Consider the following 54,900-nt stretch of genomic DNA (forward strand, 5'->3'; position numbering starts at 1 on the left):
ACAACACTGACCGGATCCACTCAAGCCACGGACTCACTCCCGCAGCCCGAGTGTCACCAACCTGATGGCTCAGTACACCTAGGCCGCGACCGGTGCTTCGTGCCGCGGCTCGACCCAGACGAGGGCGACGCCGACGCCGAGGACGTCGAGTGCCCGTCGTTCGGCGTCCTCGCGGTTGCACGCGCCGATCACGGCGACGGCCACGTCGTCCGAACCGGGCTCGGTGAACGCGACGGTCCACAGCGGGGTTGAGCTCTGCATGGGATCACCTTCTCGACGAGTGACGCGATGATGCTTCGGTCGTCGAGGTATTCGACGCCGAGCCCACGGCGGCTTGGTCGGCGGGCGGACGCGCACCGAGCTCCCAGCGAGCGCACACGGTGTAGGCAGGGCTCATGACGACACTCCCCGGTGGCACGCTGACCCTGGCCGACGACCTGACGCTGACCCGGTTCGGGTACGGCGCGATGCAGCTGAGCGGTCCGGGCGTGATGGGGCCGCCGGCCGACGTGCAGGGTGCGCAGGAGGTCCTCCGCGCGGTGGTCGAGCTCGGCATCACGCACATCGACACGAGCGACTACTACGGCCCCTTCGTGACGAACGAGCTCATCCGCGACACCCTGCACCCCTACCCGGCCGACCTGCACATCGTGACGAAGGTCGGCGCACGGCGGACCGCCCGCGGCGGGTGGCCATCGGCCCTCGGGCGGGACGACGTCCGGCAGGCGATCGACGAGAACCTCGAACACCTCGGGCTCCCGGCGATGGACGTCGTCAACCTCCGTGTCGGCGGCCAGGCGTCCCCGACCCCCGGGTCGATCGCCGAACCGCTCGAGGCCCTCGCCGAGCTCCAGGGCGAGGGGTTGGTCCGGCACATCGGGGTGAGCAACGTGACGCTCGAGCAGTTCCGCGAGGCGCAGTCCTACGCCGAGGTCGTCTGCGTGCAGAACAACTACAACCTCGCACACCGCGAGCACGACGACATCGTCGACGCCTGCGCCGAGGACGGGGTCGGGTTCACCCCGTACTTCCCGCTCGGCGGGTTCAGCCCGCTCCAGTCGGGGACCCTGGAGCAGGTGGCGGCGCGCCTGGGCGTGACGGGCCTCCAGGCTGCGCTCGCGTGGCTCATGCAGCGCTCGCCGACGATGCTGCTCATCCCCGGGACGAAGTCCGTCGCGCACCTGCACGAGAACGTCGCGGGCGCGGCGCTCGAGCTCCCGGAGGACGCGCTCCGCGAGCTGGACGCCATCGGCAACGCGTCCTGACCTTCCGGTGGGTGAGCAGGAATCGTCGGGCCGGGGACTCCGACCCGACGATTCCTGCTCACTCGCGAGCGAGCGCCCTACGGGACGAGGTGGCCAGCCGCCGTGAACAGGCGGTACCACTCCTCGCGGGACAGCCGGACGTCCGACCCCGCGGCCGACTCCTGCACGCGCCCCGGGTTCGTCGTCCCGAGCACCACCTGCATGTCGGCCGGGTGGCGGGTGATCCAGGCGACGGCGACGCCCGTCGGCGTGATGCCGTGCGCGGCCGCGATCTCGTCGAGCGCGTCGTTGAGGTCCGCGTAGTCGTCGCGGTCGCCGATGAACACCCCGTCGAAGAACCCCTTCTGGAACGGGGACCATGCCTGCAGGGTGATGTCGTGCAGGCGGGAGTAGTCGAGGATCCCGTTGTCGCGGTCGATCGACTGGTCGAGCGCGCCCATGTTCGCGGCGACCCCGGCGGCGATCAGGTTGGCGTGCGTGATGCTCAGCTGCACCTGGTTGAACGCGAGGGGCTGCTCGACGTGTCTCTTGAGGAGCTCGACCTGGCCGGGGGTGTGGTTCGAGACGCCGAAGTGCTTGACCTTGCCGGCCGCGTGCAGCTGCGAGAACGCGGACGCGACCTCCTCCGGCTCGACGAGTGCGTCCGGGCGGTGCAGGAGCAGGACGTCGACGTGGTCGGTCTGCAGCGCGGCGAGTGACTCGTCGACGGACTCCAGGATGTGCGACTCCGAGAAGTCGAAGTACCCCTGCCGGATCCCCACCTTGGTCTGGATGACGATCTGCTCGCGCTCCGAGGCGCTGAGCCCGAGTGCCGACCCGAAGCGCTGCTCGCACCCGTGCCAGCCGCCGTACACCGCGGCGTGGTCGAACATCGTGATCCCGGCGTCCCGGGCGGTCCCGACGAGCGTGCGGATGTCCTGGTCGGACATCTCGTTGATGCGCATCAGTCCGAGGACGATGTTCGAGGCGGTCAGGTCGGTCTGTGGCAACTCCAGTGTCTTCACTCCTCGATCCTGCCCCATCCCGCCGACAGCCGCGCATGTGAGCGGGACGCATGCGTTCCGCACGGCGGCGTTAGGGAACCGTCAGGACCGGCCTGGAGGCGCGGCTCCCGCAGGAGCATCGATGCAGCGTCCGCAGTCGGGACGCGGTCCGCGGCACCTCCCGCGGGTCACCTCGAAGTACTGGAGCTCCATCGTGTTCGACGTGTTCGTCGTCGTCGGCGTCCTCGCCCTGTTCGGCGTGGTCGCCCTCATCGCCAAGGGGGTGGAACGCCTGTGATCGTCGTCACCATCGCGGCCGCCGTCCTCGGTGTCGCCGCTGTCGGCTACCTCGTCGTGGCGCTCGTCCGCCCGGAGAAGTTCTGATGAGCGCTGCGGACACCTGGGCCGGCATCGCCCAGGTCGCGACCGTCGTGCTGCTCCTCGTCCTGGTGCACCGCCCGCTCGGCGACGGCATGGCGCGGATGTACACCTCGGTCCGGCACCTGCGGATCGAACGCGGCACGTACCGGCTGATCGGGGTCGACCCGGACGCCGAGCAGTCCTGGCCCGCGTACCTCCGGGGCATCCTCCTGTTCTCGGTGGTCGGCGTGCTGCTGCTCTACGCGATGCAGCGACTCCAGGCGGTGCTCCCCGCGAGCCTCGGGCTGCCCGCGGTCACACCGAGCCTCGCGTTCGACACCGCGGTCTCGTTCGTGACGAACACGAACTGGCAGTCGTACTCGCCCGAGGCGACCATGGGCATCACGGTGCAGATGGCAGGCCTCGCCGTCCAGAACTTCCTGTCGGCGGCCGTCGGCATGGCGGTCGCCGTCGCACTGGTCCGCGGGTTCGCCCGTCGCCGGACCGGCACGCTCGGCAACGTGTGGGTCGACGTCGTCCGGACCGTCTGGCGCCTGCTCCTCCCGGTGTCGTTCGTCGCCGCGATCGTCCTCGTCGCCGGCGGTGTCATCCAGAACCTGGCCGACCCGACCGCCGTGACGACGCTGGTCGGTGGGACCCAGCACCTGCCCGGCGGCCCGGTCGCCTCGCAGGAGGCGATCAAGATGCTCGGCACGAACGGCGGCGGGTTCTTCAACGCGAACTCCGCGCACCCGTTCGAGAACCCGCAGCCGTGGACGAACCTCGTCGAGGTGTTCCTGATGCTCGCGATCCCGTTCTCGCTGCCCCGCGCCTTCGGCACCATGGTCGGCGACACGCGGCAGGGCGTCGCGATCACCGCCACGATGGGCGCGATCTTCCTCGTCTCGCTGTCCGCGATGTCGATCGCCGAGCTCGCCGCCGGCGGGTCGGCGACCCAGGCGGCCGGTGCCGCGATGGAGGGCAAGGAGCAACGGTTCGGCATCCTCGGCTCGACGCTGTTCGCGACGGCGTCCACCGCGACCTCGACCGGTGCGGTGAACAGCATGCACGACAGCTTCACGCCGCTCGGCGGGATGATGGCGATGCTCAACATGATGCTCGGCGAGATCGCCCCCGGCGGTGTCGGGTCCGGCCTCTACGGGATGCTCGTCCTCGCCGTGATCACGGTGTTCATCGCGGGTCTGCTCGTCGGGCGCACGCCGGAGTACCTCGGCAAGCGCATCGGCTCCACCGAGATCCGGCTCGCCTCGCTGTACATCCTCGTGACGCCGGCCCTCGTGCTGCTCGGCACCGGCATCAGCCTCGTGCTCCCGGGCGTCCGGGAGCAGGTCATCGGCACGTCCCTGGCGAACCCCGGGAACCACGGGCTCAGCGAGCTGCTCTACGCGTTCACGAGCGCGGCGAACAACAACGGCTCGGCCTTCGGCGGGTTCACCGCGAACACGACGTGGATGAACTCCGCACTCGCCGTCGCGATGCTCCTCGGCCGGTTCGTCCCGATCGTGCTGGTCCTCGCGCTCGCCGGGTCACTCGCCCAGCAGGAGCAGGTCCCCGCGACGGCCGGCACGCTGCCCACGCACCGGCCGCTGTTCGTCGTCCTCCTCGGCGGCGTCGCGGTCATCGTCACCGCACTCACGTTCTTCCCGGTGCTGGCACTGGGACCCCTCGCAGAAGGACTCGTCAAGTGACCATCGTCGAACCAGAGCAGCAGGACACCGCGTCCGGGGTGCCGGAGCCGACCACGCGTCGGGCCGCGTTCGGACCACGGCAGCTGGTGGCGGGCCTCCCGTCCGCACTCCGCAAGCTCGACCCGCGCGTCATGGTGCGGAACCCCGTCATGTTCATCGTCGAGGTGGGCGCCGCACTGACGACGGTCACCGCCGTCGTGCAGCCGAGCGCGTTCACCTGGGCGATCGCCGTCTGGCTCTGGCTGACCGTCGTGTTCGCGAACCTCGCCGAGGCCGTCGCCGAGGGCCGCGGGAAGGCGCAGGCGGAGGCGCTCCGGAAGACCAGGAGCACCACGACCGCCCGCCGCATCGCCCGGTACGACGCCGTCGGGGACCCGGCCGCGCACGACGCCGACGTCGTCGAGGTGGCGAGCGTCGACCTGGCGAAGGGCGACCACGTGCTCGTCGAGGCCGGCGACGTGATCCCGGGCGACGGCGACGTGGTCGACGGCATCGCGAGCGTCGACGAGTCCGCGGTCACCGGTGAGTCCGCACCCGTGATCCGCGAGTCCGGTGGCGACCGCAGTGCCGTCACCGGCGGCACGCGCGTGCTCTCGGACCGGATCGTCGTGCGGATCACCTCGACGCCGGGCGAGACGTTCATCGACCGGATGATCCGGCTCGTCGAGGGTGCGAGCCGGCAGAAGACGCCGAACGAGATCGCGCTGAACATCCTCCTCGCGAGCCTGTCGATCGTCTTCGTGCTCGTCTGCCTGACGATGCAGCCGATCGCCGGACTCGTCGGTGCGACGGTCAGCGTGCCGGTGCTCATCGCGCTGCTGGTCTGCCTCATCCCGACGACGATCGGGGCACTCCTCTCCGCCATCGGCATCGCCGGCATGGACCGGCTCGTGCAGCACAACGTCCTCGCGATGTCGGGGCGCGCCGTCGAGGCCGCCGGGGACATCACCACCCTGCTCCTCGACAAGACCGGGACGATCACGTACGGGAACCGTCGGGCGTCGCGTGTCGTCCCGGTCGCCGGTGTGACCGAGGGCGAGCTGATGGCCGCGGCCGCGCTGTCCTCGGCGACCGACGGGACGCCGGAAGGGCGCTCGATCGTCGAGCTCGCCGCGGCCGCCGGCGCGACGACCGGACTGCCGACCGGGGCGACCGAGGTGCCGTTCACGGCGCAGACCCGGATGAGCGGGGTCGACCTCCTCGACGGCACGCAGGTCCGGAAGGGTGCGACCGCGCAGGTGCTCGCATGGGCCGGTGCCGCTCCCGGCGCGGGGGCGGCCGCCGGTGCGGACGGCGGCTCCGCCGCTGCCGACGTCGAGCGCGCCGTCGCCGAGATCTCCGACGAGGGCGGGACACCGCTCGTCGTCGCAGTCCGGGCAGCGTCGGGCGAGACCCGGCTGCTCGGCGTCGTCCACCTCAAGGACGTCGTCAAGGACGGCATCGCCGAGCGCTTCGCCGACCTGCGCGCGATGGGCATCCGCACCGTGATGATCACCGGCGACAACCCCCGCACCGCGTCGGCGATCGCCCGCGAGGCCGGTGTCGACGACTTCCTCGCCGAGGCCACCCCGGAGGACAAGCTCGCGCTCATCCGCAAGGAGCAGGAGGGCGGGAACCTCGTCGCGATGACCGGGGACGGCACGAACGACGCCCCGGCCCTCGCGCAGGCGGACGTCGGTGTCGCGATGAACACCGGGACGACCGCGGCGAAGGAGGCCGGCAACATGGTCGACCTGGACTCCGACCCGACGAAGCTCATCGACGTCGTGCGGATCGGCAAGCAGCTGCTCATCACCCGCGGCGCGTTGACGACGTTCTCGATCGCGAACGACGTCGCCAAGTACTTCGCGATCATCCCCGCGATGTTCCAGGCCGCGTTCCCGGGGCTCGCCGTCCTCAACGTGATGCAGCTGCACAGTCCGTCGTCGGCGATCCTCTCCGCGGTCGTCTTCAATGCGCTCGCCATCGTGGCGCTCATCCCCCTCTCGCTCCGCGGGGTCCGGTACCGGGCCGCGTCGGCGTCCTCGGTGCTCGGCCGGAACCTGCTCGTCTACGGACTCGGCGGCGTCCTCGTGCCGTTCGTCGGCATCAAGCTCATCGACCTCGTGGTCGGTCTCATCCCCGGGTTCTGAGCCCGGTCGTCGTCAGGAGTTCGTCATGGCCACAACACGTTCCACCGCCCGCACCACCTGGGTCGCGATCCGGCTCGCCGTCCTGTCCACCGTGGTGCTCGGCGTCGCGTACCCGCTCGCGGTCACCGGGGTCGGGCAGCTCGCGTTCCCCCACCAGGCGAGCGGCTCGATGGTCTCGTCGGGCGGCTCGGTCGTCGGGTCCTCGCTCATCGGTCAGTCCTTCACGGGGCGGTCCGCCGCGCGGTGGTTCCAGTCGCGTCCGTCCGCCGCGGGGGAGCACGGGTACGACGCGGCAGCCTCGTCCGGGTCGAACCTCGGCCCGTCGAACCCGGAGCTCCGGAAGGCGATCGAGGAGCGGCGCGCAGCCGTCGCCGCTGCCGACGGCGTCCCGGCGTCGTCCGTCCCGGTGGACGCCGTCACCGCATCGGGTTCGGGACTCGACCCCGACATCAGCCCCGCGTACGCCCTGCTGCAGGTCGACCGGGTGGCCGCAGCGCGAGGGCTGTCGGACGCGGCCGTGCGGTCGCTCGTCGACGAGCACACCCAGGGCCGGCAGCTGGGATTCCTCGGCGAGCCCCGGGTGAACGTCCTGGAGCTGAACCTTGCGCTCGCCGGGGCGCGATGAGCGGTCGCTCCGGTCGCGCCGCCGTGCGTCGCTCAGGGCCGGTCGCGGAGCAGCTCCGCGACGAGACTGCGGTGGCTGAGATCCGCCTCGGCCCTGGGATCGATCCGTCGCACCTGCGCCATCAGCCGACGGTGCTGGAGTTCCGGCCGACCGAGGATGCACTCGTGGTGCGCCACCCGGTTCCGGAACCGACGCAGGGCTTCGAGGGCGTCACGGATCTCGTCACGGTGCGACCGTGGCCCGTAGGCGGTGTGCAGGTGGGGACGCCAGATCGACCGCTCCAGGCGGTCACTCGTCAGCATCGTCCAGAACCCGAAGGTGAACTCGGCAACGACCTTGCCGGACGGCGGACGTCCACCGTCCGGAGCACGAGCGCGGTCCACCGCCTCGGCCACCCGACGGCGCGCGATCGCGTTGACGTCTCGTGGCGTTCCGCTGGCGCGGCTTCGTCGCATGTCGACGGGGAACAGCGCCTCGGTGGTCCCGGGTTCCGACCAATGCGAATCCCCGCCGATGAGCGCCCCCTGCAGGGCACGGTCGTAGGCGTTCCGCAGTCCGACCTCGAGATGGGCGAGGTCCTGCAGGAAGGCGCCTGCCAGCCTGGCGTTCCAGTCGTACAGGCGACGAGCTCGATCCTGGTCATGGCCGGCTGCACGGAGGTACCGCTCGAACCGGGCGATGCTGACCCACTCGACGAACCAGTCATCGGAGGTCATGGCAAGGTCACATCTGGTATACTGACCATGAAAGCCCTTGTGGACCTCTGTTCCATGTCGCTCGGGCCACGACAGGAAGCTCCGGTATTCCGCCTCGGCGGACCCGGAGCTTCTGCCGTCCCGCAGCCGACGCCGAGCCCGGCGGCACCTGCGCCAGTGTGGTCATTGCGGATGCTCGTCATGGTGTCCGGTAATGCATCACCGCGAAGCCGCCGCACGCGCCACGTTCACGGGATGATGGGCGCATGAGACACGGACGACTTCGGGTGCTGCTCGGCGCTGCTCCGGGCGTCGGCAAGACCGTGACGATGCTCGAGGAGGGCCGCCGGCTCCGGGACCAGGGTACGGACGTCGTCGTCGCCGTCGTCGAGACCCACGGTCGCGCGATGACCGCCGCGCTCGTCGACGGGCTCGAGGTCGTGCCGCGCCGCCACGAGGTGCACCGGGGCGTCACCCTCGACGACATGGACCTCGACGCCGTGCTGGCCCGCCGCCCGGAGGTCGCCCTGGTCGACGAACTCGCGCACACGAACGCCCCCGGCGGCCGGTACGAGAAACGCTGGCACGACGTGCAGGCACTCCTCGATGCGGGGATCGACGTCATCAGCACCGTGAACGTGCAGCACATGGAGAGCCTCGGTGACGTCGTCCGCGACATCACCGGCGCGGTGCAGCGCGAGACCGTCCCCGATGCCGTCGTCCGGGCCGCCGACCAGATCGAGGTCGTCGACCTGGCGCCCCAGGCCCTCCGCGACCGTCTCGCCGAGGGCCACGTCTACCCGCCGGCTCGGGTGGATGCCGCGCTGTCGAACTACTTCCGGCTCGGCAACCTCACCGCGCTCCGCGAGCTGGCGCTCCTGTGGCTCGCCGACGAGGTCGACGACGCCCTGAAGCGATACCGCTCCGAGCACGGCATCGACCACCGGTGGGAGACGCGCGACCGCGTGGTCGTCGCACTCACCGGCGGGCCGGAGGGGGAGACGCTGCTCCGCCGCGGTGCCCGGATCGCGGCGCGGAGCGCGGGCGGGGAGCTGGCGGCGGTGCACGTCACGACGAGTGACGGCCTGCGCGAACGGCATCCCGGCGCGCTGGCGGCACAGCGGGCCCTGGTCGAGCAGCTCGGCGGCACCTACCACCAGGTCGTCGGCGACGACGTCCCGACGACCCTCGTCCGGTTCGCCCGGTCGATCGACGCGACCCAGGTGGTGATCGGGGTCTCCCGCCGGAGCCGGATCGTCGCGGCGCTGACCGGTCCGGGCATCGGGACCACGGTCGTCCGGGAGTCCGGCGACATCGACGTGCACATCGTCACGCACGACCGGGCCGGCGGACGCTTCGCGTTGCCGCGGCTCGGCGGCGGGCTGTCCCGCGGCCGCGTGGTCGCGGCGTTCGTCCTCGCGCTGGTCGCCGGTCCGCTCCTGACGCTGCTGCTGTCGTCGATCCGGGCTCCGGGCACGATCACCGCCGAGGTCCTCGCGTACCAGTTGCTCGTGCTCGTCGTGGCGCTCGTGGGCGGCATCTGGCCGGCCGTCTTCGCAGCCGTGCTGTCCGGGTTCTCGCTCGACTTCTTCTTCGTGCAGCCGATCCACACGATCACGGTCCAGCAGCCGTGGCACCTGGTCGCACTGGTGCTCTACGTCCTGAGCGCCGTGCTCGTGAGCGTCGTGGTGGACCGGTCGGCGCGGCACTCCCGGACCGCCAGGCGTGCCGCCGCCGAGTCCGCGCTCCTGACCGGGATCGCCGGCAGCGTGCTCCGGGGCGACGACGCCCTCGACGCGCTCGTCGACCGCACCCGGGAGGCGTTCGGGTTCGATGCGGTGCGGGTCTCCGTCGACGGTGCGGTGGTCGCCGCGTCGGGTTCGGCGGAGGGCGGCGTCGCGACGTCACTGCCCGGCGGCGGCACGGTCGAGTTCGTCGGCGGCCGCACCGGTCCGGGCGAGCGTCGGCTCCTGGCGGTCGTCGAGCGGCAGATGGACGCCGCCCTCGAACACCGCACCCTCGCCCGGACCGCGGTGGACGCCGAGCGGATCGCCGCCGCCGACCGGGTGCGGAGTGCCCTCCTCGCCGCGGTCGGGCACGACGTCCGCCGTCCGATGGCCGCCGCGAGCGCGGCCATCGGAGGGCTCCGCGTCGCCGACACGACCCTGTCGGACGCGGACCGCGACGTCCTCCTCGAGACGGCCGACGAGAGCCTCCGCTCGCTCGCGACGCTGCTCGGCGACCTGCTCGACGTCAGCCGGGTCCAGGCCGGTGTCCTCGCGGTCACACCGCAGCGGATCGCGGTCGAGGACGTCGTCGCGCCGGCGCTCGACGAACTCGGCCTGGGCCCGACGGACGTCGACCTCGACCTGCCCGCCGACCTGCCGGAGGTCGACGCCGACCCGGTGCTCCTGCAGCGCGTGGTCGTCAACCTCCTCGCGAACGCGGAGCGGTTCTCACCGGACGGTGCACGCGTCCGGGTCGCCGCGAGCGCCTTCGGCGACGTCGTCGAGCTGCGGGTCGTCGACCGCGGTCCGGGCATCGCCGCAGACCGCCGCGACGACGTCTTCATGCCGTTCCAACGACTCGGCGACACCGACAACGACACGGGGCTCGGGCTCGGTCTCGCGCTCGCCAAGGGGTTCACCGAGGGCATGGGCGGCACGATCGCGGTCGACGACACCCCGGGGGGCGGTCTGACGGTGGTCGTCGCACTGCCGGTGACCGGGTCGGGAGCACGGACGGAGGGACCGGCGTGAAGGTCCTCATCGCGGACGACGACCCCCAGCTCGTCCGGGCGCTCGTCGTCACGCTCGGCGCCCGGGGCTACGACGTCGTGACGGCTCGGGACGGTCGCGCGGCGCTCGACGCGGTCATCACCGAGCGGCCGGACATCGTGATGCTCGACCTCGGCATGCCGCGGCTCGACGGCATCGGCGTCCTCGAGGGCATCCGCGCGTGGTCGCAGGTACCGGTCCTGGTGCTCTCCGGGCGGACCGACTCGTCCGACAAGGTCGACGCGCTCGACGCCGGCGCCGACGACTACGTCACCAAGCCGTTCCAGATGGACGAGCTCCTCGCGCGCCTCCGTGCGCTCGGGCGTCGGCGGACGGTGGCGGCCGACGTCGCGCCGGTGGTGCGGATCGGGGAGCTGCTCGTCGACCTCGCCGCCAAGCAGGTCACGCGGGCGTCCGGGCCGGCCGGCGCGATCCGACTGACGCCGACGGAGTGGCGACTGCTCGAGGTGCTGCTCGCGAACCCCGGACGGCTCCTCACCCGCGAGATGCTCCTGACCGAGGTGTGGGGACCCTCGCACGGCGGGGACGCCGGCTACCTGCGGCTGTACGTCGCGCAGCTCCGCAAGAAGCTCGAGCCGACGCCGGCCGAGCCGCGGTACATCGTCACCGAGTCCGGGATGGGGTACCGGTTCGAGCCCGAGGGCTGAGGTCCGCTCGGTCGGGTCCGGCCGGGAGGCGCGGGGCCGGTTCGACACGAACGGGGGCGTCCCGCAGACGCTCGGCCTGGTGCACCGTCACGGACGCCCAGCGTCCGACCGTCCGGGCGATGCGCTGCGACGGACGCTCCACGGCGATGTACATGCCCTGCGCGACCACGAGGCTCAGCGCGACGGCGACGAATGCTGCCGTCCACCGTTGGTCGGCCGGGAACAGGAATGCGATGCCGACCACGATCGGGAAGTGCACCAGGTAGAGCGAGAAGCTCACCCGGCCGAGCCACTGCAGGGGTCGGATGCCGAGCGCGCGCCGGGCGGCGGGCCAGAGCCACGCGACCAGGACGAGCAGGAACGCCCCGGGGACCCGCAGCGCCAGGGTGGACTTGCCGAAGATGGCCGACAGGTGCGCGTCGGCGAGCACCGGTCGGAGCGACCAGTGCATCGTCAACAGGACGACGGCCGCGACCGCAGCGAGCGTCCACCACAGGGGCGACCACCGGAGCCCGGCGAACCGTGCCCCGAGATCCCGCACCACCGGCTCGTTCGCGGCGAGGAGTGCTCCGAGCGCGAAGGCGGGCAGGTACGAGGCAGCGTCCGACCCGATCACGTACCCGGCCATGCTCAGACCGGTCAGCGCCACGAGCCACCCGGCCGTGACCCGACGGCTGAGGAGCCCGATGACCACCGCGACGGGCAGGAGGAGCGAGAACCACGTCTCCCACGTCAGCGACCACAGCGGCGGGTTGATGTCCGGGTACTTCTTGCCGAACAGCATCCCGGTCGCCGCGAGGAGGGCACCCGGGGACGTGTCCGGGTCCCCCTGGTCCGCCAGCCACCCGGTCGCCGCCGACGCGTGTCGCGGGAGCACGACCCCGAGACCGACCGCGAACAGCACCGAGGCGAGCGCCGGCAGCACGAGGCGCGTGATCCGCCGCGGGTAGTAGGCCACCCAGTCGTACCGGGGTCGCTGCAGCACGGAGCGGGTGAGCACGAAGCCGCTCAGGACGAAGAACACGAGCACGAACTCGGGCCCGGCGACCAGGATCTTCAGCGGGCTCTCGGTCGCCCACCAGCCGATCGACCACGGCTCGACACCGCGGCTGGACCCGTACGCCCGCGCGATCGCCGGGATGGACATCGAGGCGTGGTGGAGCAGCACGACACCGGCCGCGAGACCGCGGAGCGCGTCGAGCGAGTCGAGTCGTCGAACCTGAGCCACCATGTGGCCGTCAACGGTAGCCACGCCACCTTGGAGCCCAGTCCATGCGGACATCCGGTCACCGACCGTTCACGCGCGGCCCGTACGGTCGGCGCATGACCACGCGCAAGGTGATGCTCGTCGGCATCGACGGGCTGCGGATCGACGACGCACTCCGCCCCGGTGCGGCCCCCCGACTCGCGGGGTTCGTCGACGCCGGGACGATCACTCCGCTGACGATGGAGGTCCCGACGATCTCCGGACCCGGGTGGTCGTCGCTCCTGACCGGGGCGACGCACGCCGAGCACGGCGTGGTCGACAACACCTTCTCCGGCCACACGCTCGCCCCGGACGCGGACTTCCTGAGTCGCGCCGCCGCCGACCAGCACCGGACGACCTTCGCTGCCGCCGGGTGGCCGCCGCTCGTCGACCCCGCGGGACCCGGTCCGGTGATCGCCACGCGTGACGACCAGCGCCGCAGCGGCCAGCACGTCGTCGTGGTCCGCGACGGCGAGCTGTACGGGCACCGGGTCGTGGACGGCGAGATCACGGCGGCCGGCGTGCTCGCGATCCGCGAGTGGGGCCCCGACGCCGCGTTCGTCTACCTCGGCGGGGTGGACGAGGCCGGCCACCTGTACGGCGGGACGTCACCCGAGTACGCGGCCGCGATCCTCCAGGCGGATGGCCGACTCGGCCGCCTGCTCGACGCGATCCGGGTCCGGGTCGCCCGCGACGACGTCGACGAGGACTGGCTCGTCGCGGTCACGACGGACCACGGACACCTCGACGAGGGCGGGCACGGCGGGGCGGAGCCGGTGTTGCGGCGGTCGTTCCTGGCGCTCAGGCGGCTCGGGAGGCTCGGTGCGCCCGGTGCCGCGCTCCCGGTCCCCGCACCCACCGGACTCGAGCCGTGGGACGTCCCCGGCGTGCTGCTGGCGCACCTCGACGGGTGACCCGGGCGCGCGTCGACTGACCCGGGTGCGCATCGGCGGACGATGCACCGGCCCGGCCCGGACCGGCCACGACCGAGCACCGGGTCAGGGCCCGCCCAGCCAGTGGTCGATGCGGTCGTGGTCCGGGGTGAAGCCGTTCGCGACGCCCCACAGCACCGCCTGCGTGCGGCTCTCGACGCCGATCTTCCGGTACACCGACCGGATGTGCGTCTTGACCGTGTTCGGGCTGAGGTAGGTCAGGCTCGCGACCTCGGCGTTCGACTTGCCCTGCGTGATGAGCGCGAGCACCTCGGACTCACGGTCCGTGATCCCCTCGATCCGGCCCGGCCAGTCGAGTCCCGGTGCACTCGGCACGCGGCCCTCCGCCGGGCTGACCACGACCTCGCCCGCGGCGACGCGTTCGAGTGCCTCGACGAGTGCGCCGGCCCCGAGCGTCTTTGCGAGGTACCCGTGGACGCCCTGCGCACACGCCGCGTCGACGAGCTCGGGCTGCAGGTTCCACGTGTAGACGACGACGTGCTGCGCCCGGGGGTTCCGGACGAGCCCGGCGATCTCCTGCAGGTCGGACTCCGGCTGTGCGAACGAGTCGTACAGCACGATGTCGATCTCGTCGTCGAGCGCGGCGTTCGCGTCGATCTCCGACACCACGATCCGGTCGCGGTACTGGTCGAACATGTGGGCGAGGCCGGTGAGGACGACGTCGTAGTCGTCGACGAGCGTCACGGTGAGGGGTCGGGTCCGGACAGGCGTCGGCATGCCACCAGCATCCCACCCCCAGGGGTGATCCGCTTCACCCCCTGGGGTGGGAGGGTCGTACCCAGTCGCCGTTCCCGGTGGCGTCCCTCGCCCGGTCGGCTCGCGTCGACCGTGCAGACAGAAGGAGTCATCCCATGCTCGGACTCATCATCAGCCTCATCGTCGTCGGCCTGATCGCCGGCGCCGTCGCCCGCCTCGTCGTCCCCGGCAAGCAGCACATCGGCATCCTCATGACGATCGTCCTCGGGATCGTCGGGTCGTTCGTCGGCGGGTTCCTCGGGTTCCTGATCTTCCAGCACGACCCGATGGACGGCTTCTTCCAGCCCGCCGGCATCATCGGCTCGATCATCGGCGCGATCATCGTGCTGCTCATCTACATGCGCTTCGCCGGTCGCCGCGCCACGCGCTGACGCACGGACCACGGACGGGAGGCGCGATGCCAGCTGGCATCGCGCCTCCCGTCCGTCGTGTCCGCGGCCGCGGACCGGTCCCGACCTACTCGACCCCCCACTCGCGGACGAGCATCCCGAGCGCGTGGTCGAACGCCTGGAGCAGGTCCATCCGGGGCCGGAGCAGCGCCTGCATCCGGAACCCCTCCCAGAGGGCGACGATGGTCTCGGCAGCGCGGACCGGGTCGAGGTCGAGCGGCAGCCGGCCGACCGCGATGTCGTGCTCGATCCCGGTGATGATGATCTGGTGGTAGGCCTCGTACCGCGTCTGCAGGTACGCCGACGTCGGGTGGGTCGGGTCGGCGGCCTCGGCGAGCACGGAGAGCAGCATGCGCGGCAGCATCGGCTCCGCCACGGTGTCCTCGACGAGCCGCCGCATGTAGATGAGGATGCCTTCGTCACGGGCGATGTACGCGAGCCCGCCCGTGCGCTGGTTCTGCCACGCGTTCACGGTCGAGAGGATCAGCCCCTGCCACGACGGGAAGTGCTGCTGCACCACGTCGATGGTGACGCCGAGCTCGTCGGCGATGTCCTTCACCGTGGTGCGGCGGTAGGACTGGCGCGAGAACACGTCGATGGCGGCGTCGATGATGTCGACCCTCGCCCGGACGTGGTCCTCGGTGGCCGGTGCCGACGCGATCGCGTCCGGTGCGTCCATGGTGTTCCTCCGGTCGGGTTCGTTCCATGGAACACGCTCGCCGGCCCCGGAGGGTAGCGCCAGTTCTGGGGGTCCTCCGGATCGGGACGCGTCGTCAGGCGACCGGGACGGTCATCGCGAGCGTCTCGACGGCACCCCGGTCCATCCGCTGCGCGAACGACGTCGCACTCCGGAACGGTCGGAACACCTCGTCACGACCGTCGACGACGAGCACGAGGTCCGCGGTGCGCTGCAGGCTCCGACGGCTCGGCACGGCGACGGCCCGGGTCACCTCGGTCCGGACCCACGACGACTCGGGGACGTCGGCCCGCGCGTTCGCCCACACCGACACCGTGCCGTCGCGGAGGACGAGCGACCGGGTCGTCGCGCGGACACCGTGCCCGACCGTGACGACGAGGGCGTCGGGGAACCGGTGCCGCAGCCGGTGGTCACGGACGATCCGGGGGATGCTCGCGACCACGATCGCGATCACCAGGATCGCGAACGCGGCGGCGACGACGAGCGCGTTGCCGGCCGCGCGCATCCGGCCGGTCTCGCCGGCCACCAGCATCCCGGCGACCGCGAGCAGGAGCAGCACGATGGCGACGGACCCGCTCGGGGTGAGCGGGAGCCCGCGGCGCCGGTCGGCCGCACCGCGGCCGGGCACGGATCGGTGGTCGCTGTCGGATCGGGGGTCGGTGTCGGGACGGGCGTCGGTGTCGGGACGGGCGTCGGCCCGGAGGCTCGGCACGGGTCCGGTCATCGGCTCACTGCTCATGGTCGGACCGTAGCGGATCAGCGCGTGCGGACGCCTCCCCCCAAGAGCGGGGACCGGGGTGCGGGGACCGGGTGCGGGGACCGGGTCGCGAGTTCCGCGTGTCGTGGAATGGAACGCCCGGGGGTCCGGTTGGACGGCACGATGAACCTCTTCGACTCCGCCGCACTCGGCGACCTCCAGCTCCGCAACCGCATCGTCATGGCACCGCTCACCCGCACGCGGGCCGGCGCCGAGGGGATCCCGAACGACCTCCTCGTCGAGCACTACTCCCAGCGCGCCGGCCTCGGGATGATCATCACCGAGGGCACCTGGCCGATCCAGGAGGGTCGCTCCTACCCCGGCCAGCCCGGCATCGAGACGCCGGAGCAGATCGCCGGCTGGAAGCGCGTGACCGACGCCGTGCACGCCGAGGGCGGCACGATCGTCATGCAGCTCATGCACGGTGGCCGCGTGTCCCACACCGACATCTCGAAGACCCCGCGCATCGTCGGCCCGAGCGCGATCGCCGCCCCCGGCGAGACCCACACCGCGGACGGCAAGGTCGCGATGCCCGTCCCGCACGAGCTCTCCACCGACGAGGTCCGCGGCGTCGTCGCGACCTTCGTCCAGGCTGCGCGCAACGCGATCGAGGCCGGGATGGACGGCGTGGAGATCCACGGCGCGAACGGCTACCTCGTCCATGAGTTCATGTCGCCGGTGTCGAACGTCCGCACCGACGAGTACGGCGGCTCCCCCGAGAACCGCGCCCGCCTCGCCGTCGAGGTCGTCACCGCGGTCGCCGAGGCCGTCGGCGCCGGTCGGACCGGCATCCGGCTCTCGCCGTCCCACAACATCCAGGGCGTCCTCGAGGAGGACGACGCGGACGTGCGCGCGACCTACACCGCGATCGCCGCGGGCATCGCGCCGCTCGGCATCGCCTTCGTCGACGTCCTGCACGCCGAGCCCACCGGGGAGTTCGTCCAGCACGTCCGCCGGACCGCCGGCGCCCCGTTCATCGCGAACAGCGGGTTCTCCTCCGTGACCACGCGGACCGAGGCGCTCGGACTCGTCGCGGACGGCTTCGCGGACGCGGTCGCCGTCGGTCGCGCGGCCATCGCGAACCCGGACCTCGTCGCCCGCTGGGAGCAGGACGCCGAGGAGAACACCCCGAACGCCCAGACGTTCTACGGGGACTCCGCCGAGGGCTACACGGACTACCCGACGCTCGACGAGGTCCGCGTCAGCGCCTGACCGCTCTCCGCCGAGACGCCGAGGGCGGCCACGCGACGCCGGTACGCTCCGGGGATGGCACTCCTGCACCGCTCGACCATCGTCCCCGGCAAGCTCGAGCTCGCCGCACCGTGGCTGGCTACCCAGCCCTGGTGGCCCGGCGGGTCCGCGACGGCGCTCGTCAAGCGGGGCGCGTTCCGGCTGGACGACCCCGACGGTCAGGTCGGCATCGAGGTCATGCTCGTGGCGACCGCCGACGGGGCGCTCCTCGTCGTCCCGCTGACCTACCGTGACGCACCGCTCGTCGGTGCCGAGGCCGGTCTGCTCGGCACGATGGAACACTCCGTCCTCGGCACCCGCTGGACCTACGACGCGGCCGTCGACCCGGTGGCGCTGACCGCGCTCGCCGAGACGGTGCGGACCGAGGGCGCCGCCGCGCGCGAGATGGTCGACGGACCGGACGGTCCGGCGGAGCGCGAACCGTCCGTCCGTGCCCGCGGTGTCGTCCGGCCGGGAGGCGCGGTCCCGGTGGTCGGGATCGGGGCGGCGTCCGAGGTGGTCACGTCCTCCGACGCGGTCGCGACGACGATCGTCGTCCCCGGCGCCTCCTTCGTGCTCCGCCGTTCGCTCGACGCGGCCTGGACCCCGGACGTGGCCCCGGGCCTCCTGGCCGTGTCGTGGGGCACCGCGGCGGACGTGCCGATCCTGGCGGTGTCGGCGGTCTGACCCCGGGACCTGCCGGTACGGTCGAACGGTGTCGAGCACTCCTCCGCCGCTGACGGTGATGACCTACAACATCAAGAACCCGGACCCGGCCCACCACTGGGAGCGGCGACTCCCCGAGCTCATCGTCCGGCGGCTCGGCAGCGTGGACGGGCCCGTCGTGGTGACGGGCGACTTCAACGAGGGCGCCGGTCGCGGAGCGGCGACGCAGCCGTTCCTCGACGCCGGGTTCGTCGACGCGTGGACGGCCGTCGGCGCGAGCGACCCCACCTCGACGTTCAACGACTGGCAGCCTCCGGCGGCGGACGGCGAGCGGATCGACTGGATCCTCACGAGGGGGACGGACGCCGTCCTCGGGGCGTGGATGGACCACGACGACCCGACGACCTGGTCCGCGAGCGACCACTTCCCGGTGGTTGCCTCGATGCGCTGACGCGACCGGGGTCGGCCGCCCGTCAGCAGTCGGCGGCGGAGTGCACCGGCATCGGCGACCCGAGCACGGCGACGGTCGTACCGGTGGTGATCGCGCTGACGCCGTTCACCCCACCCGCGTCGCCCGCGCCGCTGCCCGAGGACCACCCTCGTTCGAGCACCACCTGCCAGTTCTCGGCGCCGTCCGAGCCGTAGGACTCCTTGTCGGTGTCCGGTGTGGCGCCGATCCGAGCGGCGATGTCCTGACCGACCGCGACGCCGTCCGGGCCCTGCAGCCGGATCTCGGCGCCTGAGCGCGACCGGACCGAGGCCGCGAGGATGCGGACGTCGTAGTCGTTGCCGACGCCCGACCGTTGCGCGAGGTCGACGACGCGGATCGCGCCGCCCCAGGTGTACGAGGTGCTCGCCGGGACGCAGTGCCCGCCGTCGCCGATCGTGGTCGTGGTGGTCCGCGGACGTCCGAGGAGCCGCGTCAGGAGCGCGACGGTGCCCTTCGCGTCGCGCATCGACGCCGTCCGGAGTGCGTCGTGCCGACCGGTGAGCATCAGCTGTTCGGCATCGAGCTGGATCGTGTCGACGAGCCGCAGCACCTGGCGCTCACGGGCGGCCGCGGCCGCCGACGCGGAGGCGTCCGGCTTGCCGGACTCCGGCGCCACGCCGCGGCTCGCGGTCCGGACGTCGGCGTCGCCGCCCGCGGGCACGGTCGCGACGCCCGTCGCAGTGCAGCCGCTGAGCAGCAGCACGACCGCGACGAGCGTCGGGACGAACAGTCGACGGGCCACCACCCGACGGTATGACGCCTTCCCACCCGACGGCAGGGCCGTTACCGAATCGGTTCACCCCCGTGGCCGGTTCGTGACCTGAGCGCCCTACTCGTCGTCGTCCGTGCGGACACGCCCGAGCGTCGCGATGAGGTCCTCGTGCAGCTCCATCCAGACGTCGTGGTAGGAGCCCGAGAGCGGCCGGGCGAGTGCGTCCCGGTCGCCGGACCGGAACCCGGCGATCGCCGCCTCGAACCGGTCGCGGTACCGGTCGAACCGGGGGTCGACCGCGACCAGCTCGGTGAGCACGCCACCGATCTGCTCGTGCACGGAGTCGAGCAGCGCGTCGACGGACGCCCCGCCCTGCGCGTCCGTGATGAGCTGCTTGAAGTCGCGGTTCGGGAACAGGAACGACTCGTAGACGCCGGTGATGGTGGCGCGGTCCGCCTTGGCGAGCCGGTCGTCGGCGAGGAGCACCGACCGCGCGCGGCCGGCCGGGGTGAGCGCGTGGAGCGCACGCTTGCCGCCGGTCACCTGGGTGTGTCCGCGCTCGTCCGTCCCGGCGAGCGTCGCGTCGATGACGGCTTCGGACAGGCCGGTGCTCTCGACGATCTGCTCGGTCGTGGCGAAGCCGCGGACCCGCAGCGCCTGGAGGACCGTGAACTCCGCGCCGTCGGAGGCGATGTCGTCCGTCGTGTGCTCCGAGACCTGGTGCGCCCACGAGCCGGTGAGGAACAGCCGCGGGATCATTTCGGTCGCGAGCCCCGCGACGATGGTGTCGTAGCACGCGGCGACCGCGGGGTGGATGTCGAGGAAGTCGTGGTGCTCGGTGAGCTCGTCGACCATGCCGGCGGCTCGGGCGAAGGGCAGCGCGAACCCGGCCGTGTAGGTCATCGCACCGGCCTCGATCTTCTCGCGCTTGTCCATCGTCGCGATGCGGCCGTAGAGCGCTGCCGACTGCTGCTCGGCCTGCGTGCGGATGCGGTTCATGTCGTCGAGGTCGAGCGCGACGACGTCGGACATCGGCGCGTCCCATGTCGGGCGCGAGTAGGCGGCGACGTGCGTGATGTACGGCACGTAGTTCGCGGGCTTGGTGAACACCGTCGAGATGTCGACCACCTGCACGTCGAGGCCGGAGTCCGGTCCGAAGAACATCGCCGTCGTGACCGACCAGGGCAGCGGGGACGCGGGGTCGTTCCAGTGCCAGGCCGGCTCGTTCAGGAAGATGTCGCGCACGAGCACGAAGCCGCCGTCGTCGGTCGGGTACGGCCCGTGGTCGGAGACGCCGAGGCGGTTGTCGAAGTGGAGCAGGAAGCCCATCAGCTCCGAGGCGCCCTGGAACCGCTGGAACGTCGACCGGTCGGCGTCGGCGGCGAGTGAGAGGCGGTCCTCGGTGAAGCGGTCGATCCAGTCGCGGTCGAGCACCTCGGCCTGGTAGCCCTTCATCGAGGTGAGGATCGGGCCGTTGCCCCAGAAGCCCTTGTACATGCGGCGGACGACGCCGAACGCGTCGCGGATGCGGTCGCCCTTGTAGTCCTCCTCGTGGAGGTTCAGCTCGAGGGCGATCCCACGGCCGAAGGACGGCGCGGTCGCCATCGCCCAGATGTGGAGCATGTTGACCTTCGTGCCGATCTCGCGCTTCGCGACCGACGCGATGTCGATGACGCCCTGCTTGCCGACTCGGTCCTCGATCGCCCGGAGCCACTTCGGGTGCATGAACCAGCAGTTCATCAGGCCCATCGCCTCGTACTCCTGGCGCGGGATGAGGCCGGACTCGCCTTCGGTGGCGCGGGAGGCGAGCGCGTCCCACTCGTTCCACGTGTAGTAGCCGATCGCGTCGTTGACCTCCTCGCGAGTGAGGTCCGGGAGCGCGTCGTCGTCGACGAAGAGGACCTTCGTGGTCATCTTCTCCTGCATGATCCGGTCGCCCTCGAGGCCCTTCGGCACGACCCCGCCGAACTTCTCGAGGAGGAGCATGATCTGCGCGAGCTGCTCCTCGCTCATCGCGGGTGCGGCGCTCTCCGGTGCGGGCGAGTCGTCGACCGGGGCGCCGGTCTCGACCGACACGGTGCCCTGCGGACGCTCCCGGACGTCGAGGCGGATGCGCACGCCGTCGGCGGGGATCGTCTCGCCGCGGCCGGTGCGGACGCCCTTGTCGAACGCGACCGACATGACCGCGGGGATGCCGTACTCGCGGCAGAGGATGCCGAGGTGGCTCTCCGGTGCGCCCTGCAGCGTCACGACACCGCGCACACCCGCGTTGAGCGCCATGGTGAGGAAGGTCGTCGTGCCGCCGCGGGAGATCACGACGACGTCGGACACGTCGGCGTCGTCCGCCACGAAGGCGATGACGTCCTCCGGGGTCTCGAGCCACTTCACGACGCCCTCGACCACCTCGTCCGTCTCGTACACGGTCAGGCCGGTGCCGACCTGCTCGAACGTGGTGTCGTGGTCGGCGATCTGCTGGGACATTCGTCCTCCGGATGGTCTGGGCGCGCCGGTGCGCTCGAGGGTGGTCTGCGAGTCATCCGGACCTCGACCCCTGTCGGATTGGTCGACGTCGGACTCGCTGCTGGTGAATCTAGTCCGCGGCGTGGTCGAGGACGCGGAACCGTGGAGTCCAGCGTGGCGCGCACTGGGGTTCTGCGCATTCTCGCCGAGCCGACCGAGTCGCTGGGGCCGCTGGGGCCGAGCCGACGAGCCGCCGGGGCCGGGCCCGCGGGTCAGGGGGTGACGACCACCCGGAGGACCTCGCCGGCGCGCTGGGCCGCCGCCGCCGCCTCGAAGTCCTCGAGCGGCACCACCCGGTCGAGGAACGCGTCGAGCCGCAGCGCACCGGACCGCCAGAGGTCTGCCATCCGGGGGACCTGCCGCCGCATGTCGCTCGATCCGTAGAAGGACCCGGTGATGCTCTTCGCCTCGTGGAACAGCTCCTGGGCGCTGAACGAGACCATGTCGTCGCTCCGTCCCGCGCCGACCACGACGACGCGTCCACCGCGACGGGTGGCGTCCCACGCGGAGCGGATCGTGCCGGACACCCCGACGGCGTCGATCGCGACGTCGAACCCGCCGTCGGTCGCCGGAGAGAGGTCCTCGCCGGGTGCCGCCGTGACCGTCGCGCCGAGCCCCGCCGCGAGGGCACGTCGGTGCGGGTCCGGGTCGACGACCGCGACGACCGACGCCCCGGCGATGCGGGCGCCCTGCACCGCGTTGAGCCCCACCGCCCCGGCGCCGACCACGAGGACGGTCTCGTCGGGCACGACCGCGGCGGTGTCGACCGCGGCGCCGAACCCGGTCGGGACGGCGCAGCCGAGGAGCGCGCCCACCGCGAACGGCACGTCGTCCGGCAGCGGGATCAGCGAGCGTGCCGGGACGACGGTCTCGGTCGCATGCGTCGCCGTGCCCATCCCGGCGACCACCGGCCTCCCGTCCACGGAGAGGGCGGCACCCTGCTCAGCGGACCGCGGGCGGTTCCGGCAGAGGAACGGTTCGCCGCGGACGCAGGTGTAGCAGTGACCGCAGGCCGGGACCCAGCTGATCACGACGCGGTCGCCGACACGGACGTCCGTGACCGCGGAACCGACCGACACCACCTCGCCGGCACCCTCGTGGCCGAGGACGGCGGGGAGCGGCTGGCCGAACTCGCCGCGTGCCAGGGACAGATCGGTGTGGCAGAGTCCAGCGGCGCGGATCCGGACGACGGCCTCGTCGGGACCGGGGTCACGGCGCACGACGTCGTCCCGCACCGTGAACGGTCCGCCGGGCTCGAACACGACCGCGGCGCGCATCGTCCCGCTCACGCGAGGGGGTCGATCTCGTCGAAGGTGCCGTCGTCGGGCACGGGGTCGCCGAGGACGGCCTTCACCTCGAGGTACTCCTCGATCGCGAACGGCCCCATCTCGCGCCCGAGCCCCGACTCGCCGTACCCGCCGAACGGGGACACGGGGAGCGCCGGCGTCCGGACGCCGTTCACCCGGACCTGCCCGGCCCGGATGCAGCGCGCGAGGTCCCGCGCCCGCGCCGAGGACCCGGACCACACCTCGCTCGACAGGCCGTAGGGGGTGTCGTTCGCCATCCGCACGGCGTCGTCCGGGCCGTCGTGGCCCTGGACGACGAGCACCGGTCCGAAGACCTCCTGGCGCACGATGTCGTCCTGCTCGCCGACGTCCGTGACGATGGTCGGGCGCATGAACCAGCCGGTCCCGTCGACGGCGACCCCACCCGTCGCGATCGTCGCGCCGGCGGCCCGGGCGGCGTCGACGAACCCGAGGACCTTCGCGCGCTGCCCGGCGGACACCATCGGCCCCATCGTGGTGGCGGGGTCGAGCGGGTCGCCGAGCACGTACGCCTCGGCCGCGGACACCGCGACCCGCACCGCCTCGGCGAGGGACTCCCGCGGGACGATGAGCCGTGTCGGGGCGTTGCACTTCTGCCCGGCGTTCGTGAAGCAGTTCTTGACGGTCGTGCGCACGGCGGTGTCGAGGTCGGCGTCGTCGAGCACCACGGCGGGCGACTTGCCGCCGAGCTCGAGCGTCGCCCGCTTGATGCGGCCGCCGGCGACCGCGCCGACGTGCCGACCCACCGCGAGCGAGCCGGTGAACGACACGACGTCCCAGGTCTCGTCCTGGAGGAGCGCCTCACCCGTCGTCGCGCCGGTCCCGGTCACGACGTCGAAGACCCCGGCAGGGAGCCCAGCACGACGACCGAGCTCGGCGAGGAACAGCGCGCCGAGCGGCGTGAGCTCCGCGGGCTTCAGGACGACGGTGCACCCGGCGGCGAGTGCCGGGGCGAGCTTCGCGACGATCTGGTGGACCGGGAAGTTCCACGGCGTGATCGCGAGGACCACCCCGACGGGCTCCCGCACGATCGAGCTCCCCGACGCGTCCCGGGTGTCCCACGCGAACGCCCGCGCGATGTCCGCCGTGGTCCGCAGCACCTTGACGGGCAGGTCGACCTGCACCGCGCCGGACTCCCGGAGCGGCATGCCGATCTCCCGCGAGGACAGCGTCGCCAGCTCCTCGCGGTGCGCCTCGAGTTCGTCGGCCAGGCGGTCGAGGAGGTCCGCACGCGCGGACGGGTGGAGCGCTGCCCAGCCGGTCCACGCCTCCCGGGCGTCCCGGAGCGCGCGCTGCGCGAGACCGGACGATGCGTCGAGGACGGTCCCGATCACCTGTTCGGTGGCTGGGTCCACCACGGCGAGCGGCCGTTCGTCGGCCGGCGAGACCCAGCCGCCGCCGATGAAGACGGACCGGTCCGGCACGACCACCGGGTCGGCGGACACGACGGCCCCGCTCACGCGCCGACCACCCGGACCGGCACGCGGTCCCATCCGCGGAACAGGTTGACCCGTAGTCGCTCGACCGGCCCGTCGAGCGACAGCCGGATCCCGCGGTCGATCACCGCCCCGAACAACGACCGGACCTCGGCCCTGGCCAGGTGCGACCCGAGGCAGAAGTGCGCGCCCCAGCCGAACGAGAGGTGTTCGTTCGGGGTCCGGTCCAGTCGGAACTCGTGCGGGGCGTCGAACACCGCGGGGTCGTGGTTCGCGGCGGAGAACCAGAGCACGACCTTCTCGCCGGCACGGACCGCGCGGTCGTCGATCGTCAGGTCGACGGTCGCCGTCCGGCGCATCGCCGCGACGGGACTGACATGGCGGAACATCTCCTCGACGGTGTTCGGGAGCAGGGCCCGGTCGGCGTGCAGCCGGGACCAGCCGTCGTGCTCACCGAGGGCGACGGTGCCGCCGGACACCAGGTGCCGCGTGGTCTCGTTCCCCGCCGCGACGAGCAGGATGTAGTAGGCCGCGAGCTGGTTCCACGTCAGCGGTTCACCGAGCACGGCGCCGGTCGCCATCACGCTGATCAGGTCGTCCTGCGGGTCTGCGCGCCGCGAGTCGGTGAGGTGCTGGAAGTACGCCATCAGCTCGCCGCGCGCCTCGGCCAGGGCATCGGCGTCGACGACACCGTCCGGGTCGGAGCTCGTCAGCCGGTTCGTCCAGTCGACCATCCGCGGGGCGTCCGCCGCGGGCACGCCGAGGACCCGCGACAGCACGAGCATCGGCAGACGCGCACTGATCGTCGCGACGAGGTCGAAGGAGCCGAGCTGTTCCGCCTCGTCGAGCAGGAGCGTCACCGACTCGTCGATCATCGCCTGCCACTGCTGGATCTTCACGGCCCGGAGGTGCGGGATCGTCACCCGGCGGAGCGCGACGTGCTCCTGCCCGTCCATGTTGTGGAGGCTCTGGAGCGCACCCTCGACCTTGCGGTCGAGGATCTGCGTGCCCTCGGCGGCGGTGAGCCGTTCGGTGTCGGCCGCGGCCGCCTTGACGTCCGCGTAGCGGGTGAGCGCCCAGAACCCGGGGCCGTTGTCGGTCGGGGCGTTCCAGTGCACCGGGTCCTGCTCGCGGACGGCGTCGAACAGCGCCAGGTCGCGTCCCTCGACGAACGCCGACAGGTCCATCAGGTCGATCCCGCTCGCAGCGGGCGCGGTGTCGACGGTCATGCCGGGGTTCCTCCATCGAGCACGGCGGTGGGCGCAGCGGCATCGCCACGCGGGTGGGGGAAACGGTACACGCGGTCGGCGACGAACTGAGTACCGTGGACCATCGATTCATCAGGAGCGTGCCCGTGAGCCCAGGAACCCCGTCCGACGACGCCACGATCGCCGACGACGTGGTCTCCGACGCGGTCTTCGCGTTCGACCACGACCACGGCGTGCCCGCCCGGGAGCTCACCGAGCTCCTCGGCGGCAAGGGCGCCGGCCTCGCCGAGATGACCGGCGCGCTCGGCCTCGACGTCCCGCCGGGGTTCACGATCGCGCTGCCGGTGTTCCGGTCCTGGCGCCACGGCGGCTGGCCGACCTCGTTGGACGGCGTCGTCGCGGCGCACGTGGCGGCGCTCGGACAGCGGATGGGACGGACCTTCGGCGACGCCCGGGACCCGCTCCTCCTGTCGGTCCGGAGCGGTGCCGCCGTCTCGATGCCGGGGATGCTCGACACGGTGCTCAACCTCGGGCTGAACGACGACACCGTGCGGGGACTCGCAGCCGCCACCGGCGACGAGGGCTTCGCGTGGGACAGCTACCGCAGGTTCTTGTCCATGTACGCCACGATCGTGATGGGCGTCGACCCGGCGGCCCTCGCCGACGGTGCACCGGTCGCGTCCGGCGTGGACCACCGGGACGGTCGGGAGGCGCGGCCCGCGTCCGCCGCGTCGGTGGCGGACCTGCAGGCGCGCATCACCGCGGCCGCCGGCCGACCGGTCCCGAGCGACCCGTCCGCGCAGCTGCACGAGGCGGTCGAGGCGGTGTTCCGGTCCTGGGACAGCGAGCGGGCACGTGCGTACCGCCAGCGCGACGGCATCGACGAGCACGCCGGGACCGCCGTGAACGTCCAGGCCATGGTGTTCGGGAACCGCGGGACCCGCTCCGGCACGGGGGTCGTGTTCACCCGCGATCCCGCGACCGGCGAGCCCGGCCCGTACGGCGACTACCTGGTCGGCGGGCAGGGTGAGGACGTCGTCGACGGCAGCGCCCACCCGATGCCGATCCGGGAGCTCGCCGACGAGGACCCCCAGGTGTACGTCGACCTGATGGCGGTGCTCCGTCGGCTCGAGGCCCACTACCGGCAGGTGTGCGACGTCGAGTTCACGGTCGAGGACGGCCGGCTCTGGCTCCTGCAGACCCGTCCGGGCAAGCTCAGCGCGGTCGCGGCGGTCCGGACGGCGGTCGACTTCGTCGACGACCCCGACGTCGATCTGACACCAGCTGAGGCGGTGTCACGCGTCTCGGAACCGGTCCGACTGCGGGCTCGGGCCGATCTCGGTGACGTGGGTCGTCCCGCCGATCCGGCCGGCGGCCACGACGAGGACGCGCTCGTCGCGACCGGGCTCGGGGCCGCGCCCGGCACGGTGAGCGGCGCGGTCGTGTTCTCGTCCGAGGCTGCGCTCGAGGCGTCCGTGGACGTCATCCTGGTGCGCCCCGAGACGAGTCCGAAGGACGTCGTCGGCATGTCCGCGTCGGTCGGGATCGTGACGTCACGGGGCGGACTCGCGTCGCACGCCGCGGTCGTCGCGCGAGGGTGGGGTGTGCCGGCGGTGGTCGGGGTGTCCGCGCTCGTGATCGGCGACGACTCCGCGACGGCGCCGGGTGGACTGGTGCTCCGTGCCGGTGACGTCATCACGATCGACGGCAGCACCGGGCAGGTCTGGCTCGGGCAGCGGGCGGCCGCGGCGTCGTCCGAGACCGACCGTGCCGCGCTCGAGCGACTCGAGCGGCTCGAGTCCTGGGCCTCCGGCGCGGCCTGACCGCGCGTCGTCCGGGCAGTGCTCGTGGCTGTCCGGAATGCGTCTCGCGCACGGGTCGCACCGATGCGGCGCCGAGCACGGTGGACGTGTCCGGCGGGTCCACCTCCGGACGGAAGACGAAGGAGTACCTCATGGCAAGTGGTGTCGCAGCAGTGTGGGTCCCGGTGACCGACATGGACCGGGCAGTGACGTTCTACCGGGACCACCTCGGTCTGACGGTGAAGAGCCAGGACGACGACTGGTCGGAGATCGACGCGAACGGGTTGATGATCGGGCTGAACGGCCGGGAGAGCGCGTCCGGCTCGTCCGAGGGCGGCGCGGTGATCACGTTCCAGCCGGACGGCTCGATCGACGACGAGGTCGCGCGGCTGACGGACGCCGGCGTCGAGTTCACCGGGGGGATCTCCGACCACGAGTGGGGCCGGATCGCGCCGTTCAAGGACTCCGAGGGCAACGACCTGCAGTTCTACGCACCGCCGACGGCCTGACGCCCGGACCGCTCATGACCACGGACGACGAGGACGAGCGCTGGCTCGTCGTCCGCGGTCGTCGGTGGCGTCGCACCGATCCGAGCCTGCCGGACGACGTGGTCACTGCCCTGCAGTCGCACCTCGGCCGGGGACGGTCCGCGGTCCGCGTCGCGAAGGCCGCTGGGGACGACGCAGCCGTCGAGCGTGCGCGCACACGGAACGGGCTCGCCAAGCACGGGCTCGGTGAGCGCGGACCGGTCTGGTGGGAGTCGCCGGAGGCGGATCGACTCGCCCGCGCACGGCAGGCGCTCCGCGACCTCGACGCGTTGGACGAGTCCTGAGCGTCAGTCCGTCGCCGCGTCGTAGACCTCGATGAGCCGGTCGAGGAACGACTGGACCGTCGCTCGTTCCGGTGCGGACATGTCCGCGATGACCGCCTCGATCCCCTCGATCATCGGCAGCACGTGCTCGTACGCGAGGTCCGACGAGCGCTCGACCGCGGTGACGACCAGCTTGCGTCCGTCGGAGGGGTGCCGTGCCCGTGTGACGTGACCGCGGGCCTCCAGTCGGTTGAGGACGAGCGTCATGGCGGCCGTCGAGATCTCGAGGCGTCGCGCCAGCTCCGTCGGCGTCGCCGGGCCGACCGTGATGAGGTGGTCCATCGCCTCGAGGCCCGTCGCGTCGACGTCGAGTGCGGCGGCGAGGTGCCGTTCGAACCGCTGCTGCCGCACGGCGACCTGCTGGACGCGGGCGCGGATGTCGTCGTCGGGCAGGGGACGTCCGTCCCGCCGTGCCGCTGTGCGGTCGGCGCGGTCAGCGCGGTCCTGTCGTTCGTCGAGCACGGTCTCGATGATAGTCGTGTAGATTGCCAATCTCATTGATAATCAACGAACGAGGCAACATGACCGGACCACGTGTCCTCATCGCCGGCGCGAGCATCGCCGGACCCGCCCTGGCCTTCTGGCTGCACCGCTACGGGTACGCGACGACGATCGTGGAGCGAGTTCCCGCGCTCCGGACGGGCGGGCAGAACGTGGACGTCCGCGGCGCTGGGCGCGAGGTCGCGCGCCGCATGGGGATCGAGGACGACATCCGCGCAGCGACGACCGGCGAGGTCGGCACGCGGTTCCTCGGGGCCGGCGGGCGCACCATCGCCGAGTTCCCGGCCGGCACCACCGACTCCGGCGGCGCGACGGCCGAGCTCGAGATCCTGCGCGGGGACCTCGCGCAGCTGCTCGTCGACCGGACTGTCGGCCACACCGACTACCGGTTCGGCGACCGGATCGTCGGGATCGCGCAGCACGACGACGGGGTGGTCGTCTCGTTCGAGCACGCTCCGGACGAGTCGTTCGACCTCGTCGTGGCCGCGGACGGCATCGGGTCGAGCACACGACGCATCGTGTTCGGCGACGAACCGACGATCCGGTCCCTCGGCCTGGAGACCTCGTACGCGACGATCCCGCGCACCCGGAGCGACGACGACTGGTGGCGCTGGTACAACGCACCCGGCGGACGGTCGATCACCCTGCGGCCGGACTCGCACGGCACGATCCGGGCGGCATTGTCGTTCGTGACGGACCGCACGCGGAGCGCGTCCCGAGCCGAACGACGGACGGTCGACGAGCAGCGGGCGCGACTCCGCTCGGTGTTCAGCGACGCCGGGTGGGAGGCGCAGCGGGTGCTCGACGGGTTCGACGCGGCGGAGGACCTGTACTTCGAGTCGATCGGGCAGGTGCGCGCACCCCGCTGGTCGTCCGGACGCGTGGGCCTCGTCGGCGACGCGGCGTACTGCGCGTCACCGGTCAGTGGGATGGGCACGAGTCTGTCCATCGCCGGGGCGTACGTGCTCGCCGGTGAGCTCGCCGCGCACGTGCACCATCGCGACGGCTTCCGCGGGTACGAGCGGGTCATGCGGCCCTACGTCGACCAGGCGCAGCAGCTGCCGCCGGGCGTGCCGCGGGTCGCGAACCCCAGGTCTCGAGCGGGCGTGGCGGCGTTCGGGGTCGCGGTGCGGATCGCGGCCACGCCGGTGATCGGCAAGCTCGGGGGCCGGTTCTTCACCCCGCCGGCGGACAAGATCGACTTGCCGGACTACGCCCACCTGGAGCGCTGAAGGGGCATCGAACGCACGGGTGATTGCGCAAGCGGCGTTCTTCGCGTGCGGCTTCATTCCACCGGGAGTGGCGGCCGCATGCTCGGTTCAGACGGCGGCATACTTCGTTCAGAATCGATACGGAGAGGCCGCGCTCTCCGCTGCAGGTGTCATCCCGGGAGGCGGGGTCGCTCAGCTGTTCGAGAGAGGCGGGCGTGCCGTGCCACGAAGCGGCGTGAGGCATGCCTTCCGTTGTGGGAGAACCATCACTGGTACATCAGGAGCCTGCGTTTGAGATCGAATGCTGTCGGAAGCACCATCGGTGATGCTGCTTCCACCTGGGGCACGCAGGCTCGGAGTTTGCGAAAGTGGCGAACGAGATGATGACAGCAGGGCAATCTCCGCGTATTCGCGGGTCGCGGACCGGCCCGATGATCGTGGTCGCCTCGTTCAGTTGTCTTCCACTCGCTGCTACCTTCATCGGTCTCCTGCCGGGAGGTCTGGAATGGGGTCAGATCGCCGTGGCGACTGTCGTGGTCTTGTGGTTCCTGCGGGCAACTGCCATGGGTGTCAGCGTCTCGGAGAACGAGGTGATCATCAGGTCTTGGTACGTCACGTACCGTATACCCACGTCCGAGGTGAAGCGGGTCGATGTGGATGGTTATTCCGGCTCGATCAATGGGTTCTCGCAGAATGGATTCGACCCTTTCTACATCTTCTTGTGCATGCTGGTGATCGAAACAACCGATGACGAAGAGCGAGAGTTCCAGGCGACCATTTCCTCTCGACGTACTGCCAACCGGATGCGGTCAGCGATCTCCGAGGCGTGTCCCAATGCGCACGGAGTTCGCGACGGGGACAGCGGTGACCCGGTGAGGCGGGACCGGAACACCCTGCGGGATCGTCAACGCTGATTGCTGCCCCCATACGATGATGGTCAGGGTGTGGTTCATGTTTTCTGCTGTAGTGAGTCGACCATGACTCGACGAGCGATCTTGGTGCTGGGTTTTGTTGTGGCCTTGGGTGTTGCTCTGGTGTGGGCTGTTCCGGCTTTCATTCGATATGCTGATCAGCCCTATGTCCACGTGGTTGTCACGAACGATTCTTCTTCGACGGTCATGTTCGCGTGTAGTCCCGACGCCGCTCCCGCGACCCCTCCCGGTCACGATGCAAGGCTGACTTCCGGAGTTGGCAGGGACCAACTCTGCGCTGTCGCCGAAGTCAAGGACTCCTTGAAGTACCTTGGTTGCGTGTCCGTTGACACGGATCAAGGAGCCCCCGTTCCCAGGCAGGTGCTCTCAAAGGTCCTCACGCCCGTGGGTGAAAGGGACTGCGGTTAGATCCGTTCCATGATTGTGGTGGCCGAGGAGGGGCTGGGATGGTCGTTCCCGGGGCTGTCGAACGTCACCGACCAGGTGGTGCGGTCCCAGTCGGGTGATGTCCTGCAGGACACGACCACGGACGGGACGGTCTCGAATGTGTCGACGTACTCCTCCGACACGGCCGGGAGGCTCGTGGCTGCGACGATCCCACGCCACCAGTTGGCGTACGGGTTCGGTCCGGCACCGTGCACCCAGCCCGGTGCCGTCGCGGCGGCCTCCCGGAATCGGTGGAAGAGTATTCGGAGCAACCACAGGGGCGACAAGCTACCTGCCGAAATCAAGGAGGCGTCGATGATCGGCGAGTCTGACATTGAAGGACCACCAGCAGGATCAGCGTATAAAGCTGGCTTTGTGGTAGCTCCAATCTCGGCACTAGCGTTCATATCGAGCGGCATGAGAAGTACGGAGGATGATAAATCATCGGTGTTCTTCTACATTGGATTCGGTATTGGCGTACCACTTGTTGTTCTCCTCTTTGCCGCCTTGAGTGCTCGACCCCGTAAACGGCGAACTGCGTTCCTGCGGCAAAAATTTCCTGACGGGTCAGTCGTCAATGTGATTGTCTCGGGAGCGAGGGACTCCCTGGATCCAAGTGACGGCCTGCGTCGTGTTTACACGATGTCCCTGATGGCACGAAGGGGGGAGTTGACATTCTGGAAAGGCGGCGCCAATGTCGCCTTGGTGACGGAGATGCTCGCTTCTGCCACCGAGATCACCGCCGGAATCGGGCGCCACGCGGGCTCAGCCGTCTCAGTCCTGCGCATCCGAAGTTCCAACCTTGAGCTCGAGCTTCCCGTGGTTGATGACAAAGCTCGGTTCAACACCACTGCGGGAGGACGGTGGGTTGTCAGCTCTGCGCAGCGCCTTCGAGAGCGGCTGCGCTCAAGTTGATCAGCTCATCGAGTCTTCGCTGAGATGGCGAGCCCGATCGTGTATCGCGCCAAACCACTAAGTGGGTCAGATTTCAGGGACGATCGTCTCGCGTACGGGTTCGGTCCGGCAGCGTGCTGCCAGACCGGCGTGGTGGCTGGCCTCACAGCGTGTGGATTCATCCCGACTAAGGTGGTGACACTCGTGTGCGATGCGGTCAATGTCGCCGCATATGCCGCCAAGGCGAGTGAGGGCAGGCAGGAGTCAGTGCCGTGAGCGCAGTCGGCGGCGGTGTCGCGGGCTCGCCTGTCGAGGGGGCCAGCCGCACAGCGTTCCGACCCTGGGCTGGAGCCGTCGCCCGACGTCTTGGTCGTGTCGCAGGGCACCAGATCCGCGCGCACCATTGATCCGCGCGGCCAGGAAATCGTGCCGTCGGACAGATTACTGGTGCGGGACTCAGAAGGGTAGACGGTCGAAGGTGGAGCGGAAAGCGAGGGGGTCGTCGCTGATGAAGCGAATCGCGAAGAACGCTCGGATAGCGCGCTGTGTCATAGGTACTTTGTATGTCCTCATCGACCTTGTCTTACTGCTGGGCTACATCTCCGGGGGCCTTGGTTTCAGTCTGACGAATTTGAACGTAGCCTTCTTGGTCATAGATGTGTTCTGCGTCTACATGGCTTGTCGGGCTCAAGTCGTCGGCATCTTTGAGAACAAAGACACGATTGTGGCACGCGACTGGTTCAGGATTCGAACCTGGCAGAAATCTGACATAGCAACCTGTGACGTAGATGCATACTCAGGCGTTTTGAACAGAGGCAATCTTGACGGAACTGGTAAGTACTTCAAGGTACTGACCATCACTCCATCAAGAAAAGACTCCCAAGGTCGGCGGAGAGAAGTGAGAATTCAGTCCACCTTGTCGCGGCGAAGATCTGCTGCGCGCCTGGCCTCTGCAGTCAACGACGCAATTTCCGCACCATGAGTACGACAAACCGTGGCTCGGTGTGGAGTCCGCGGACGTGATGACCAGCCTCCGCTCAGGGATCCGGAGCGCGAGCTAGCGTGACGCCTGTGCGACCCGTTCGTCCGATCAGAGGTGCTCGGCCCGACCCGTGGACCCGGGATGCACGCGGGGATCGGCCGTCCGGGTGACCGAGCCCGGAGCCGAGGCGGAGGTGGCCAGTGCGGCCAACTCTGCCAGGGTCTCCTCCACGTGCGAGACCAGCGGGCGGCCGGACTCGTCGTCGAGCCACCGGGCGGTCGCCACGCTGAACGCCGTCACGCCGAGCTCCGCGACGAGCATCGCCGTCAGCTCGTCGGCGCCGCGAGCGAGGAACCCCGACCGCATCGCCTCACCCAGCACGGCGCGCTTCCACAGTTCCCGCTCCTGCAGCCCGTCGTCGGAACGCACGACGTCACGGTGCGCCAGGAAGTGTGACCGCTGCTCCTCGAACCGTTCCACGGCGAGCGTCCGGAGCCCCGCGCCGATGACGTCCATCGGTGCCATCGAGTCGGGTGCCGCCGCGAGGACCTCGGCGACGACCGCGGGCAACTCCTGCTGGTAGGCGAAGAGCACCTCGCGCTTGTCGGCGTAGTGCCGGAAGAAGGTCCGAGTGGTGAGACCCGCCCGGGCGGCGATCTCGGGTACCGTCGTGGCCGCGAACCCCTGCTCCTCGAACAGCTGCATAGCGGCCTGAGCGAGGCGTCCTCGTGCGTCGGGCTGCCACCTGCTCATGCTCCGAGCCTAGCCATGACACGACGTGTCATGATGTGTATGGTGATGACATGCCGTGCCATCAGGCGCGGACCTCCACCACTGGACAAGCAGGCGAGGAGCACATCGTGCAGCAGGACATCTGGATCCTCGGGGCAACCGGCCGGACGGGCAGGGGGATCGCCCTCGATCTCGACCGTCGCGGCCTCCCGGTCGTGCTCCTCGGACGGGACCGCGCTCGACTCGTCGCCGTCGCCGCGTCCCTCGGGCAGGAACCGCGGATCGTCACCGGGACGTTCGCCGAGCAGCTCGCGGCGATCGGCGAGGGTCGGACGAGCGGTGACCAGGACGACGACCGCCCGTCCATCGTCGTCAACACGGTCGGTCCGTTCACGACCACCGCGCTCCAGGTCGCACGAGCGCTCCCCACCGGCTGGGGGTACCTCGACCTGTCGAACGAGTACCCGGCCGTCGACGACGTCCTCCGCCTCGACCGGACCGCCGCCCGCGCCGGCCAGTCGCTCCTGCCCGGGGCGGGCTTCGGCGTCACCGCCACGGAGAGCCTCGTCGTCCACCTCACGGCCGGCCGGTCCCGCCCGGAGCGCGTCCACGTCGATGCGATCGCGTCCCTCGCGTCCGAGGCCGGCACGCTCGGCACGGCCCTCGCCGAGAGCATCGCCGCGGTCGCGGCCTTCGGTGGCGGGTCGGTCCGGAGCGGCCGGTTCGTCCGGTCGATGAGCACCGTCTCAGGCACGCAGACCATCACCACTCCCGACGGCGACACCGTCACGACGGCGTCCGGCGCGAGCGCGGAACTCCGCGCCGCCTGGCTCGCGAGTGACGCCGACGAGGTCACCGCCGGCTCGATGCTCGCCCCGACCAGTCCGTGGATCCGACCCGTGCTGCCGGTGCTGACCGGTCTGTTCCGCGTCCCGCCGATCCGGCGCCTCGCGGTCTCGCGCATCGCGAGGGTCCGGATGCGCGAGCAGCCGATGGCGCGCACGCACTCCTGGGCGCACGCCCGCGTGGAGTGGTCGTCGGGCGAGGTCCGACGGGCGTGGATCCGGCTCGGCGACGCGGAGGAGTACACGATCGCGATGGCGGCCGAGGTCGCCGCCCGACTCTCCCGGGGCGAGGGCACGCCGGGCGCTTCGACACCCGCGACGATGTTCGGTGCAGGACTCGCCGAGTCGGTCGGCGCCGTGTACATCGACGAGGCCACGACGAAGGGGACGCGATGACCGCTCCGCAGAACGCCGCCGCGTGGCTCGACGGCCCACGAGCCGACCTCACCGTCCGCTCCGCGCCGTACACGCACCCCGGCCCGGGCGAGATCGTCGTCCGGAACCGGGCTGTCGCGGTCAACCCGCTCGACACCGTCAAGCAGTGGACGGGGGACCTGATGTACCGCTGGCTGCCGTACCCGTCGGTGCTCGGTGAGGACGTCGCGGGCGAGGTCGTCGAGGTCGGCGAGGGCGTCACGCGCGTCCGTCCGGGGGATCGCGTCATCGGGTACGCCGTCGGCATGGAGAAGGGCCGACGGCACCACGCGGAGGGCGGGTTCCAGCGGTACACCGTCCTGCGCGCTCACCTCGTGGCGCCGATCCCGGACGACATGCCGTACGAACGGGCGGTCGTCCTGCCCCTCGCGGTCTCGACCGCGGCGAGTGCCCTGTTCCAACAGGACCAACTGGGACTCGCCCACCCGACGCGATCCGCGCCTCCCGTCCGGTCCGACGTCCGGGACACGGCGGTCCCGCACACGGCGGACCGGGGCAGCGCGGTCCGGGGCGCGGCGGGGACTGCCGGACGGGAGGCGGTGGTCGTCTGGGGTGCATCGACCAGCGTCGGGAGCAGCGCGATCCAGCTCGCATCGGCCGCCGGGTACACCGTGGTGACGACCGCGTCACCGCAGAACCACGAGCGTGCGCTCGCGCTCGGCGCGACCGCGGTCGTCGACTACCGGAGTCCGTCCGTCGTCGCCGAGGTCGTCCGCGCGCTGCGGGGGTGCCGTGTGGTCGGTGTCCTCGCGGTGGGGATCGGCTCCGCCGAGCCCGCCATCGCGATCGCGTCGTCGACGCACGCTCCGCGCGTCACGCTCGCCAGCCCGTCCGTGTCGTTCGAGGCGCTGCCTCGGGACGGCGGGATGAGCCTCCCGTTCATCCGCACCGTGGCGACGCTCGTCGGCCGGAACCTCGCGGTCCAGGTGCGGGCCCGGTCGCGGCGCATCCGCGTGCGGTTCGTCTGGGGCAGCACGCTGATGGGGAACGAGGTCGGTCCGATGCTCTGGGAGCGGTTCCTGCCGAGGGCGCTCGCGGACGGGTCGTTCGTGCCGTCGCCCGAGCCGCTGGTCGTCGGACGGGGCCTCGAGACGGTGCAGGTCGGCTTCGAGGCGCTGCGCCGTGGTGTCTCCGCGCAGAAGGTGGTCGTGCTCCTGGACGACTGACCCCGGTTCCCGCGCCGACCAGATGGCGGTGGTTGACTTGCGGCATGACGGACTACGTGGTCGACGGTGCAGGGGACTCCCGGGCGCACGGGGTCGACCTCGTGGACGGTGACACCCCGCCGATCCGGCTCATCGTGCACGGCGACCTGCCGACGACGATCGAGCACGACGGGCGGACGTGGCTGGCGACCGGCGGCTCGGACCGTCCCGACCCGGACGCTCCGCCGATCGCCGTGTTCCGGCCCGCTCCGTAGGTCGGTGCTCCGGCGCGGCTGCGGCGTCGCGATCCGATGTCCGTGCGGCGCACTCGGGGGACGACCGCGGTCAGCCGGTGTCCCGGTTCGGCGGACGGTCGCGCGTAACGTCGCGCCCATGACGGACCAGTACACGTTCCAGGACCCCAGCAAGCTCTACGCCGACAAGGTACCCGACGAGCAGTACCTCGGTGGCGCGGGCACCGATGCCGAGATGGCGGAGAACGTCCCGGCCGACCACGGCGAGGACACCTACCGCGGCTCCGACCGGCTGAAGGGCCGCAAGGCGCTCATCACCGGCGGCGACTCGGGCATCGGTGCGGCCGTCGCGATCGCCTACGCGCGTGAGGGTGCGGACGTGGCGATCTCGTACCTCCCGGAAGAGGAGGAGGACGCCCAGCGCATCGTCGGCCTCATCGAGGCTGCCGGTCGCACGGCGGTCGCGCTCCCCGGTGACATCAAGGACGCGGAGTTCTGCCGCAAGCTCGTCGCGGACGCGGTGGACGGCCTCGGTGGCCTCGACATCCTCGTCAACAACGCCGGCAAGCAGCAGCACGTCGAGGACCTCGCCGACCTGACCGACGATGAGTTCGACGCGACATTCAAGACGAACGTCTACGCGATGTTCTGGATCACCAAGGCGGCGCTCCCGCACCTCGCCCCCGGCTCGACGATCATCAACACGACGTCGATCCAGGGCTACTCGCCCTCGCCGATGCTCCTGCACTACGCCGCGACGAAGGCCGCGATCAACAACTGGTCGAAGGGCCTCGCCGGACAGCTCGCGCCGAAGGGCATCCGCGTGAACGCGGTCGCGCCGGGCCCGATCTGGACGCCGCTGCAGCCCGCCGGTGGCCAGCCGTCGGACGCCCTGCCCGAGGTCGGCTCCGAGACGCCGCTCGGCCGCTGGGGACAGCCTGCCGAGCTCGCGCCGGCGTACGTGTTCCTGGCGAGTGGCGAGTCGAGCTACGTGCTCGGCGAGACGCTCAACGTGAACGGCGGCATGCCGACCCCGTAGCCCGCGTCGTCGGGCTCCGCTTGAGGTCGCACGACACGCCGTCGGGCCCCCGCTCGAGGTCGCACAACACGCCGCCGGGCTCCGCTCGAGATCGCACAACACGCCGTCGGGCTCCGCTCGAGGTCGCACAACACGCCGTCACCCGGCCCCGGGTGGCGGCGTGTTCTGCGATCTGGAACGCGCGCGTCCGGCGCGGCGGGCGCGGCGCACGGCGCGGCCTGGAGGGACGGGCCGCGTCCGCCGCGTCAGGCTGCGGCGGACGACGTGGCCGGGTGCCGGAGCGCGGGGCAGTGCTCCGGCGTCGGGTTGTGGGCGATGTGGATGACCTCGTCCAACCTGGCCTGCGCCTGCTGCAGCGCACGGATCTGCTCCCCGATGCGGTCGCGCTCCGCGGTGAGCAGCGCGAAGGACGCAGGAGTCGCGTGGCCGGTGTCGACGCAGGGCAGGAGCTCGAGGATCGTCCGGCTCGGGAGTCCGGCCGCGTAGAGCTGCTGGATGAGCTGGACGCGTTCGACCGCCGCCTCGGCGTAGACCCGCTGCCCGCTCGCCGTCCGTTCGGCGTGCAGCAGACCCTGCTCTTCGTAGTACCGCAGGGCGCGGACACTCACGCCTGCCCTGCCTGCAACGTCGCCGATGCGCATCTCGGATCCTTCCGCTGTTGGTGACTTGCCTCTGACGTCAACGTCAGGTCTTAGCGTAACCGACGTGCCGCGCGGAGATCCCGTCGAGGCAGGAAGGACACCATGGACATCACCGGATCGGTCGCACTCGTCACCGGGGCGAACCGGGGCATCGGCCGCCGCTTCGCCGAGCAGCTCGTCGAGCGCGGCGCCCGGAAGGTCTACGCCACCGCACGCCGTCCGGAGCTCGTCGACATCCCGGGCGTCGAGACGCTGCGGCTCGACATCACGGACGCCGGCTCGATCGAGGCCGCGGCGGCCGCAGCGCAGGACGTCACGCTGCTCATCGACAACGCGGGCATCTCGACGCGGACGAGCCTCCTCACGAGCCCGCTGGCCGACCTCCACCGCGAGCTGGACACCCACCTCTGGGGCACGCTGGGCGTGATCCGTGCGTTCGCACCGATCCTCGCGCGGACCGGCGGCGGTGTGGAGAGCGCCACCGCCGTCGTGAACGTGCTCTCAGCGCTGTCGTGGTTCGTCCACCCCGGGGCGAACGGGTACGCGATCGCGAAGGCCGCGGAGTGGAGCATGACGAACGGCGTGCGCATGGAGCTCGAGGAGCAGGGCACCATCGTGCAGGCGCTGCACCTCGGAGCTGCGGACACCGACATCATGGCCGGGTACGAGGGGCAGATGATCGACCCCGCCGAGGTCGCGCGGCAGTCCCTCGACGGCGTGGAGCAGGGCGCGATGGAGGTGCTGGTCGACGACTGGAGCCGCTTCGTCAAGGCGTCCCTCGCGAAGGACCCGTCAGATTTCTACGGGCAGCCGCTCCCCATCTGACGCCCGGAGGCCGGCCATGGGCCGGACGTGACGGACGGGAGGCCCGGAATCCGAGCCTCCCGTCCGTCACGTCGCGCGCATGCGCGCGCTGGTGCGGGTCTACGCGCCCTGGGCCTCTTCCGACCCTCGGTGACTACCTGCCACTCCGGTCAGCTGCCCTGGGCCTCCTCCGACACGGGCTGCCACTCGCGCCACGTGGCGAGCCGGGACTCGTAGTCCTTCTCGGCGATGCCGAGCGGGGCCTTGCCGAAGAAGACGCGGAGCGGCGGCTCGTCCGCGTCGACGACCTTGATGATCGCGGTGCGGGTGCCGGTCGGGTCGCCCGGGTCCGAGGCCGACGGGCGGTTCGCCGCTGCCTCGCGGACGCTCTTGTACGCCTCGATCTCCTCGCTGCGCTTCGACGACGGGCCGGACCAGTCGGTCGAGAACCCGCCGGGCTCGATCAGGGTCACCTTGATGCCGAAGCCGGCGACCTCCTGCGCGAGCGACTGCGAGAAGCCCTCGAGGCCCCACTTCGACGCGTGGTACGCGCCGACCGTCGGGAACGCCGAGATCCCGCCGATGCTCGACACCTGGATGATGTGCCCGGAACCCTGCTCGCGCATGATCGGGAGCGCTGCCTGGGTGACCCAGAGCGCACCGAACAGGTTGGTCTCGAGCTGGCTGCGGACCTCGTCCTCGGTCAGTTCCTCGACCATGCCGAAGTGGCCGTAGCCCGCGTTGTTGACGACGACGTCGAGCTGGCCGAACTGCTCGGCGGCCTGCTTGACCGCTGCGAAGTCGGCCGCGCGGTCGGTGACGTCGAGCTTGATCGCCAGGAAGGTGTCGGGGTACTGCTCGACGAGCGGCTGGACGTCGTCGGTGTTGCGGGCCGTGCCGGCGACGTTGTCTCCGCGCTCGAGTGCGGCTTCGGCCCACTCGCGGCCGAAGCCCTTCGACGCGCCGGTGATGAACCAGGTCTTGCTCATGCTGGGTGGTGTCCTCTCATCAGGATCGCGCACCCTCCGATGGCTCCGGGAGGGTGGCGTACCGACCCAGGCAACTCGCGGTGGCTCAGTGCGTGCCGTGCGCGCCGGGGGTCGGGCGCATTTCGGCCATGCGCTGCAGGAGCTCCCGGGCCGAGAGCGCCGCGGTGAGCTCCACCTCGACCGGCTGGATCCCGAACGCACGCTCGAGCGCTGCCCGCCGCGGCTGTTCCGAGACGGGGACCTCCGGACGCTGGGGGAGTTCGGCGACCGCGTCGGCCGCAGCGGCGAACGCACCGTCCGGCGAACCGAGGTCGACCCACATCAGCCGGATGTCGTTCGCGACCTCGTCCGGCGTCCCGCCGATCTCGAAGCCCGTGCTCGCCATCGCGGCGAGACCCGCGGCGATCGGGTGGTTCCGGTCCATGGCGTCATTGTGACGCATAGAGCTGTCCGGAGCACGACGGCCCCGGAGCGATGTCCGCTCCGGGGCCGTCATGCGTCGTGGAGGTCAGCGCGTGGCGTTCCGACGACGCTTCGCCGCGAGTGTCAGCACCAGCCCGAGGACGAGCAGGCCGCCGCCGATCGCGATGCCGGGGGTGTCGTCCTGGCCGGTCATCGCCAGCTCGTCGGCCCCGTTCGCGCGGACGACACGGGCTGCTGCCGGTGTGCCCGTCGACGCCGCCGGGGCGATGGTCGCCGTCGGTGCCGGGGTGGGCGTCGTCGACGGGGCGGGGGTCGGCGTGGGCGTCACGGCCGGCGGCGGGGTGATCGCCGAACCGGAGCCGTCGCCGCCACCGCTGGCCTGCACGAGCGCCGCGCTGGTCGAGAACTGGCTGACGGTGGCGCCGACCGTCGTCGTCACCGTGGCGTCGTTCGTGAACCGTGCCGGGTCGGAGTCGCTGCCGACCGGAGCGTCGAGCGATGCCGCGACCTCGAGCCGGTAGCGGTCCCCGGCCTGTTCGGCAGGCCACTGCACGGTCACCTGGGTGTCCGAGCAGTCGAACGGGACCGCGTCGGTGACGTCACCGGCAGTGCCCGCGAGCGGCTGGTAGTCGCCGTTCGCGTCGATGGCGCCGTTCGACAGGCGGACGGTGTCGCAGTCGAAGTGCCACAGCTCGCCGGCCGGGACCGCGTCGACCGTCGTCGCGCTGTCGAACGCGCCGTCCGGGGTGTCGATGTGCCAGGTGATGAAGTCGGTCGGGTCGACCTGTCCCTGGTCGGCGTTCGTCCACGTGCCGTACTTCGACGGCTGTGTCGCGTCGAAGGGGACCGGGCCCGTCGGGGTGATGTCCGTGGTGAACACCTTGCCGTCGTTCGTCGTCTCGGTGAACGGGGTGGTCGTGTTCGTCGGGGTCGAGACGCCGTCGAAGTCGGACCGGACGAACGCCGTGCCGCAGACGCCGGTGTGGGTCTCGGCGTAGCTCATCAGCGTGAAGGTGGCGATCCACGGACTGTCGTTCGAGATCGCCGCGGTCGCGACCGGTGTCCCGGTGGCCGGGTCGTCGAGCGTGAAGCCGGCCGGGAGACGCCGCAGGTGGTCGTCGAGCGTCAGGGAGAACGTGTCCCCGGCCCGGGAGCCGTCGGGCACGCACCACGTGATGTTCGTGGTGAGCTGCGACCCCTGCGCCGGGGTCGTCCCGCCGGCGGAGTCGGTCACCGAGACGGTCTTGATCGCACCGGTGACGACGGCGGCCGATGCCGGCGACGCGGTCATCAGGGCCGTGCCGACGATGAGTGCGGGGAGGGCGAGCAGGGGGATGAGGCGCGGTATCAGGCGCACAGGATCTCTTTCGGGTGGGGGCGGAACCGGAGGAGTCGTGCTTGGGAACGTCTGGGAACGAGGACGACGGCTCCTCAAGATACGGACCCCCCGAACACGGGTCAAGTACTCATCCGATCCCCGCGGTGTGGTGAGCATCCCGATCGGTCTGTCCCCCTTAGTGCTGACACTCGGTTCGGGGGATGCCCGTGCCCCCCATCCACGCTTTGATGGACTCTGCGGACATGAAGTCCGCGCTGATCGGAACCAGGCCTGCCGACCTCGGCCTGCTTCGCATCGACGAAAGGGCATGATGCTCGAATCCACGAACGCGGACACCGCTGCTGCTGCAGCGGCCGCGCAGACGCTGCACCTCCGCGTGATCATCGTGTCCGCGACCGTCGACGTCCTGCACGACGTGCACTTCCACCAGGCGACGCCGGAGATGGTCGCCGACCGTCTCGGGATCTCGGTGGAGTCCGTGCACCAGCACTTCCCGTCCTGGGACGGTCTCGTCCTCGCCGCCGTCGACCGCTGGAACGGCGCGCGCATGGACGCGGTCACGAACGCGCTCGGCGACGTCAGCACCGTGGACTTCCTCCGCGCGATCGTCTCCTCGAACGTCGAGGAGCCCGCGCTGATGCGCCTGCTCGTCGCGCTCCTCAGCGTCGCAGGGAACCCGGACCACCCGATGTCCGCCTACCTGCGGTCTCGCTACCAGCTGTTCTACTCGCAGATCAAGCGCGGTCTCGAGCACGACATCGCGGTGGGTCGCGCCCCGCACACGATGGAGCCCCGCCGTGGTGCCGAGCAGCTCATCGCGCTGTACGAGGGACTGCAGCTCCAGGCGCTCATGCGTCCCGACCTCGACCTCGTGCCGGCGTTCGACCGTGCGGTGAGCCGGCTCGAGCGCGGGTGGGGTGAGCGCTACACGACGCGGCTCGCGGCCGTGTCGACGTGGACGGACGACGGCTGGTCGATCTGAGCGACCGCTGAGCCGTGACGGCCGGGATCGTCGACGCGGCCCGGCGACCTCAGCTGCGCGAGCCGACGCGGCCCGGCGATCTCAGCCGCGCGAGCCCCGCGGCACCGAGCCGTCACCGGGGTCGTACCCGGAGTTCCGGATCACGCTGATCGCGGTGGTGTCGCTGTGCATCGACTGCACCCGCACCCGGCGCGTCCGACGGATCGAGCGACGCGCGCCCGGCGTCGCGAGGAGCCCGCCGAGCACGAGCCCAGCGCCGATGCCGAGCGCCACGAGCACCGCGGCCACGAACGCGATCGCCGCACCGGTGGACCCGGCCATGAACGCGAGCAGCGCGTTGGACACCGCCACACCGGGCAGGAGCGCGCCGCAGAACGCCGGCACCGCGATCGCCGCGACCGCGGTCCGCATCCGCACCGCGGCGACCGTGCTGAGCGCACCGAGGACGACCGCGGCGAGGAACGTCGCTCCGAGGAGCGGGAACCCGAAGCCCTTGAACGCCCAGAGGCAGAGCGCCGCGACGACCGAGAACACGACGGCGACGGGGATCACCCGTGCACTCGCCCCCTGGACGAAGCAGTTCGCGGCCGCGGACACCACCGTCAGCGCGAGGGACGCCCAGAACGGCAGGAGCTGCACCGTGATCCCGCTCGTGTCGACCTCGAGGTCGAGCCCGGTCGTGACCGCGAGCCCGGCCGGCACCCCGACCACGATCGCGGCGATGGTGAGCCCGATCGCGAACGCCCGCGACACCGCCATCGACCGGAAGTCGGAGATCGCGTCCTGCGCCCAGGTGACGAGCGCGAGGTGCGGCAGCAGGAGGACGACGAGGGCCCCGACCATCGCGGCCGCACTCCCCGGGCCGAGGATGCCGGCCCAGATCGCGAGCGTGCCGATCGCGGAGGCCACGAGGGCCTGGAACCCCGACACGAAGAAGGGCGGGAACCCCCGACGGGTGAGCCACCGCCCACTGACGATGAGCCCGTACATCACGAGGAACGCGCCGACGCCCGCTCGCCACCCGCCACCGGCCTGCATCGAGATCGAGATGCCGAGGAGGGCCAGCCCGCCGTCGGCGAGCCACTGCGGCCACCGCGGGGGCATCCGGAGGACGGCGACCAGCGCGCTCACGGCGCTCGTCATGTCGCGCTCGTCGTGGATCACGTCGTCGACGATCTGGTTCGCGCGTGCCAGACGGTTCAGGTCGGAGCCGTCGGTGATCACCGTCCGCACCTTCGACACCGCGGGGGCGTCCGGCGGCGAGTGCTGGAGCGTGACGGCGTTCCCGGAGAACGCGAGCTCGAGCGGGGCGAGGTTCCACTTGGCGCTGACCGCGATCACGGCGGTCTCGACGCTGCGGGTGTCGGCGCCGGAGGCGAGCATCACCTCGGCGAGGTCGAGGCAGAAGTCGATGATCTGCTGCGGCGAGTACCGGTCGCCGAGACGGTCCGCGTCCGGCTCGACGTGCTCGTAGATCGTGCCGCGGAGCCGTGCCCGGACGTCGCGGAGGTCATGCTGCGCGACGGCGCGGGCCCGCGGCCGGCTCGGGCGTCCGACGCGGGGTGGGCGCGGACCGGGCCGACCCGCGTGGGGTCCGGACGGAGGGAGCTGATCGGACACCGGACCATTGTGGGTGACCGCACCTGGTCGTGTCCGCAGAGCGGAGCGTCAGGAGCGGGGCGGGAACACGCCCTGCAGCGCGATGATGAACGTCAGGGTGAGGTACGGCGGCAGGTTGTCGTGCGGGACGCTCCCCCCGGCCACCGCGACGGCGCCCGGGTTGAGCGTCGTCGACCCGGCCGAGGTCGCGTAGAGCCGGTCGACCCGCCGTCCGAAGGACGCCTGTCCGAGCACCGCGCCGGTCGGGGTGTTCTGCGTCCCCGCCGCGGACGCGGCCGCCACCGTGTGCGTGTGGGACGGGATCTGCGACGGCAGGAGCGACACGGACGGCGCCCCGCCGCTCTCGCCGAGGTCTCGTTGCGACAGCGACGGTCCCTGACCGGACTGCATCGGCGACGCGCCCATCAGGTTCGGCAGGGCGAAGGTGGACCGGCCGTCCCCGCCGTAGGTGGTGCCGAGGAGTGAGAACAGCGCCGTGTTCTGCGAGATCGGCATGAGTTGCCCGTTGCAGGTCGCCCAGCCCCGGGGCGCGAAGGACCCGGTGAACATCCGGATCTCGGCGACGAATGGATCGGACATGGTGCGCTCTCAGTTCTGGCTCGGGAAGATGCCCTGGAGGGCGATGACGAAGTTCAGGGCGAGGAACGGTGGCCGGTTCTCGTGCCCCTGCCCGCCGCCGGTGGTCGACACGGCCGACGCGGACATCGGGGTGTTCGCCGCCGCCGAGTACGCGGCGCCGGGCGCGACGGCCGGGTAGGCGCCCGTCGGGACGGTGGCCGTGCCGGCGCCGCCCGACGCACGCACCGGATGCGAGTGCGCCGGCAGCTCCGCGGAGGACAGGACGTGCGACTCCTCGCCGCCCCGCGCCCCGGGCGCCGACGTGCCGGCGTGCACCGGGATGCGACCGCGCAGGTCCGGGAGTGCGAAGGTCACCCGACCGTCGCCGCCGTACTGCGTGCCGAGGATCGCGAACAGCGCCTGGTTCTGGTTGACGGGCAGGAGCTGTCCGTTGCACATCGCCCACCCCCTCGGTGCGAACGCGAACGAGGCGACACGGATCTCGCCGAGGAACGGGTCACTCATGTCGGGGCCCTTCGGATGGGGTGGTGGGGACGGTGTCCGGGCGCATCAGTTCGACGAGGGGAAGACGCCGAACAACGAGATGATGAAGTTCACCACGAGGTACGGCGGCAGGTTCTCGTGCGGTTGTGCGTCGCCGACCGGGGCGAGGACGTCGGGGGCGAGTGCCGTGTCCGGCGTGCCGACGGAGTACTGACCGTCGGGCCAGGTCCCCCACACGCCGTTGGTCGGACTCGTCGCGGTCGCCCCGGACGTCGAGCCGGTCAGCTGGTGCGTGTGCGACGGCGTCTGCGCACCCGTGAGGGTCACCGTCTCCACCCCGCCGGTGTCCCCGATCGTGTAGCTGGTGAGTCCGGCGCCCTGACCCATGTGCACCGGGATGCGACCGCGGAGGTCCGGGATCTGGAAGGTCTCCTGGCCGTCTCCGCCGTAGGTCGTGCCGATCAGGGTGAACAGGGTCTCGTTCTCGCTGATCGGCAGGACGGAGCCGTCGCAGAACATCCAGCCCGCCGGTGGGAAGTTCCCGGCGAAGAGACGGATCTCGCCGACGTACGGATTGCTCATCGGAGTTCTCCCTCGATGTGGTTGAAGACCGCCTCGAGCACGGTGCCCTCGTCGGAGCGCGCGACGGCGACGAGGAACACGACGTCGTCGAGCCCGTGTCCGCGGATGCCGTACGTCGCCTGGCCGAGGGCGGTCGGCGCGAGCAACTCGGCCCGGAACCCGGAGACGGTCGGGTCGCAGCGCGTCAGGACCGCCTCGATCGGTGCGGCGTCGACCCCGAGCGGCACCAGGGTGAAGGCCTCGCCGAGGTGGTCGCCGAGGAACGCCGCGTCGAGGCGCGGTCCGCTCGTCATGCGCAGACCGCCGAGCGTGCCGCGTGGCGGAGCTGCAGGTCTGCGCCGGCCGCAGCACCGTCGGCGTCGTCCTCGACGAAGCCCAGCGACCGGTACAGCGCGCGTGCCGGCAGGTTGTCGGCGCGGACACCGAGGACGCAGTCCACCCCGACGGCATCGGCCTGCGCGATGACGGACTGGAGGCACGCGGTCGCCATCCGGGTCCGGCGCGCCGCCGGTGCGATGGCCAGGTCGAGCACGCGCACCGCGGTCGGTACGCCGGCAGCGTCGGTCACCACCGCGGTCCAACACCGGCCGACCGGGCGGTCGCCGTCGACGACCAGGTGGTCGACCGAGTCCGGCCACTCCGCGCGGTAGGCGCGCTCCTGCGCCGTGGACTGCGTCGCGACGAGGTCGGCGACGACGGCGTCCGGGAGGCCGGCCGCGGTGAACGGTTCGCGCATGACGGACGCGCGCAGTGCGCGCACCGCGCTCCGGGCCTCCTGTCCGACGACGGGGACGAGGCGGACGCCGGCGGTCATGCCGGGGCGTTCACGAGTGCCTGGAACGACCGGGCCGCGCCGGCCGTCGGACGGTCGACGGGCGACAGCATCAGCGTCCGGTGCGGGGTCGCGTCGCTCGACAACCGGTACAGACCCTCGGCGGGGCCGTTCGTCCCCGAGCTCTCGAAGATGAGGTTGAACGAGTGTTCGGGGTCTGCGGTTCCGGCGACGTCGACGATCTCGACGAGCCGCAGCGCGAAGGCGCGTCCGGCGCGCGCGGTGAAGCCGAGACCGACACCCGGTTCGAAGTCCGATCGACGCAGGGTCTCGACGAGGGTCGCTGCCGTGGCGCCCGCCACCGCGGCACCGGCCACCCGGGTGAGCACGTCGGCCGGCGCGGTGCCGAGACCGGACGTCGTCGTGCCCGCGACGCGCGTGGTCGCGGCGACACCCAGGGCTCCGACGACGCCGGCACCGCCGAGCAGTGCTCCGCGCCGGGTGAGCTCGGCCATGGTGGTCCTCCTGGGGTGGTCAGGTATTTGTAGCATGCGGCCGGTCTCGACCGAGGCGTCCGAGCCGACCCCCAGAACGGGGGGCGTCCGCCGGGTTTCCGGGCATCCGCCGCCTGTCGGGAGTAGTGGTCGCGACCGCGGTTCACTAGGTTGGCGACGACGTCCGTGCCGTGCTCCCCGCTCGGCGATCGCGCGCCTCGGTGCGCGGCAACCGAAGGAACATGCATGCCCTCGATCGGCTCCGCCTCGATCCGCTCCGACCAGACCGGGCCCGACCGGACCGGTCACGACCGGTCCGGTGCCCGACGTGCCCGGACCGGACTGCTCGCCGCCGGCACCGCCGTCGCGCTCGTGGTCGCCGGGCTCGCACTGACACCGCTCGCCGCCGCTGCCGCGCCGGTCCTCCAGGTGACCAGCACCACGGACCAGGACCCGTCCGCCATCGCTGCGTGCCAGGACCAGACGGTCGTCACTCCTGCCTCGTCCTCCTCGCTGAGCCTCCGCGAGGCGATCTGCGTCGCGAACAACCGCGGGGGCGCGCAGACGATCGCCGTGCCCGCCGGGACGGTACAGCTGCAGTTCGGTGAGTTCGTCGTCGGCACGCAGTCCGGGTCGACCATCACGATCAGCGGGGCGGGCGCGACCGCGACGACCCTCGACGCCGCGCGGCACTCCCGGATCCTCGAGCTCGACCAGGCCCAGATCGGCGGCATCAGCGTGAGCGTCTCCGGCATGACGCTGCAGAACGGGCTGCCGTCGGCGTCCGGCCCGTCCGCGACGTTCGGGGGTGGCGCGATCCTCGCCGGTGCCGACGCGACGCCGCTCGACTCGCTCACCATCGCGAACGCGCAGTTCATCGGGAACACCGCCGCGTCGGGCACCCCCACGAACGCTCCGGGCGGCGCCGTCCAGATGGCCGGTGGGTCGCTCGCCGTCACCGACACGACGTTCACGCAGAACAGCGCCGGCGAGAGCCCGGGCGGCGCGATCGCGTTCCTCGGCGGCGGGGTCTCCGGAGAGACGCTCGTGGTGGCGCGCTCGACGTTCCTCGCGAACACCGTGACGAACTCCGGCGCGACGGGGTCGACGAACTCCGCCGGGGCGGTCTTCGTCCGCGGAGCCGCGTCCGGATCGGCCATCGACCAGAGCACGTTCACGCAGAACAGCGCGACCGGGAGGGGTCCCACCCGCGGCGGCGCACTCGCGATGGAGTCGGGGTCGCTCGCCGTGACGCGGACCGCGTTCGACCAGAACGTCGTCGAGAGCGGGAGCGGCTCCGCGAGCGGTGGTGCGATCGCCGCCGTCGACGGTGCGCTCACGGCCACGTTCGACCGGTTCTCCGGGAACAGCGCGAGCACCGGCCCGTCGATCGCGCAGTCGACGGCCTCCGTCACGGCGAACGACAACTGGTGGAACTGCACCACCGGCCCGACCGGCTCGGGCTGCCAGTCCACCTCCGGGACCGTCACCGCGACGACTTGGCTGCTGTTCCGGGCGTCGGCGTCCCCGGCGACGGTCACCGGACCGAACGCCGGCAGCACCATCACCGGCTCGTTCACGACGGACAGCGCCGGTCGGACCATCGCCCCTGCGAACCTCGGCGCGTTCGCCGGACTCACCGTCTCGTTCACGGTCCCCGGCGGCGGCGGCGACTCGTTCGCCGGCGGTACGACGGCCGTGTCCGGGCAGTCGACCGCGTCCGGGGCGACCGCGACGTACAACTCCGGCACGGCGGCCGGCTCGCGGACGATCACGGCGGGGGTGTCCGGCGTGCCCGCCACGACCGCCGTCACCGTCCAGCGCGCGCCCGCCGTCACGAGCGCTTCGTCGGCCGGCTTCACCAGCGGCACGGCGGGCTCGTTCACCGTGACGTCGACCGGCTCACCCACCCCGACCCTCTCCGAGTCCGGGCGCCTCCCGGACGGCCTCGCGTTCGTGGCTGCCGGGGACGGCACCGCGACGATCTCCGGGACCCCGACGACCAGCGGGTCGACCTCGATCACGGTGTCCGCCAGCAACGGCGTGGACCCGACCGCGGTGCAGACGCTCACGATCACCGTGTCCGCCGCACCGGCGTTCACGAGCGCCGCAACTGCTCGGTTCTCCGCCGGGACCGCGGGGTCGTTCACCGTCCAGACGACCGGCAGTCCGGCACCGGCGATCACCGCGACCGGGACGCTCCCGGCCGGTCTCACCCTGCAGGACAACGGCGACGGGACGGCGACGCTCTCCGGGACCACGGGACAGCCGGGGACGTACCCCCTGAGCCTGACCGCGTCGAACGGGGTCAGGCCGAACGCGACCCAGGGCTTCACGGTCCAGGTGGACGCCGCACCGGCCGTCACGACGAACCCGGTGGGGCAGTCGGTCCAGCCCGGTTCGACGGTGTCCTTCTCCGCGGCCGCCTCGGGGACCCCCTCGCCGTCCGTGCAGTGGCAGCGGTCGACCGACGGCGGTGGGACGTACGTCGCCGTCTTCGGGGCCACCGCCACCACGTACTCGTTCACCGCGTCGGCCGCGGACGACGGCTCCTCGTACCGCGCGGTGTTCTCCAACTCGGCGGGGACGGCGACGACCATCGGAGCGACGCTCCGGGTCGGGACGGCCCCGGCGTTCACGAGCAGTGACGGGACGCGTGTGGTCGCCGGACGGTCGCTGTCGTTCCCGGTGACCACGACCGGGACGCCCGTGGCGACGCTGACGCGCTCGGGCTCGGCGTTCCCGTCGTGGCTGACGTTCACCGACCGCGGCGACGGCACCGGGGTGCTGAGCGGCACCGCTCCCGTCGACGCCGCGGGCACCGCCTCGTTCACGCTCCGTGCGTCGAACGGGTTCGCGCCCGACGCCACGCAGGCGTTCACGCTGACCGTCGACGCGTCCCCGACGATCACTAGCGCTGCCGCGACGACCTTCGCGGCGGGCACGGCGGGGTCGTTCTCGGTGACGACCACCGGCGGCTTCCCGACGCCGACCTCCATCGCGCTGCAGGGGACGTTGCCGTCCGGTGTGACGTTCGTCGACGACGGCGACGGCACGGCGACGCTCGCGGGCACACCCGTCGCGGGGACCGGCGGGACCTACCCGCTGACGATCGTCGCGACCGCGGACGGCGGGACGGCTCCGGCCACGACGCAGTCGTTCGTGCTGACCGTCGACGAGGCGCCGACGATCACGAGCGCCGACCACGTGACCTTCCTCGCCGGTTCTGCCGGGTCGTTCACGGTGACCACGGCAGGCGGCTTCCCGACCTCGACCGCACTGACGGTCCGCGGTGACCTGCCGTCCGGGATGACGTTCACCGACGACGGCGACGGCACGGCGACGATCGCCGGGACCCCCGCACCGGGGACCGGAGGCACCTACCCGGTGATGCTCTCGGCACGGGCGATCGGCGGTGGTTCCGCGGCGTCGACGCAGTCGTTCACGCTGACGGTCATCGAGACCCCGACGATCACGAGTGCCGCGTCGACGACGTTCACCGCCGGGGTCGCGGGGAGCTTCTCCGTGACCACGTCCGGTGGGTTCCCGTCGCCCCCCGCCCTGACGATCACGGGTTCCCTGCCGGACGGCGTCACGTTCAGCGACGCGGGGGACGGCACCGCGACGTTGTCCGGCACCCCGTCCGCGAGCACCGGCGGCACCTACCCGGTGACGATCACCGCCGTGAACGGCGCCGGGGCGGGCACGTCGCAGGCGTTCACCCTGACGGTCGACCAGGCGCCGACCGTCACCAGTCCGGCGTCGGCGACCTTCCGCGTCGGCGTGGCCGGGTCCGCGGCGATCACGACGTCGGCCGGCGTGCCGGGCGCCACGACGCTCTCGGTCGTCGGTGACCTGCCGCGGGGCCTCGTTTTCACCGCTGACGGCGGGTCGGGCACCATCAGCGGCACGCCCGTCGTGGGTTCGGCCGGGGTCTCCACCGTCACCGTCGTCGCCGACAACGGCGGCGGTGCCGGTCCGGTGACGCAGATCCTCACGATCACGGTGACGGACGTGCCGACGATCACGAGTGCCGACCACGCGACGTTCGCGGTCGGGGGCGCCGGCACGTTCACGGTCACGACGGCCGCCGGGTACCCCACGGCGACGACCATCGGGACGACGGACGCCCTGCCTGCGGGGCTCACGTTCCGGGATCGGGGAGACGGCACCGCGGTGCTGTCCGGCACGCCGTCGGCAGCCGACGCCGGGACCGTCGTGCTCGACGTGACGGCGACGAACGCGACCGGGTCCGCGCCGGTGCAGCGCCTGACGCTCACGATCACGAACGCGCCGGTGATCGCGGTGGACGGGCCGACCTCGTTCGCGCCGGGTGCCCCGGTGTCCGTGTCGATCGGCACGGGCAACGCCGAGCCGGTCCCGACGCTGTCGCTCGACACCGTGGACGGACCGTTCCTGCCCGCGGGGCTGACGTTCACGGACGACGGCGACGGGACCGCGACGATCTCCGGGACGCCGCAGGGCCCGAGCATCACCGACCTGGTCGTCGTGGCGGACAACGGGACGGGAGGCCCGGTCCGGTCGTCGTTCACCCTGACGATCCAGGGCCCGCCGACGATCACGTCCGCGCCGACCGCCACGTTCCGGGTCGGCACGGCGGGTTCGTTCACCGTCGCGGCGACGAACGGCGTCCCGACCGACACCGAGCTGCACCTCGTCGGCACGCTGCCGGACGGACTGACGTTCACGCCGACCGCCACGACCGCCGACCCGGCCGGCACCGGGGGACTGGTGGGTGCTGACGGACTCGGGACGACGACCCGGACGATCAGCGGGACGCCGACCGCGGCGGGGACCTACCGGTTCTCGCTCGAGGCGGACAACGGCGTGGGTGCACCGTCGGTGCAGGCGTTCGTCCTGACGGTGTCGCCGGCCGACGTGGTCCCGGGGACCTCTGCAGGCGGCGCGGCGACGGGTGCGTCCTCGTCACCCAGCGGGGTCCGGCCCGGGTCCGGTGCGCTCGCGTTCACCGGGGGCGGCATCCCGTGGGACGTGCTCGCGGCGGGGATCGCCCTCGTGGTGTCCGGTCTCGTCCTGACCATCCGTCGACGCCGACGACAGGCCTGACGGCCGGGCTCGCGGGCTGGTTGCCACAACCTGACTAGCCGTACAAATTATGAACCGGACGCTTCTGGAAACAGTCGTTGCGCGAATGGTTCGGTTTGTGGCATAGTTCTGGCACGGCGATCAGCCGGCACGCACCGGACCGGTGCGGCACCCGACGGCGAAGGGCAGGAATCACGATGCACAGCACGTACCGGACGTTCCAGACACCGGGAGACGCCCGGGTCCACACCGGCGGGAGCCTCCGCCTCGGCATCACCGACCCGGCCGTGATCGCGGCGTACGTCAGCCGTCGGATCGAGGACCCGAGCCTCCTGTCGACCGGCAGCGGCCCGAGCTACGGGGACTTCTTCCGGAGCCCTGCTGCGTAGCGTCGGCGCTCGCCGCGTCTCCCGGACGCACCACCTGCCGGCACCGCCCTCGGTGATCCCGCCGGCACCACCCGCTCTGTCCGCGGGTGTGACCCGTCACCACCAGACCGCAGGACCAGCAGGACCGCAGGAAGGACTCTGCACCAGATGCCGTTGACCGTCATCCGACGAGAAGCACTCCACCTCTACGCCCGCCAGCCCCGGACCGACGCCGGTCGGGCGGCGATCGATGCGATGTTCGAGGTGCAGAGCGCCGAGGAACACGAGATCGAACTCGCCCGGGCATCGAGCGGGCTCACGAAGAACGAGTTCCACGCCATCCGGTACCTGCTCCAGGCGCAGCGGGACGAGCGGCCGATGAGCCCGAAGGACCTCGTCGTGATGCTCGCCCTGTCGAACGCGTCGGTCACGAAGCTCGTCGACGAGCTCGAGGCGAAGGGCGATCTCGAGCGGGTCGCCCATCCCACGGACCGCCGCGTCCAGGTGCTCCAGCCGACGATGCAGGCCGCCGAGAAGATCGACGCCGCCTACGGCCGGTTCCACGAGGCCGTCGTCGAGGTCCTCGACACGATCAGCGACGCCGACAACGAGGCCGTCGCCCGGGTGCTCACCGCGGTCGCCGAGGCGCTCCGGTCCCGCCCCGACGACGACTCCTGACGCCGCCCAGCCTGCCCCGGCCGTCCGAGCCGTCCGGCGACGGGCTCGAGGATGCAGCAACGCGGGGTCCGTCTGTCGACGGACCCCGCGTTCGTGCATCCGCAGCCGGGGCGGGCCGAGGAGACGCCCGGGAGGGGCGGGCGCAGCCCCGGGTCTAGCCCTCGAACGTCGTGTCGAGGGTGATCTCCACGCCGGTGAGGGCCTTCGACACCGGGCACGTCCGCTTGGCTTCGTCCGCGGCCTGCGTGAACGCCGCCTCGTCGATGCCGGAGACCTCGCCCGACACGGTCAGGTGGATGCCGGTCAGCCGGAAGCCGCCGTCCGGGTCCGGGCCGAGTGACACGTCGGCCTTGACGTCGAGGGCCTCGATCGTGCCGCCGGCCGCACCGAGCACCGCGGAGAACTGCATGGCGTAGCAGGCCGAGTGGGCCGCGGCCAGGAGCTCCTCGGGGCTCGTGGAGCCGTTCGCGGACTCGGCCGCGCGCTTCGGGAACGAGACGTCGTACGTGCCGATGCCGGAGGACGTCAGCTCGACCTGGCCTTCGCCGGTCTCGAGGGATCCGTTCCAGGCGGTGCGTGCGGTACGGGTGGGCATGGTGCTCCTTCGATGGGGGGATCGGTGTCCTCCAGTGATACCGGACGAACCCGGTCGGAGCCCGGGAACGGGACGCTCAACCGATCGACAGGGTCTGTCCGCACCGTTCCGCGAGCGCGGGGTCCGGCGCGGCGAGGACGACCACCGCGCCACCGTCCATCGCCGTCACCAGGGCGTCCCAGACGACGTCGCGCGTCGCGGCGTCCAGTTCGCTCGTCGGGTCGTCGAGACAGATGAGCTCCGGGGCGCCGATCAGCGCACGGGCGATCGCGACCCGCTGCTGCTGCCCGCCGGAGAGCTGCTCGACGAGGTTGTGCCAGCTCGTCTCCGGCAACCCGAGTCGGGCGAGGAGCTGCTCGGTCGCGGCCCAGTCGTCCGCGCCGAAGACGGCGCCGGGGCGGCCGAGCGCCCGGACCGCGACGTTCTCCGCGGCGCTCAGTCCGCCGAGCAGGTCGTGTTGCTGCGTCACCAGGCCGACCGCCTGCGGGTCGATCGGCTGCCCGTCGATTGCGACCCGACCCTCCAGGCCGACCGACGCCCGACCGCCCGCGCCGGACCCTGCCCCCCGACCGCCCGCGCCGGACCCTGCCGCGCCGGACCCCGCCGGGCCGGACCCCGCCACCCGTCCGGCGATCGCACGCAGGACGCTCGACGTCCCGCTCCCGGCCGGGCCGGTGACGGCCAGCGCGGTCCCCGCGGGCACGACGCGGGACGCGTGCTCCAGGAGCACGCGCGGCCCCACCGTCACCCGGACGTCGTCGAGGGTCAGGCCGCCGGTCATGCGCGGTCCGCCCGTCGGATCCGCAGCGTGTCGTC

At 71.6% G+C, this 54,900-nt stretch carries 56 protein-coding genes (1 of these 56 only partly in view); 28 read left to right on the forward strand and 28 right to left on the reverse strand.

Annotated elements, in window-relative coordinates; translation table 11 throughout:
- Positions 1–78: 78 nt before the first annotated feature.
- Positions 79–261, reverse strand: a complete 183-nt coding sequence (locus ACO0E0_RS11815) for a hypothetical protein (protein WP_422871626.1) — start codon at positions 259–261, stop codon at positions 79–81.
- Between the two features lie 134 nt (positions 262–395).
- Between ACO0E0_RS11815 and ACO0E0_RS11820 the strand changes: the two genes are divergently transcribed.
- A complete protein-coding gene (locus tag ACO0E0_RS11820; protein WP_422871627.1) occupies positions 396–1,265 on the forward strand; it encodes an oxidoreductase in 870 nt (289 codons plus the stop codon).
- A 77-nt stretch (positions 1,266–1,342) separates the two neighbouring features.
- Here ACO0E0_RS11820 and ACO0E0_RS11825 read toward each other — a convergent pair whose 3' ends face one another.
- Complete coding sequence (locus tag ACO0E0_RS11825) at positions 1,343–2,269, reverse strand: aldo/keto reductase (RefSeq protein ID WP_422871628.1); 927 nt, start codon at positions 2,267–2,269, stop codon at positions 1,343–1,345.
- A 121-nt stretch (positions 2,270–2,390) separates the two neighbouring features.
- Here ACO0E0_RS11825 and ACO0E0_RS11830 point away from each other — a divergent pair, with 121 nt between their 5' ends.
- From ACO0E0_RS11830 to kdpC, 5 genes are read left to right on the forward strand one after another with little or no spacing between them, the layout of a single operon-like run.
- Entirely contained in the window at positions 2,391–2,546 is a 156-nt protein-coding gene (locus tag ACO0E0_RS11830; protein WP_422871629.1) for a hypothetical protein, read from the forward strand.
- Complete coding sequence (gene kdpF, locus ACO0E0_RS11835; protein WP_422871630.1) at positions 2,543–2,632, forward strand: K(+)-transporting ATPase subunit F; 90 nt, start codon at positions 2,543–2,545, stop codon at positions 2,630–2,632. The genes ACO0E0_RS11830 and kdpF overlap by 4 nt, the downstream gene beginning before the upstream one ends.
- Positions 2,632–4,317: a potassium-transporting ATPase subunit KdpA gene (gene kdpA, locus ACO0E0_RS11840; protein WP_422871631.1), complete on the forward strand. Its 1,686-nt coding sequence runs from the start codon at positions 2,632–2,634 to the stop codon at positions 4,315–4,317. Before kdpF ends, kdpA begins: the two co-directional genes overlap by 1 nt.
- On the forward strand, positions 4,314–6,449 hold the full coding sequence (gene kdpB / locus ACO0E0_RS11845; RefSeq protein WP_422871632.1) for a potassium-transporting ATPase subunit KdpB: 2,136 nt from the start codon (positions 4,314–4,316) through the stop codon (positions 6,447–6,449). Before kdpA ends, kdpB begins: the two co-directional genes overlap by 4 nt.
- A 25-nt stretch (positions 6,450–6,474) precedes the next feature.
- Positions 6,475–7,074: a potassium-transporting ATPase subunit KdpC gene (gene kdpC, locus ACO0E0_RS11850; protein WP_422871633.1), complete on the forward strand. Its 600-nt coding sequence runs from the start codon at positions 6,475–6,477 to the stop codon at positions 7,072–7,074.
- Positions 7,075–7,106: 32 nt separating this feature from the next.
- Here the strand turns inward: kdpC and ACO0E0_RS11855 are convergent, their stop codons facing one another.
- Complete coding sequence (locus tag ACO0E0_RS11855; RefSeq protein ID WP_422871634.1) at positions 7,107–7,790, reverse strand: Abi family protein; 684 nt, start codon at positions 7,788–7,790, stop codon at positions 7,107–7,109.
- 245 nt (positions 7,791–8,035) lie between these two features.
- Here ACO0E0_RS11855 and ACO0E0_RS11860 point away from each other — a divergent pair, with 245 nt between their 5' ends.
- Positions 8,036–10,528: an ATP-binding protein gene (locus tag ACO0E0_RS11860; RefSeq protein ID WP_422871635.1), complete on the forward strand. Its 2,493-nt coding sequence runs from the start codon at positions 8,036–8,038 to the stop codon at positions 10,526–10,528.
- Complete coding sequence (locus tag ACO0E0_RS11865; protein ID WP_422871636.1) at positions 10,525–11,214, forward strand: response regulator; 690 nt, start codon at positions 10,525–10,527, stop codon at positions 11,212–11,214. The genes ACO0E0_RS11860 and ACO0E0_RS11865 overlap by 4 nt, the downstream gene beginning before the upstream one ends.
- On the opposite strand, the gene ACO0E0_RS11870 is transcribed toward ACO0E0_RS11865, so the two are convergent.
- On the reverse strand, positions 11,171–12,445 hold the full coding sequence (locus tag ACO0E0_RS11870; RefSeq protein ID WP_422871637.1) for an acyltransferase family protein: 1,275 nt from the start codon (positions 12,443–12,445) through the stop codon (positions 11,171–11,173). The genes ACO0E0_RS11865 and ACO0E0_RS11870 overlap by 44 nt on opposite strands.
- A gap of 92 nt (positions 12,446–12,537) precedes the next feature.
- Between ACO0E0_RS11870 and ACO0E0_RS11875 the strand changes: the two genes are divergently transcribed.
- On the forward strand, positions 12,538–13,374 hold the full coding sequence (locus ACO0E0_RS11875; protein WP_422871638.1) for an alkaline phosphatase family protein: 837 nt from the start codon (positions 12,538–12,540) through the stop codon (positions 13,372–13,374).
- Positions 13,375–13,458: 84 nt separating this feature from the next.
- Here ACO0E0_RS11875 and ACO0E0_RS11880 read toward each other — a convergent pair whose 3' ends face one another.
- Positions 13,459–14,130, reverse strand: a complete 672-nt coding sequence (locus ACO0E0_RS11880; RefSeq protein ID WP_422871639.1) for a LuxR C-terminal-related transcriptional regulator — start codon at positions 14,128–14,130, stop codon at positions 13,459–13,461.
- A gap of 134 nt (positions 14,131–14,264) precedes the next feature.
- On the opposite strand from ACO0E0_RS11880, the gene ACO0E0_RS11885 reads away from it, so the two are divergent.
- Positions 14,265–14,540 carry a GlsB/YeaQ/YmgE family stress response membrane protein gene (locus tag ACO0E0_RS11885; protein WP_422871640.1) on the forward strand — a complete coding sequence of 92 codons (276 nt, stop codon included), beginning with the start codon at positions 14,265–14,267 and terminating at the stop codon, positions 14,538–14,540.
- Positions 14,541–14,625: 85 nt separating this feature from the next.
- Here the strand turns inward: ACO0E0_RS11885 and ACO0E0_RS11890 are convergent, their stop codons facing one another.
- Positions 14,626–15,237, reverse strand: a complete 612-nt coding sequence (locus tag ACO0E0_RS11890; protein WP_422871641.1) for a TetR/AcrR family transcriptional regulator — start codon at positions 15,235–15,237, stop codon at positions 14,626–14,628.
- A gap of 94 nt (positions 15,238–15,331) precedes the next feature.
- Positions 15,332–15,994 (reverse strand): hypothetical protein, encoded by a 663-nt coding sequence (locus tag ACO0E0_RS11895; RefSeq protein WP_422871642.1) that lies wholly within the window; start codon positions 15,992–15,994, stop codon positions 15,332–15,334.
- A gap of 141 nt (positions 15,995–16,135) precedes the next feature.
- Between ACO0E0_RS11895 and ACO0E0_RS11900 the strand changes: the two genes are divergently transcribed.
- The 3 genes from ACO0E0_RS11900 to ACO0E0_RS11910 are packed head-to-tail and all read left to right on the forward strand — an operon-like array spanning position 16,136 to position 18,359.
- Positions 16,136–17,224 (forward strand): alkene reductase, encoded by a 1,089-nt coding sequence (locus tag ACO0E0_RS11900; protein WP_422871643.1) that lies wholly within the window; start codon positions 16,136–16,138, stop codon positions 17,222–17,224.
- Between the two features lie 54 nt (positions 17,225–17,278).
- Positions 17,279–17,929 carry a maltokinase N-terminal cap-like domain-containing protein gene (locus ACO0E0_RS11905; RefSeq protein WP_422871644.1) on the forward strand — a complete coding sequence of 217 codons (651 nt, stop codon included), beginning with the start codon at positions 17,279–17,281 and terminating at the stop codon, positions 17,927–17,929.
- 28 nt (positions 17,930–17,957) lie between these two features.
- Positions 17,958–18,359: an endonuclease/exonuclease/phosphatase family protein gene (locus ACO0E0_RS11910; protein ID WP_479723450.1), complete on the forward strand. Its 402-nt coding sequence runs from the start codon at positions 17,958–17,960 to the stop codon at positions 18,357–18,359.
- 22 nt (positions 18,360–18,381) lie between these two features.
- On the opposite strand, the gene ACO0E0_RS11915 is transcribed toward ACO0E0_RS11910, so the two are convergent.
- The 5 genes from ACO0E0_RS11915 to ACO0E0_RS11935 form a co-directional block, all read right to left on the reverse strand.
- Entirely contained in the window at positions 18,382–19,140 is a 759-nt protein-coding gene (locus tag ACO0E0_RS11915) for a hypothetical protein (RefSeq protein ID WP_422871645.1), read from the reverse strand.
- A gap of 87 nt (positions 19,141–19,227) precedes the next feature.
- The gene (locus ACO0E0_RS11920) at positions 19,228–21,591 is read right to left on the reverse strand and encodes a PEP-utilizing enzyme (protein ID WP_422871646.1); all 2,364 of its coding nucleotides are present in this window, start codon (positions 21,589–21,591) and stop codon (positions 19,228–19,230) included.
- 251 nt (positions 21,592–21,842) lie between these two features.
- Positions 21,843–22,919: an alcohol dehydrogenase catalytic domain-containing protein gene (locus tag ACO0E0_RS11925; protein WP_422871647.1), complete on the reverse strand. Its 1,077-nt coding sequence runs from the start codon at positions 22,917–22,919 to the stop codon at positions 21,843–21,845.
- Positions 22,916–24,415: an aldehyde dehydrogenase family protein gene (locus ACO0E0_RS11930; RefSeq protein ID WP_422871648.1), complete on the reverse strand. Its 1,500-nt coding sequence runs from the start codon at positions 24,413–24,415 to the stop codon at positions 22,916–22,918. The genes ACO0E0_RS11925 and ACO0E0_RS11930 overlap by 4 nt, the downstream gene beginning before the upstream one ends.
- Positions 24,412–25,620: a cytochrome P450 gene (locus tag ACO0E0_RS11935; RefSeq protein WP_422871649.1), complete on the reverse strand. Its 1,209-nt coding sequence runs from the start codon at positions 25,618–25,620 to the stop codon at positions 24,412–24,414. Before ACO0E0_RS11935 ends, ACO0E0_RS11930 begins: the two co-directional genes overlap by 4 nt.
- A 125-nt stretch (positions 25,621–25,745) precedes the next feature.
- Between ACO0E0_RS11935 and ACO0E0_RS11940 the strand changes: the two genes are divergently transcribed.
- The 3 genes from ACO0E0_RS11940 to ACO0E0_RS11950 all read left to right on the forward strand — a co-directional run bounded on the left by ACO0E0_RS11940 (position 25,746) and on the right by ACO0E0_RS11950 (position 28,233).
- On the forward strand, positions 25,746–27,422 hold the full coding sequence (locus tag ACO0E0_RS11940) for a pyruvate, phosphate dikinase (RefSeq protein WP_422871650.1): 1,677 nt from the start codon (positions 25,746–25,748) through the stop codon (positions 27,420–27,422).
- Between the two features lie 131 nt (positions 27,423–27,553).
- Positions 27,554–27,910 (forward strand): VOC family protein, encoded by a 357-nt coding sequence (locus ACO0E0_RS11945; protein ID WP_422871651.1) that lies wholly within the window; start codon positions 27,554–27,556, stop codon positions 27,908–27,910.
- Between the two features lie 14 nt (positions 27,911–27,924).
- Positions 27,925–28,233, forward strand: coding sequence for a biopolymer transporter Tol (locus tag ACO0E0_RS11950; RefSeq protein WP_422871652.1), 309 nt, complete (start codon positions 27,925–27,927; stop codon positions 28,231–28,233).
- Between the two features lie 3 nt (positions 28,234–28,236).
- Here ACO0E0_RS11950 and ACO0E0_RS11955 read toward each other — a convergent pair whose 3' ends face one another.
- Entirely contained in the window at positions 28,237–28,734 is a 498-nt protein-coding gene (locus ACO0E0_RS11955) for a MarR family winged helix-turn-helix transcriptional regulator (RefSeq protein WP_422871653.1), read from the reverse strand.
- A 59-nt stretch (positions 28,735–28,793) separates the two neighbouring features.
- On the opposite strand from ACO0E0_RS11955, the gene ACO0E0_RS11960 reads away from it, so the two are divergent.
- From ACO0E0_RS11960 to ACO0E0_RS11970, 3 genes are all read left to right on the forward strand, one after another.
- Positions 28,794–30,005 (forward strand): FAD-dependent monooxygenase, encoded by a 1,212-nt coding sequence (locus ACO0E0_RS11960; protein WP_422871654.1) that lies wholly within the window; start codon positions 28,794–28,796, stop codon positions 30,003–30,005.
- Positions 30,006–30,415: 410 nt separating this feature from the next.
- Positions 30,416–30,898: a hypothetical protein gene (locus ACO0E0_RS11965; protein ID WP_422871655.1), complete on the forward strand. Its 483-nt coding sequence runs from the start codon at positions 30,416–30,418 to the stop codon at positions 30,896–30,898.
- Between the two features lie 435 nt (positions 30,899–31,333).
- A complete protein-coding gene (locus tag ACO0E0_RS11970; protein ID WP_422871656.1) occupies positions 31,334–32,257 on the forward strand; it encodes a hypothetical protein in 924 nt (307 codons plus the stop codon).
- A 1,069-nt stretch (positions 32,258–33,326) separates the two neighbouring features.
- Here ACO0E0_RS11970 and ACO0E0_RS11975 read toward each other — a convergent pair.
- Positions 33,327–33,971 (reverse strand): TetR/AcrR family transcriptional regulator, encoded by a 645-nt coding sequence (locus ACO0E0_RS11975; RefSeq protein ID WP_422871657.1) that lies wholly within the window; start codon positions 33,969–33,971, stop codon positions 33,327–33,329.
- 107 nt (positions 33,972–34,078) lie between these two features.
- On the opposite strand from ACO0E0_RS11975, the gene ACO0E0_RS11980 reads away from it, so the two are divergent.
- The 4 genes from ACO0E0_RS11980 to ACO0E0_RS11995 all read left to right on the forward strand — a co-directional run bounded on the left by ACO0E0_RS11980 (position 34,079) and on the right by ACO0E0_RS11995 (position 37,668).
- On the forward strand, positions 34,079–35,191 hold the full coding sequence (locus tag ACO0E0_RS11980) for a saccharopine dehydrogenase family protein (protein WP_422871658.1): 1,113 nt from the start codon (positions 34,079–34,081) through the stop codon (positions 35,189–35,191).
- Entirely contained in the window at positions 35,188–36,396 is a 1,209-nt protein-coding gene (locus ACO0E0_RS11985) for a zinc-binding alcohol dehydrogenase family protein (protein ID WP_422871659.1), read from the forward strand. Before ACO0E0_RS11980 ends, ACO0E0_RS11985 begins: the two co-directional genes overlap by 4 nt.
- A gap of 44 nt (positions 36,397–36,440) precedes the next feature.
- On the forward strand, positions 36,441–36,650 hold the full coding sequence (locus ACO0E0_RS11990; RefSeq protein ID WP_422871660.1) for a hypothetical protein: 210 nt from the start codon (positions 36,441–36,443) through the stop codon (positions 36,648–36,650).
- Positions 36,651–36,768: 118 nt separating this feature from the next.
- Complete coding sequence (locus tag ACO0E0_RS11995; protein ID WP_422871661.1) at positions 36,769–37,668, forward strand: SDR family oxidoreductase; 900 nt, start codon at positions 36,769–36,771, stop codon at positions 37,666–37,668.
- 245 nt (positions 37,669–37,913) lie between these two features.
- Here the strand turns inward: ACO0E0_RS11995 and ACO0E0_RS12000 are convergent, their stop codons facing one another.
- The gene (locus tag ACO0E0_RS12000; protein WP_422871662.1) at positions 37,914–38,309 is read right to left on the reverse strand and encodes a MerR family transcriptional regulator; all 396 of its coding nucleotides are present in this window, start codon (positions 38,307–38,309) and stop codon (positions 37,914–37,916) included.
- 102 nt (positions 38,310–38,411) lie between these two features.
- On the opposite strand from ACO0E0_RS12000, the gene ACO0E0_RS12005 reads away from it, so the two are divergent.
- Complete coding sequence (locus ACO0E0_RS12005) at positions 38,412–39,134, forward strand: SDR family oxidoreductase (RefSeq protein ID WP_422871663.1); 723 nt, start codon at positions 38,412–38,414, stop codon at positions 39,132–39,134.
- A gap of 149 nt (positions 39,135–39,283) precedes the next feature.
- Here the strand turns inward: ACO0E0_RS12005 and ACO0E0_RS12010 are convergent, their stop codons facing one another.
- The 3 genes from ACO0E0_RS12010 to ACO0E0_RS12020 all read right to left on the reverse strand — a co-directional run bounded on the left by ACO0E0_RS12010 (position 39,284) and on the right by ACO0E0_RS12020 (position 41,882).
- Positions 39,284–40,102, reverse strand: a complete 819-nt coding sequence (locus ACO0E0_RS12010; RefSeq protein WP_422871664.1) for an SDR family oxidoreductase — start codon at positions 40,100–40,102, stop codon at positions 39,284–39,286.
- 85 nt (positions 40,103–40,187) lie between these two features.
- Positions 40,188–40,526 carry a hypothetical protein gene (locus ACO0E0_RS12015; protein ID WP_422871665.1) on the reverse strand — a complete coding sequence of 113 codons (339 nt, stop codon included), beginning with the start codon at positions 40,524–40,526 and terminating at the stop codon, positions 40,188–40,190.
- Between the two features lie 84 nt (positions 40,527–40,610).
- Complete coding sequence (locus ACO0E0_RS12020) at positions 40,611–41,882, reverse strand: Ig-like domain-containing protein (RefSeq protein WP_422871666.1); 1,272 nt, start codon at positions 41,880–41,882, stop codon at positions 40,611–40,613.
- A gap of 289 nt (positions 41,883–42,171) precedes the next feature.
- Between ACO0E0_RS12020 and ACO0E0_RS12025 the strand changes: the two genes are divergently transcribed.
- On the forward strand, positions 42,172–42,846 hold the full coding sequence (locus tag ACO0E0_RS12025; protein ID WP_422871667.1) for a TetR/AcrR family transcriptional regulator: 675 nt from the start codon (positions 42,172–42,174) through the stop codon (positions 42,844–42,846).
- An 81-nt stretch (positions 42,847–42,927) separates the two neighbouring features.
- Here ACO0E0_RS12025 and ACO0E0_RS12030 read toward each other — a convergent pair whose 3' ends face one another.
- The 7 genes from ACO0E0_RS12030 to ACO0E0_RS12060 are packed head-to-tail and all read right to left on the reverse strand — an operon-like array spanning position 42,928 to position 47,397.
- Positions 42,928–44,466 carry a threonine/serine exporter family protein gene (locus ACO0E0_RS12030; RefSeq protein WP_422871668.1) on the reverse strand — a complete coding sequence of 513 codons (1,539 nt, stop codon included), beginning with the start codon at positions 44,464–44,466 and terminating at the stop codon, positions 42,928–42,930.
- A 48-nt stretch (positions 44,467–44,514) separates the two neighbouring features.
- Positions 44,515–45,045: a phage tail protein gene (locus tag ACO0E0_RS12035; RefSeq protein WP_422871669.1), complete on the reverse strand. Its 531-nt coding sequence runs from the start codon at positions 45,043–45,045 to the stop codon at positions 44,515–44,517.
- 9 nt (positions 45,046–45,054) lie between these two features.
- On the reverse strand, positions 45,055–45,549 hold the full coding sequence (locus tag ACO0E0_RS12040; protein ID WP_422871670.1) for a phage tail protein: 495 nt from the start codon (positions 45,547–45,549) through the stop codon (positions 45,055–45,057).
- Positions 45,550–45,594: 45 nt separating this feature from the next.
- On the reverse strand, positions 45,595–46,110 hold the full coding sequence (locus ACO0E0_RS12045) for a phage tail protein (RefSeq protein ID WP_422871671.1): 516 nt from the start codon (positions 46,108–46,110) through the stop codon (positions 45,595–45,597).
- Complete coding sequence (locus ACO0E0_RS12050; RefSeq protein ID WP_422871672.1) at positions 46,107–46,403, reverse strand: hypothetical protein; 297 nt, start codon at positions 46,401–46,403, stop codon at positions 46,107–46,109. Before ACO0E0_RS12050 ends, ACO0E0_RS12045 begins: the two co-directional genes overlap by 4 nt.
- Entirely contained in the window at positions 46,400–46,924 is a 525-nt protein-coding gene (locus ACO0E0_RS12055) for a GNAT family N-acetyltransferase (protein WP_422871673.1), read from the reverse strand. The genes ACO0E0_RS12050 and ACO0E0_RS12055 overlap by 4 nt, the downstream gene beginning before the upstream one ends.
- Positions 46,921–47,397, reverse strand: a complete 477-nt coding sequence (locus ACO0E0_RS12060) for a DUF6916 family protein (RefSeq protein WP_422871674.1) — start codon at positions 47,395–47,397, stop codon at positions 46,921–46,923. Before ACO0E0_RS12060 ends, ACO0E0_RS12055 begins: the two co-directional genes overlap by 4 nt.
- A 225-nt stretch (positions 47,398–47,622) precedes the next feature.
- Here ACO0E0_RS12060 and ACO0E0_RS12065 point away from each other — a divergent pair, with 225 nt between their 5' ends.
- The 3 genes from ACO0E0_RS12065 to ACO0E0_RS12075 all read left to right on the forward strand — a co-directional run bounded on the left by ACO0E0_RS12065 (position 47,623) and on the right by ACO0E0_RS12075 (position 53,489).
- Entirely contained in the window at positions 47,623–52,464 is a 4,842-nt protein-coding gene (locus ACO0E0_RS12065; RefSeq protein ID WP_422871675.1) for a beta strand repeat-containing protein, read from the forward strand.
- A gap of 176 nt (positions 52,465–52,640) precedes the next feature.
- Positions 52,641–52,832, forward strand: a complete 192-nt coding sequence (locus tag ACO0E0_RS12070) for a hypothetical protein (RefSeq protein WP_422871676.1) — start codon at positions 52,641–52,643, stop codon at positions 52,830–52,832.
- Positions 52,833–52,979: 147 nt separating this feature from the next.
- Positions 52,980–53,489 (forward strand): MarR family winged helix-turn-helix transcriptional regulator, encoded by a 510-nt coding sequence (locus ACO0E0_RS12075; protein WP_422871677.1) that lies wholly within the window; start codon positions 52,980–52,982, stop codon positions 53,487–53,489.
- A gap of 154 nt (positions 53,490–53,643) precedes the next feature.
- Here the strand turns inward: ACO0E0_RS12075 and ACO0E0_RS12080 are convergent, their stop codons facing one another.
- From ACO0E0_RS12080 to ACO0E0_RS12090, 3 genes are all read right to left on the reverse strand, one after another.
- A complete protein-coding gene (locus tag ACO0E0_RS12080; protein WP_422871678.1) occupies positions 53,644–54,084 on the reverse strand; it encodes an OsmC family peroxiredoxin in 441 nt (146 codons plus the stop codon).
- Between the two features lie 76 nt (positions 54,085–54,160).
- Positions 54,161–54,865 carry an ATP-binding cassette domain-containing protein gene (locus tag ACO0E0_RS12085; RefSeq protein ID WP_422871679.1) on the reverse strand — a complete coding sequence of 235 codons (705 nt, stop codon included), beginning with the start codon at positions 54,863–54,865 and terminating at the stop codon, positions 54,161–54,163.
- On the reverse strand, positions 54,862–54,900 hold the final stretch of the coding sequence (locus ACO0E0_RS12090; protein ID WP_422871680.1) for an ABC transporter ATP-binding protein. It continues 882 nt past the right edge of the window; the window shows 39 of its 921 coding nt (coding positions 883–921); its start codon lies beyond the right edge, outside the window; the stop codon is at positions 54,862–54,864. Before ACO0E0_RS12090 ends, ACO0E0_RS12085 begins: the two co-directional genes overlap by 4 nt.

The sequence above is a fragment of the Curtobacterium phyllosphaerae genome (genome assembly GCF_049341865.1).
GTDB classification, from domain to species: domain Bacteria; phylum Actinomycetota; class Actinomycetes; order Actinomycetales; family Microbacteriaceae; genus Curtobacterium; species Curtobacterium phyllosphaerae.

What these genes read in the sequence shown, in the direction of transcription:
- ACO0E0_RS11970 (WP_422871656.1), top strand. Translation starts at nt 31,334, where the DNA reads ATGATTGTGGTGGCCGAGGAGGGGCTGGGATGGTCGTTCCCGGGGCTG.
- ACO0E0_RS11975 (WP_422871657.1), bottom strand. Translation starts at nt 33,971, where the DNA reads ATGAGCAGGTGGCAGCCCGACGCACGAGGACGCCTCGCTCAGGCCGCT.
- ACO0E0_RS12025 (WP_422871667.1), top strand. Translation starts at nt 42,172, where the DNA reads ATGATGCTCGAATCCACGAACGCGGACACCGCTGCTGCTGCAGCGGCC.
- ACO0E0_RS12075 (WP_422871677.1), top strand. Translation starts at nt 52,980, where the DNA reads ATGCCGTTGACCGTCATCCGACGAGAAGCACTCCACCTCTACGCCCGC.
- ACO0E0_RS11920 (WP_422871646.1), bottom strand. Translation starts at nt 21,591, where the DNA reads ATGTCCCAGCAGATCGCCGACCACGACACCACGTTCGAGCAGGTCGGC.
- ACO0E0_RS12000 (WP_422871662.1), bottom strand. Translation starts at nt 38,309, where the DNA reads ATGCGCATCGGCGACGTTGCAGGCAGGGCAGGCGTGAGTGTCCGCGCC.
- ACO0E0_RS12080 (WP_422871678.1), bottom strand. Translation starts at nt 54,084, where the DNA reads ATGCCCACCCGTACCGCACGCACCGCCTGGAACGGATCCCTCGAGACC.
- ACO0E0_RS11895 (WP_422871642.1), bottom strand. Translation starts at nt 15,994, where the DNA reads ATGAGCAGTGAGCCGATGACCGGACCCGTGCCGAGCCTCCGGGCCGAC.
- ACO0E0_RS11820 (WP_422871627.1), top strand. Translation starts at nt 396, where the DNA reads ATGACGACACTCCCCGGTGGCACGCTGACCCTGGCCGACGACCTGACG.
- kdpC (WP_422871633.1), top strand. Translation starts at nt 6,475, where the DNA reads ATGGCCACAACACGTTCCACCGCCCGCACCACCTGGGTCGCGATCCGG.
- ACO0E0_RS11900 (WP_422871643.1), top strand. Translation starts at nt 16,136, where the DNA reads ATGAACCTCTTCGACTCCGCCGCACTCGGCGACCTCCAGCTCCGCAAC.
- ACO0E0_RS12055 (WP_422871673.1), bottom strand. Translation starts at nt 46,924, where the DNA reads ATGACCGCCGGCGTCCGCCTCGTCCCCGTCGTCGGACAGGAGGCCCGG.
- ACO0E0_RS12035 (WP_422871669.1), bottom strand. Translation starts at nt 45,045, where the DNA reads ATGTCCGATCCATTCGTCGCCGAGATCCGGATGTTCACCGGGTCCTTC.
- ACO0E0_RS11950 (WP_422871652.1), top strand. Translation starts at nt 27,925, where the DNA reads ATGACCACGGACGACGAGGACGAGCGCTGGCTCGTCGTCCGCGGTCGT.
- ACO0E0_RS12065 (WP_422871675.1), top strand. Translation starts at nt 47,623, where the DNA reads ATGCCCTCGATCGGCTCCGCCTCGATCCGCTCCGACCAGACCGGGCCC.
- ACO0E0_RS12040 (WP_422871670.1), bottom strand. Translation starts at nt 45,549, where the DNA reads ATGAGTGACCCGTTCCTCGGCGAGATCCGTGTCGCCTCGTTCGCGTTC.
- ACO0E0_RS11965 (WP_422871655.1), top strand. Translation starts at nt 30,416, where the DNA reads ATGATCGTGGTCGCCTCGTTCAGTTGTCTTCCACTCGCTGCTACCTTC.
- ACO0E0_RS11885 (WP_422871640.1), top strand. Translation starts at nt 14,265, where the DNA reads ATGCTCGGACTCATCATCAGCCTCATCGTCGTCGGCCTGATCGCCGGC.
- ACO0E0_RS11935 (WP_422871649.1), bottom strand. Translation starts at nt 25,620, where the DNA reads ATGACCGTCGACACCGCGCCCGCTGCGAGCGGGATCGACCTGATGGAC.
- ACO0E0_RS11985 (WP_422871659.1), top strand. Translation starts at nt 35,188, where the DNA reads ATGACCGCTCCGCAGAACGCCGCCGCGTGGCTCGACGGCCCACGAGCC.
- ACO0E0_RS12015 (WP_422871665.1), bottom strand. Translation starts at nt 40,526, where the DNA reads ATGGACCGGAACCACCCGATCGCCGCGGGTCTCGCCGCGATGGCGAGC.
- ACO0E0_RS11880 (WP_422871639.1), bottom strand. Translation starts at nt 14,130, where the DNA reads ATGCCGACGCCTGTCCGGACCCGACCCCTCACCGTGACGCTCGTCGAC.
- ACO0E0_RS11905 (WP_422871644.1), top strand. Translation starts at nt 17,279, where the DNA reads ATGGCACTCCTGCACCGCTCGACCATCGTCCCCGGCAAGCTCGAGCTC.
- ACO0E0_RS11830 (WP_422871629.1), top strand. Translation starts at nt 2,391, where the DNA reads ATGCAGCGTCCGCAGTCGGGACGCGGTCCGCGGCACCTCCCGCGGGTC.
- ACO0E0_RS12085 (WP_422871679.1), bottom strand. Translation starts at nt 54,865, where the DNA reads ATGACCGGCGGCCTGACCCTCGACGACGTCCGGGTGACGGTGGGGCCG.
- ACO0E0_RS11945 (WP_422871651.1), top strand. Translation starts at nt 27,554, where the DNA reads ATGGCAAGTGGTGTCGCAGCAGTGTGGGTCCCGGTGACCGACATGGAC.
- ACO0E0_RS12010 (WP_422871664.1), bottom strand. Translation starts at nt 40,102, where the DNA reads ATGAGCAAGACCTGGTTCATCACCGGCGCGTCGAAGGGCTTCGGCCGC.
- ACO0E0_RS12050 (WP_422871672.1), bottom strand. Translation starts at nt 46,403, where the DNA reads ATGACGAGCGGACCGCGCCTCGACGCGGCGTTCCTCGGCGACCACCTC.
- ACO0E0_RS11960 (WP_422871654.1), top strand. Translation starts at nt 28,794, where the DNA reads ATGACCGGACCACGTGTCCTCATCGCCGGCGCGAGCATCGCCGGACCC.
- ACO0E0_RS12005 (WP_422871663.1), top strand. Translation starts at nt 38,412, where the DNA reads ATGGACATCACCGGATCGGTCGCACTCGTCACCGGGGCGAACCGGGGC.
- ACO0E0_RS11855 (WP_422871634.1), bottom strand. Translation starts at nt 7,790, where the DNA reads ATGACCTCCGATGACTGGTTCGTCGAGTGGGTCAGCATCGCCCGGTTC.
- ACO0E0_RS12070 (WP_422871676.1), top strand. Translation starts at nt 52,641, where the DNA reads ATGCACAGCACGTACCGGACGTTCCAGACACCGGGAGACGCCCGGGTC.
- ACO0E0_RS11870 (WP_422871637.1), bottom strand. Translation starts at nt 12,445, where the DNA reads ATGGTGGCTCAGGTTCGACGACTCGACTCGCTCGACGCGCTCCGCGGT.
- ACO0E0_RS11875 (WP_422871638.1), top strand. Translation starts at nt 12,538, where the DNA reads ATGACCACGCGCAAGGTGATGCTCGTCGGCATCGACGGGCTGCGGATC.
- ACO0E0_RS12045 (WP_422871671.1), bottom strand. Translation starts at nt 46,110, where the DNA reads ATGAGCAATCCGTACGTCGGCGAGATCCGTCTCTTCGCCGGGAACTTC.
- ACO0E0_RS12060 (WP_422871674.1), bottom strand. Translation starts at nt 47,397, where the DNA reads ATGGCCGAGCTCACCCGGCGCGGAGCACTGCTCGGCGGTGCCGGCGTC.
- ACO0E0_RS11890 (WP_422871641.1), bottom strand. Translation starts at nt 15,237, where the DNA reads ATGGACGCACCGGACGCGATCGCGTCGGCACCGGCCACCGAGGACCAC.
- ACO0E0_RS11995 (WP_422871661.1), top strand. Translation starts at nt 36,769, where the DNA reads ATGACGGACCAGTACACGTTCCAGGACCCCAGCAAGCTCTACGCCGAC.
- kdpA (WP_422871631.1), top strand. Translation starts at nt 2,632, where the DNA reads ATGAGCGCTGCGGACACCTGGGCCGGCATCGCCCAGGTCGCGACCGTC.
- ACO0E0_RS11860 (WP_422871635.1), top strand. Translation starts at nt 8,036, where the DNA reads ATGAGACACGGACGACTTCGGGTGCTGCTCGGCGCTGCTCCGGGCGTC.
- ACO0E0_RS11815 (WP_422871626.1), bottom strand. Translation starts at nt 261, where the DNA reads ATGCAGAGCTCAACCCCGCTGTGGACCGTCGCGTTCACCGAGCCCGGT.
- ACO0E0_RS11990 (WP_422871660.1), top strand. Translation starts at nt 36,441, where the DNA reads ATGACGGACTACGTGGTCGACGGTGCAGGGGACTCCCGGGCGCACGGG.